The organism is Algoriphagus sp. PAP.12 (assembly GCF_026652115.1).
Taxonomy (GTDB): domain Bacteria; phylum Bacteroidota; class Bacteroidia; order Cytophagales; family Cyclobacteriaceae; genus Algoriphagus.
In genome coordinates, this window is the sequence record NZ_JAPPSQ010000010.1 from 1 (window position 1) to 57,671 (window position 57,671).

At 40.0% G+C, this 57,671-nt stretch carries 39 protein-coding genes and 1 tRNA gene (1 of these 40 running past the window's edge); 23 read left to right on the forward strand and 17 right to left on the reverse strand.

Going from position 1 to position 57,671, the window contains the following annotated elements:
• Positions 1–389: 389 nt before the first annotated feature.
• Positions 390–1,484 (reverse strand): group II intron reverse transcriptase/maturase, encoded by a 1,095-nt coding sequence (ltrA, locus tag O0V13_RS12830; RefSeq protein ID WP_268035369.1) that lies wholly within the window; start codon positions 1,482–1,484, stop codon positions 390–392.
• Between the two features lie 1,161 nt (positions 1,485–2,645).
• On the opposite strand from ltrA, the gene O0V13_RS12835 reads away from it, so the two are divergent.
• Both O0V13_RS12835 and O0V13_RS12840 read left to right on the forward strand, forming a co-directional pair.
• On the forward strand, positions 2,646–5,876 hold the full coding sequence (locus tag O0V13_RS12835; protein WP_268035370.1) for a SusC/RagA family TonB-linked outer membrane protein: 3,231 nt from the start codon (positions 2,646–2,648) through the stop codon (positions 5,874–5,876).
• 11 nt (positions 5,877–5,887) lie between these two features.
• Positions 5,888–7,363: a SusD/RagB family nutrient-binding outer membrane lipoprotein gene (locus O0V13_RS12840; protein ID WP_268035371.1), complete on the forward strand. Its 1,476-nt coding sequence runs from the start codon at positions 5,888–5,890 to the stop codon at positions 7,361–7,363.
• Positions 7,364–7,419: 56 nt separating this feature from the next.
• Here the strand turns inward: O0V13_RS12840 and O0V13_RS12845 are convergent, their stop codons facing one another.
• Positions 7,420–8,136 carry a 3-ketoacyl-ACP reductase gene (locus O0V13_RS12845; protein ID WP_268035372.1) on the reverse strand — a complete coding sequence of 239 codons (717 nt, stop codon included), beginning with the start codon at positions 8,134–8,136 and terminating at the stop codon, positions 7,420–7,422.
• Between the two features lie 247 nt (positions 8,137–8,383).
• Between O0V13_RS12845 and O0V13_RS12850 the strand changes: the two genes are divergently transcribed.
• From O0V13_RS12850 to O0V13_RS12860, 3 genes are read left to right on the forward strand one after another with little or no spacing between them, the layout of a single operon-like run.
• The gene (locus O0V13_RS12850) at positions 8,384–8,944 is read left to right on the forward strand and encodes a YdeI/OmpD-associated family protein (RefSeq protein ID WP_268035373.1); all 561 of its coding nucleotides are present in this window, start codon (positions 8,384–8,386) and stop codon (positions 8,942–8,944) included.
• A 15-nt stretch (positions 8,945–8,959) separates the two neighbouring features.
• Positions 8,960–9,619, forward strand: coding sequence for an NAD-dependent epimerase/dehydratase family protein (locus O0V13_RS12855; RefSeq protein ID WP_268035374.1), 660 nt, complete (start codon positions 8,960–8,962; stop codon positions 9,617–9,619).
• A gap of 2 nt (positions 9,620–9,621) precedes the next feature.
• Positions 9,622–10,935: a sulfatase-like hydrolase/transferase gene (locus O0V13_RS12860; protein ID WP_268035375.1), complete on the forward strand. Its 1,314-nt coding sequence runs from the start codon at positions 9,622–9,624 to the stop codon at positions 10,933–10,935.
• 3 nt (positions 10,936–10,938) lie between these two features.
• Here O0V13_RS12860 and O0V13_RS12865 read toward each other — a convergent pair whose 3' ends face one another.
• On the reverse strand, positions 10,939–12,321 hold the full coding sequence (locus O0V13_RS12865) for a sulfatase family protein (protein ID WP_268035376.1): 1,383 nt from the start codon (positions 12,319–12,321) through the stop codon (positions 10,939–10,941).
• A 121-nt stretch (positions 12,322–12,442) separates the two neighbouring features.
• Between O0V13_RS12865 and O0V13_RS12870 the strand changes: the two genes are divergently transcribed.
• The 4 genes from O0V13_RS12870 (at position 12,443) to O0V13_RS12885 (ending at position 15,050) form a co-directional block, all read left to right on the forward strand.
• The gene (locus O0V13_RS12870) at positions 12,443–13,606 is read left to right on the forward strand and encodes an MFS transporter (protein ID WP_268035377.1); all 1,164 of its coding nucleotides are present in this window, start codon (positions 12,443–12,445) and stop codon (positions 13,604–13,606) included.
• 85 nt (positions 13,607–13,691) lie between these two features.
• Positions 13,692–14,123, forward strand: coding sequence for a DoxX family protein (locus O0V13_RS12875; protein WP_268035378.1), 432 nt, complete (start codon positions 13,692–13,694; stop codon positions 14,121–14,123).
• Positions 14,120–14,596, forward strand: coding sequence for a glutathione peroxidase (locus O0V13_RS12880; RefSeq protein WP_268035379.1), 477 nt, complete (start codon positions 14,120–14,122; stop codon positions 14,594–14,596). Before O0V13_RS12875 ends, O0V13_RS12880 begins: the two co-directional genes overlap by 4 nt.
• Position 14,597: 1 nt before the next feature.
• Positions 14,598–15,050, forward strand: coding sequence for a MarR family winged helix-turn-helix transcriptional regulator (locus O0V13_RS12885; protein ID WP_268035380.1), 453 nt, complete (start codon positions 14,598–14,600; stop codon positions 15,048–15,050).
• A gap of 797 nt (positions 15,051–15,847) precedes the next feature.
• Here O0V13_RS12885 and O0V13_RS12890 read toward each other — a convergent pair.
• On the reverse strand, positions 15,848–16,492 hold the full coding sequence (locus O0V13_RS12890) for an NAD(P)-dependent oxidoreductase (protein WP_268035381.1): 645 nt from the start codon (positions 16,490–16,492) through the stop codon (positions 15,848–15,850).
• Between the two features lie 215 nt (positions 16,493–16,707).
• On the opposite strand from O0V13_RS12890, the gene O0V13_RS12895 reads away from it, so the two are divergent.
• From O0V13_RS12895 to O0V13_RS12915, 5 genes are all read left to right on the forward strand, one after another.
• The gene (locus O0V13_RS12895; protein ID WP_268035382.1) at positions 16,708–17,640 is read left to right on the forward strand and encodes an FAD-dependent oxidoreductase; all 933 of its coding nucleotides are present in this window, start codon (positions 16,708–16,710) and stop codon (positions 17,638–17,640) included.
• A gap of 65 nt (positions 17,641–17,705) precedes the next feature.
• The gene (locus O0V13_RS12900) at positions 17,706–18,830 is read left to right on the forward strand and encodes a tetratricopeptide repeat protein (RefSeq protein ID WP_268035383.1); all 1,125 of its coding nucleotides are present in this window, start codon (positions 17,706–17,708) and stop codon (positions 18,828–18,830) included.
• A gap of 69 nt (positions 18,831–18,899) precedes the next feature.
• On the forward strand, positions 18,900–19,841 hold the full coding sequence (locus tag O0V13_RS12905) for an ornithine cyclodeaminase family protein (protein WP_268035384.1): 942 nt from the start codon (positions 18,900–18,902) through the stop codon (positions 19,839–19,841).
• 60 nt (positions 19,842–19,901) lie between these two features.
• The gene (locus tag O0V13_RS12910) at positions 19,902–21,575 is read left to right on the forward strand and encodes an N-acyl-D-amino-acid deacylase family protein (RefSeq protein ID WP_268035385.1); all 1,674 of its coding nucleotides are present in this window, start codon (positions 19,902–19,904) and stop codon (positions 21,573–21,575) included.
• Positions 21,576–21,651: 76 nt separating this feature from the next.
• Positions 21,652–22,542 (forward strand): arsenite methyltransferase, encoded by an 891-nt coding sequence (locus O0V13_RS12915; protein WP_268035386.1) that lies wholly within the window; start codon positions 21,652–21,654, stop codon positions 22,540–22,542.
• 122 nt (positions 22,543–22,664) lie between these two features.
• Here O0V13_RS12915 and O0V13_RS12920 read toward each other — a convergent pair whose 3' ends face one another.
• From O0V13_RS12920 to O0V13_RS12940, 5 genes are all read right to left on the reverse strand, one after another.
• The gene (locus tag O0V13_RS12920; protein ID WP_268035387.1) at positions 22,665–23,516 is read right to left on the reverse strand and encodes a sugar phosphate isomerase/epimerase family protein; all 852 of its coding nucleotides are present in this window, start codon (positions 23,514–23,516) and stop codon (positions 22,665–22,667) included.
• A gap of 86 nt (positions 23,517–23,602) precedes the next feature.
• Entirely contained in the window at positions 23,603–24,607 is a 1,005-nt protein-coding gene (locus tag O0V13_RS12925) for a ThuA domain-containing protein (RefSeq protein WP_268035388.1), read from the reverse strand.
• 286 nt (positions 24,608–24,893) lie between these two features.
• A complete protein-coding gene (locus O0V13_RS12930; RefSeq protein ID WP_268035389.1) occupies positions 24,894–25,778 on the reverse strand; it encodes a phytanoyl-CoA dioxygenase family protein in 885 nt (294 codons plus the stop codon).
• Between the two features lie 233 nt (positions 25,779–26,011).
• Positions 26,012–27,514 (reverse strand): RagB/SusD family nutrient uptake outer membrane protein, encoded by a 1,503-nt coding sequence (locus O0V13_RS12935; protein WP_268035390.1) that lies wholly within the window; start codon positions 27,512–27,514, stop codon positions 26,012–26,014.
• A gap of 18 nt (positions 27,515–27,532) precedes the next feature.
• The gene (locus tag O0V13_RS12940; RefSeq protein ID WP_268035391.1) at positions 27,533–30,631 is read right to left on the reverse strand and encodes a SusC/RagA family TonB-linked outer membrane protein; all 3,099 of its coding nucleotides are present in this window, start codon (positions 30,629–30,631) and stop codon (positions 27,533–27,535) included.
• A 442-nt stretch (positions 30,632–31,073) separates the two neighbouring features.
• Here O0V13_RS12940 and O0V13_RS12945 point away from each other — a divergent pair, with 442 nt between their 5' ends.
• Positions 31,074–32,498 (forward strand): Gfo/Idh/MocA family protein, encoded by a 1,425-nt coding sequence (locus O0V13_RS12945; RefSeq protein ID WP_268035392.1) that lies wholly within the window; start codon positions 31,074–31,076, stop codon positions 32,496–32,498.
• Between the two features lie 56 nt (positions 32,499–32,554).
• Here O0V13_RS12945 and O0V13_RS12950 read toward each other — a convergent pair whose 3' ends face one another.
• The 3 genes from O0V13_RS12950 to O0V13_RS12960 all read right to left on the reverse strand — a co-directional run bounded on the left by O0V13_RS12950 (position 32,555) and on the right by O0V13_RS12960 (position 37,110).
• Complete coding sequence (locus O0V13_RS12950) at positions 32,555–34,657, reverse strand: FG-GAP repeat domain-containing protein (protein ID WP_268035393.1); 2,103 nt, start codon at positions 34,655–34,657, stop codon at positions 32,555–32,557.
• Positions 34,658–34,822: 165 nt separating this feature from the next.
• Positions 34,823–36,055 carry a M48 family metallopeptidase gene (locus O0V13_RS12955; protein WP_268035394.1) on the reverse strand — a complete coding sequence of 411 codons (1,233 nt, stop codon included), beginning with the start codon at positions 36,053–36,055 and terminating at the stop codon, positions 34,823–34,825.
• Positions 36,056–36,063: 8 nt separating this feature from the next.
• Entirely contained in the window at positions 36,064–37,110 is a 1,047-nt protein-coding gene (locus O0V13_RS12960; protein ID WP_442780925.1) for a PorP/SprF family type IX secretion system membrane protein, read from the reverse strand.
• 83 nt (positions 37,111–37,193) lie between these two features.
• Here O0V13_RS12960 and O0V13_RS12965 point away from each other — a divergent pair, with 83 nt between their 5' ends.
• The 5 genes from O0V13_RS12965 (at position 37,194) to O0V13_RS12985 (ending at position 51,276) form a co-directional block, all read left to right on the forward strand.
• On the forward strand, positions 37,194–42,722 hold the full coding sequence (locus O0V13_RS12965) for a gliding motility-associated C-terminal domain-containing protein (RefSeq protein ID WP_268035396.1): 5,529 nt from the start codon (positions 37,194–37,196) through the stop codon (positions 42,720–42,722).
• Complete coding sequence (yaaA, locus tag O0V13_RS12970; RefSeq protein WP_268035397.1) at positions 42,722–43,474, forward strand: peroxide stress protein YaaA; 753 nt, start codon at positions 42,722–42,724, stop codon at positions 43,472–43,474. Before O0V13_RS12965 ends, yaaA begins: the two co-directional genes overlap by 1 nt.
• Positions 43,475–43,574: 100 nt before the next feature.
• Positions 43,575–47,075 (forward strand): gliding motility-associated C-terminal domain-containing protein, encoded by a 3,501-nt coding sequence (locus tag O0V13_RS12975; protein WP_268035398.1) that lies wholly within the window; start codon positions 43,575–43,577, stop codon positions 47,073–47,075.
• Between the two features lie 104 nt (positions 47,076–47,179).
• Positions 47,180–49,921: a hypothetical protein gene (locus tag O0V13_RS12980; protein WP_268035399.1), complete on the forward strand. Its 2,742-nt coding sequence runs from the start codon at positions 47,180–47,182 to the stop codon at positions 49,919–49,921.
• Between the two features lie 110 nt (positions 49,922–50,031).
• A complete protein-coding gene (locus O0V13_RS12985) occupies positions 50,032–51,276 on the forward strand; it encodes an MFS transporter (protein WP_268035400.1) in 1,245 nt (414 codons plus the stop codon).
• Between the two features lie 48 nt (positions 51,277–51,324).
• Here O0V13_RS12985 and O0V13_RS12990 read toward each other — a convergent pair whose 3' ends face one another.
• Positions 51,325–51,585, reverse strand: coding sequence for a hypothetical protein (locus tag O0V13_RS12990; RefSeq protein ID WP_268035401.1), 261 nt, complete (start codon positions 51,583–51,585; stop codon positions 51,325–51,327).
• 166 nt (positions 51,586–51,751) lie between these two features.
• On the opposite strand from O0V13_RS12990, the gene O0V13_RS12995 reads away from it, so the two are divergent.
• Entirely contained in the window at positions 51,752–52,186 is a 435-nt protein-coding gene (locus O0V13_RS12995) for a DsrE family protein (protein ID WP_268035402.1), read from the forward strand.
• Positions 52,187–52,241: 55 nt separating this feature from the next.
• On the opposite strand, the gene O0V13_RS13000 is transcribed toward O0V13_RS12995, so the two are convergent.
• Positions 52,242–52,315 (reverse strand) — tRNA-Arg (locus O0V13_RS13000).
• Between the two features lie 180 nt (positions 52,316–52,495).
• Here O0V13_RS13000 and O0V13_RS13005 point away from each other — a divergent pair.
• A complete protein-coding gene (locus tag O0V13_RS13005; RefSeq protein WP_268035403.1) occupies positions 52,496–53,242 on the forward strand; it encodes a porin family protein in 747 nt (248 codons plus the stop codon).
• A 51-nt stretch (positions 53,243–53,293) separates the two neighbouring features.
• On the opposite strand, the gene O0V13_RS13010 is transcribed toward O0V13_RS13005, so the two are convergent.
• Complete coding sequence (locus tag O0V13_RS13010; protein ID WP_268035405.1) at positions 53,294–53,914, reverse strand: PA-phosphatase; 621 nt, start codon at positions 53,912–53,914, stop codon at positions 53,294–53,296.
• Positions 53,914–55,368 (reverse strand): RNA polymerase factor sigma-54, encoded by a 1,455-nt coding sequence (gene rpoN / locus O0V13_RS13015; RefSeq protein ID WP_268035406.1) that lies wholly within the window; start codon positions 55,366–55,368, stop codon positions 53,914–53,916. Before rpoN ends, O0V13_RS13010 begins: the two co-directional genes overlap by 1 nt.
• A 176-nt stretch (positions 55,369–55,544) precedes the next feature.
• On the opposite strand from rpoN, the gene asnS reads away from it, so the two are divergent.
• Positions 55,545–56,996 (forward strand): asparagine--tRNA ligase, encoded by a 1,452-nt coding sequence (gene asnS, locus O0V13_RS13020; RefSeq protein WP_268035407.1) that lies wholly within the window; start codon positions 55,545–55,547, stop codon positions 56,994–56,996.
• A 33-nt stretch (positions 56,997–57,029) separates the two neighbouring features.
• On the opposite strand, the gene O0V13_RS13025 is transcribed toward asnS, so the two are convergent.
• Positions 57,030–57,671, reverse strand: the final stretch of a protein-coding gene (locus O0V13_RS13025; RefSeq protein WP_268035408.1) for a sulfatase. Its footprint extends 840 nt past the window's final position; the window shows 642 of its 1,482 coding nt (coding positions 841–1,482); the start codon falls outside the window, past its right edge — the gene reads right to left on this strand; it ends in the stop codon at positions 57,030–57,032.

The window sequence follows — 57,671 nt, forward strand, 5'->3', positions numbered from 1 at the left end:
TGAGTAGGAAGATAGGGATTAATTCCCTATCTGTCCTCTCACACCACCGTACGTACCGTTCGGTATACGGCGGTTCCTTAAGTTTTGAGCCTAACCTTTTGGTAATAGTCCCCAAAGAATACATACCCTGCCCTTCGTAGGTTTTCGGTAGTGATCGTGGTGGCAAGAATGAAACTGTTAGCGATATGCCAATAGCCTTTCCTTGTATTTGCCCACTCCCAGGCCTTGGATTTTGATATTCCAAGCCTGATTAAATTGCGGAGCTTGGTTTTCGTCCGTTTCCATTGTTTCCAGATCACCATCCTAATCCTCCGCCTGTACCACTTGTCAATTTCCCTTAGCAATTTCTGCATATCCGCCATCTTAAAGTAATTCACCCAGCCAGTAATTTACTGTCCCAGGCTTTCCTTTCTGCGTTCATTGCTCCAACCGTTGCTTCGGGATGTCAGCTCTTTGATCTTAGCTTTCATCCTCGACACACTTTTCGGATGGATACGCAGGCGACCTTCTCCTTTTATTTTATAAAACGAGTAGCCTAGGAATTTTACTTGGTGAATTGGGACTACCTGACTTTTGTCCCTGTTCACTGTCAGGAACAGTTTATCCTCTATAAAGCGGATAATTGATCTCATCACTCGAGAAGAACCCCGTTTGCTCTTGCAAAAGATGACTAGATCATCTGCATACCGCACAAACTTGTGTCCTCGACTTTCCAGCTCCTTGTCCAACTCATGGAGCATGATATTGCTCAATAACGGACTCAAAGGGCCTCCTTGCGGAACTCCCTGTTCGCTGGATTCAACAACCCCTCCAACCTGCACCCCTGCGTTCAGGTATTTGTGGATCAGCGATACCACTCGACCGTCTTTGATGGTGCGGGAGACTACTTCGATCAGCTTGCTATGGTTCACTTTGTCGAAAAACTTTTCCAAGTCCAGATCGACAGCGTAACTGTAACCTCCTATGATGTAGTCCCTGCTTTTCTTCAAAGCTTGGTGGGCATTGCGTCTTGGTCTGAACCCGTAGCTGTGATCGCTAAATTGGGATTCATAAATCGGTGTGAGTACTTGGGATATCGCTTGCTGGATCACCCGGTCCACTACCGTGGGGATACCCAGCTGCATCCTTTCCCCGTTGTCCTTGGGTATCTCTACCCGGTGAACGGGGTTGGGGCGATACTTGCCCCTCACTATAGACTCTGTCAGTATATCTTTGTTCGCGACAAGATAATCCTTCAAAGATTCGACTTCCATCTTGTCTACACCTCCAATTCCTTTATTCCGCTTCACCTGTAGGTAAGCTGTATTCAGGTTCGCAGGTGACAGGATAAATTCCAGCAGTCCATAGCCTAATCGGTCATTCTCCGTGAGGTTATTTTCAGTTATCCTCATGAACGTCTGCCCTCCCACATAGCCTTCGGATGCCGTCCTATTCTTCTGTGGCCAGGTCTTTGGTTCAAAGATTTTCTGCAGTTTCCTTTTCACTCGGTAACATTCATTTACTTCTCACTACTTAAAGTTCAATCCTTCCCCATTCCCGTCGTGAATGGGTACTACGATCTCAGCTGACTCCTCCTAACTAGCTTTACTCCGTGTATCATACTCCGTTTCAACACGTCTATGAGGCCTCCCGTGGTAAGGCAACTCACTTTCACTCCATATCCCCGCCTCATTTACACTCCGACGTCCGTGTAATCTTTGGACTTTGACTTGTTTGGCAGTCTCATCCCATCGGCTATGCCTGATCAGGTTCGTGTTCCTCAGGGCAGAGTTTTGCCGCCGGCTTCCTTCAGATTCCATCTCACGATGGACACCATTGCCTTGAGCTAGTGGTTGGCGATTACAAACCCCCACAGTGGACTTTCACCACCTAGTAAGTTACCATGCACGGCACACCAAAAAAGGCCGGTCTATAATGACCGGCCAAGCAGGGGGCTTTAAGCAGCCTTTCTCATGTTAAGTTTAATCCGAGAGTTTTCTCCTCTGGCTTTGCCCTGCTAATTTCTTCTTTAGTTTGATATCAAGGAATTTTTAAATAAGAGCAAAACCACCAATAAATTAGCTTCTTAACAGAAACTATATTCATTAGGCTCATAATCGAAACAGATATTAAGCTAAAAATATAGTAATCCTACAAAATTAATTAAAAAAATTTGAATATTAAAGACTTAATTAGTTGATGAATGGTAAATGCCTACGTGAATCTCACCAGAAACAGGTGTATTATTGATCCAAAATTCTACAAATCAATTCCATTGAAAAGCAAAAAAACATCCATGGAGGCAGTAGATTGACAGGCCCTCAAACCCTCCACCCCCTAATCACTTACAATTCATTATCATTTTTTTTGCATTCCCTAATTTCTTTAAAATAAAAAACTCTCTTTACCAACCTATACAAAACAATATTCCTTATTAGATTCATATAACCAATGTTTTTTTTGCATAAAATCCAAGATTTATTTTAAAAAACTAATCACTTTGAAAATAAACCACTTTTACAACCATTCATGTATTAAATTAAAATATCAATATAATTTAAAACCTATTTTTTAATATATGACAAAAATCATAGATGATTTATGTCATTTTTTAACGTACATTTCAGAGATTTTAATCAAGTTCAAAAAACCAAAACCTTACTTTAATGAGAAGAATTCTATTAATTTTCTCGTTCGTTCTTGTCGCTTCAAATTTGCTGGCACAAGATCGAATTGTAACAGGTAAGATTACCGCTGCAGAAGACGGTAGTCCAATACCTGGAGCGACTGTTTTGCTCAAAGGCACTGCTATCGGAGCAGTTTCTGACATGGATGGAGCCTACCAGATTTCGGTACCTACATCAGGAGGTATTCTCGTATTTTCATTTATCGGTTATGAAACCGTCGAAGAGACCATCGGAGAACAAGCCATTATCAATGTAATCCTAGGACAGGATGTTACCAGTCTATCAGAGGTAATCGTCACGGCCCAAGGGATTGAAAAGACCAAGAATGAACTTTCTTATGCCGCTCAATCTGTCAGTGGTGAAGAATTGAGCCAAGCCAGAGACAACAACCTGATGAATTCATTGTCAGGTAAAGTATCCGGGGTTCAGATTCAGAAAAACAACAGTATGGGTGGATCCACGAACGTAATTATCCGTGGTTTCAAATCCCTAACTGGAAACAACCAGGCTCTTTTTGTAATTGATGGAGTTCCAATCGACAATACTACCCACAATGCCGGTGGAGTAAACAGAGGATATGCTGGGGTTGACTACGGTAACGTAGGTGCTGATATCAATCCGGATGACATTGAGTCAACGACTATTTTGAAAGGTCCCGCGGCAACTGCTCTCTATGGGTCTAGAGCAGCAAACGGTGTCGTAATGATCACCACCAAAAAAGGGAGAAAGAACGGAATCGGTGTTACCATCAATACAGGGATTACTGTTTCGACTATTGACAAAACCACTATGCCAAAATATCAAAATCAATACGGTGGTGGTTACGGAAAATACTATGGTCCAACAGAAGACGGTTATTTTGACATGGCTGATGTGGATGGTGATGGCATTTTGGACCCTATTGTCCCTACTTATGAAGATGCATCCGTTGGAGGTGCCTTTGACCCTAGCCTTTTGGTTTATCAGTGGAATGCCTTTGGTGATCCTACCAGCCCAACTTACCTACAAAGAACTCCTTGGGTAGCGGCAGCTTCTGATCCATCTGAATATTTCAAAACCGGCTATATGTACAATAACAGTATCGTCATTGATGGGGGTACTGAAAAAGGACAATTCAAATTGGGCTATACCCGTACAGACGAAAAAGGGGTTCAGCCAAACTCTACCCTTACCAAGAACTTCTTGAACTTTAGCGCTTCCTACGAGGTCGTTAAAAATTTAACGGCATCTGCGTCTATGAATTTTACCCAACAAGATGCGATTGGTCGTTATGCAACAGGTTATGGTGGAAACAACAACTTATCCAGCTTTAGACAGTGGTGGCAAACCAACGTGGACATCAACGAATTGAAAGCTGCTTATGACAGAACTGGTCAAAACATTACCTGGAACTGGTCTAGTGGTCTTCCAAACAGAACAGGTTTGATCTATTGGGACAACCCTTTCTTTGCAGCCAACCAAAACTTTACCAGCGATGATCGTCTTCGGTATTTGGGTTATGTAAAACTTGATTATAAGATTACAGATTGGTTAAATATTATGGGTAGAGTTTCCTTGGATAGCTACAACCAACTTCAAGAAGAGCGTACCGCAGTGGGTAGTATCAATTACCAACCAGGAGAATACCTTCGCAGAAACATCTCTTTCAGCGAGTACAACTACGATTTGTTAGCTACCATCAACAAAGAGTTGAATGACGATTTCAAATTGACTGGTGCTTTGGGATCTAACGTTCGAAGAACTTCAATTTCTGGAATCAGCGCCGTGACAAATGGTGGTTTAACTGTTCCAGGCATTTACGCTCTTTCCAACTCTTTGAGTATGATTGAAGCACCTGTTGAATCTTACTCAGACAAACAAGTAAACGGATATTTTGCGGATGCAGAATTAGGCTATCAGGATTACCTTTTCTTAACTGGAGCATTTAGAAGAGACGTTTCTTCTACCCTTCCAGACGATGAAAATGCATACAACTACTATCGAGTATCCAGTGGTTTTGTATTCTCCAAATTTATCCCTGACAATCCGACTTTAACCTATGGTAAATTTAGAATCAACTACGGAGAAGTAGGAAATGATGCCCCTTTCAACTCCCTGGCAGATCTTTACAACAAACCAACTGGTTTTGGGTCAGTCCCTTTGTTCTCCATGCCTAGCACCAAGAACAACAGCAACTTGAAGCCAGAAAGAACAAAAAGTTATGAAATCGGTACTGAATTGACATTCTTCGACGGTAGATTAAGCTTGGACGTAAACTATTTCAACTCCTCTACTATCAACCAAATCCTTCCTGTAACTGTATCCACTGCTACAGGTTATTCTTCCAAGTATGTAAATGCCGGATCTGTTGAAAACAAAGGATGGGAAGTAACGGTAGGAGCCAATGTGGTGAAAGCAGGTGATTTTAGATGGGATGTCAACCTTAACTGGACTCGTATCAGAAACAAAGTAACAGAACTTTATGGTGACGTTACCAACCTTCCTTTGGGTAGCTTCAGAGCTGGTGGTGGTTCTCTTAATGCCCCTCTTGGTGGTGTATATGGTACTATCTATGGGTATGACTATGTTTATACCAATGGTCAGAAGACAGTGCTACCAAATGGTAGATACCAAAGATCAACCACTGCATCCAACCCAATTGGTAATATCAACCCTGATTGGACTGGTGGTATTCAAAACTCCTTCTCTTACAAGACGGTTTCATTGAGCTTCTTGTTAGACATGAAGCACGGTGGAGATGTATATTCTGCTGATATGTATTATGGCTTGGCAACGGGTCTGTATGCTGAAACTGTTGGAACCAATGAACTGGGCAATCCAGTGAGAGATCCAATTTCTGAAGGTGGTGGTATCCTAAAAGAAGGTGTACAGGCTGATGGATCTCCAAACACTGTTAGACTACCAATGGATGAGTATCCAATGAACGGTGGTACTGTCAACCCAACTGCTGCCTATGTATATGATGCTAGCTATATCAAATTGAGAGAGCTATTGATTTCATATTCTATTCCAAGAAGAATAGTAGATAACTGGAAAGCTCTTGGCTCTTTGACTTTCTCAGCAGTAGGAAGAAACCTGTGGATCATCCACAAGAACTTACCATATGCGGATCCTGAAGACAACTTGGGTGCTGGAAACAACCAAGGATATCAAGTTGGTAGCTTACCTGCAGTAAGAAATATGGGCTTCAATATCAAAGCAACCTTCTAATGAAAATCAACATGAACAAATATATTTCAAAGTCAATTCTTGCTGCCTCAGTAATATTGGCGACAGCATGTGTGGATGATTTAACCTCATTAAACGTCAATCCTAAAGCTTATCAATCCGGGCTTGTTCCTGAAGGTCCATTTTTCGCAAATGCTTCAAGAGAGGTAGTTGATGCCGTGACCTATGGTATGAGTTTTAAAATCTGGTCTCAGCAATTTGCAGAAACCACCTATTTTACGACAAGTAATTACACGCTAACAGATGTGGGAAGTGGATTCTGGTCTACTTTGTATCAGTCAGTTTTAAATGATTTCAAAGAGTCCAAAAAAATATTGTTAGAAAACCCTTCTTTTTACGAAGGAGTGGATAGGAACAAATTGGCTCAGATCGAGATCATGGAGGTATATACCTATTCCTTATTAGTTACTACCTATGGAGATATTCCTTATTCAGGTGCGCTTAATTCAAGTTTGAAATCTGAAGCGCTGGATCCGGAAAACTTGACTCCTGCCTACGATGATGGGGAAGAAGTTTACTACGATTTGCTAGATAGACTGGAAATTGCGATCAACAATTTAGATCCAGACACAGACAATGGTGGGGATTTGGGTTTTGGAGCTTCAGATCTACTATTTGGAGATGACATTACACTTTGGATCAAGTTTGCAAACTCATTAAAGCTAAGAATGGGAATGTTTATTTCTGATTCTAATCCAAGCTTGGCAAAAAGCCTGGTAGAAAGTATCAGCCCTTCGGATTTGATCGCTTCCAATACTGAGATCGCTCAATTGCAATACCTAAGCACAACTCCTAATACCAATCCAATTTGGGTAGGCTTGATTCAGAGCGGTAGAGAAGATTACGTAGCTTCCAATACCATGATGGATATGATGCAGGAACCAGCTGTAGATGACCCACGTATCCCTGAGTATTATACCGTCGATAATTATGGTGGATACTCTGGAGGAACCTACGGGACAAGTAATGCCTATGTCAATTTCTCCAAAGCTGGCGCAAAAGTTACTTCTGCTACATGGCCAGGTATTTTGATTGACTATGCGGAAGTAGAGTTCCTTTTGGCAGAGGCACTTGCAAAAGGCTTCTCTGTCGGAGGAACGATTGCTGAGCATTATGAAAACGGAATCCGTGCATCCATGGATTATTGGGGAGTATCTGAGTCTGCCGCGGATCTTTATATTGCTGATCCAGCTGTAGCCTATGCTACTGCTATCGGAGGAAGCGATCTCCATAAAATCGCCAGACAAAAATACATTGCCATGTTTAACAGAGGCTTTGAAGCTTGGGGAGATTACAGAAGATTTGATTATCCTGTATTCAATGTCCCTGCAAATCCAGGCGGACCTTTCCCAATCCGATATACTTACCCTGTAGCTGAGCAAACTTCAAATGGTGAAAGCTATACCGAAGCTGCCGCAGCGATTGGAGGAGATGATCTTGATGTGAAACTCTTCTGGGATGTTCACTAATTCCTAATTAAAAACTTAAAAAGGCCGCTCTGTTTCCAGAGCGGCCTTTTCTAAAATCATGGATTGGTCGAGAAAATAGAGCCATTGGCTATCAAGGCTCGGCGGTTCATTTTTAGAATATCTCTCACCCACTCAGCAAAGTCTTCCGGCTGAAGAACTTTATCCGGATTGCCATCAGTCAATCCCGCCTGAATACTCATGTCAGAAGCAATGGTACTTGGTGTCAAAGTGATCACACGGATATTTTGTTTCCTCCACTCTGCCATCATGGATTGAGAAAGAGAAATCACAGCGGCCTTTGATGCTGCATAAGCAGACATATGAGCTCCACCTTTCAAGCCAGCAGTAGAAGCTACATTGACTATATCACCTTCTCCTTTTTCTTTCAGATGAGGATAAACTGCCATCGCAGCATAATAAACCCCAAACAAATTCGTCTGGATCACCTCTTGCCAATCAGCAGAAGACATGGTTTCCAAAGTCCCCATTTTGCCAATACCCGCATTATTGACCAAAATATCTACCCCTCCTAACTCAGCAACCAAAGTATCAATCCCAGCTTTAACATCAGCTTCATTGGAAACATCGAAAGCTGCAAAAGCAGACTTGACTCCTAATCCACTGATCTTTTCAGACACAGACCGGAGTTGATCGACATTCCTTCCTGTAATCCCAATATTTACACCTTCTTGAGCCAATTGCATAGCTATTGCCTTACCTAAACCACGGCTTCCCCCGGTGATAATGGCTGTTTTTCCTTTTAATGAAATCATATCTCTAAAGTTTATTCTTAATAAAAATCAAATGCGATTCATATAAACCAATAGAATGAAAAGTCAGTTTCCAAATCCTTCTGTTTTTCAATTTAGAAATCAAAAATAAATTGGATAACCCTTCGGGAAATTTGATAACATACCCATTAATCAAAGCTTTACGGATAAAAATTCAAGAATTGATTTTAGCATGAAATCAACGGAGCGATTGCATTTTTTTATATCTTAAAATCAAACTAAAAACCTCATGAAACAGGAAGAAAAATGGAATGAAGCCCTTCACCGCATTCATGAAATCATTTCGAAAACAGAGTTGGTCGAAACCGAAAAATGGGGAATGCCCGTATTCACCATCAATGGTAAAAACGTGGTTGGCTATGCTGGGATGAAAAACCATTTTGGGCTTTGGTTCTATAATGGTGTTTTTCTTTCGGACCCCTACGGAGTATTGATCAATGCTCAAGAGGGAAAGACCAAAGCCATGCGTCAATGGAGATTTGAATCAATAGAAGAAATAGACGAAGCCAAAATATTGGAATACCTCCACGAGGCCATTCAAAATGAAAAAGAGGGCAAATCCTGGAAAGCTGAAAAAGGAGCTGAAATGGAGATTCCGGAACAATTGGAGGAAATACTTCAAGCAGACAGCAAACTAAAAGAGGCATTTGAGTCATTCACTCCTTTCAAGCAAAAAGAGTTTATAGAGTATATTTCTGAAGCAAAACGAGAAGCTACCAAGATTTCAAGGCTTGAAAAAATCATCCCCATGATCCAGAAAGGGATCGGACTAAATGACAAATACCGATAATCAAAAAAAGTAAAGATGAAAGTAATTTTAACAGGTGCCACTGGAATGGTTGGAGAAGGTGTATTGATGGAATGTTTAGATAATCCTTTGGTCACCGAAATTTTGGTTGTCGGGAGGAGATCCATTCAAAAAACTAATCCAAAACTTTCCGAATTAATTGTTCCGGACTTTCTAAAAATCAAAGATTTTTCGGAAAAACTGGTAGGCTACGATGCATGTTTCTTCTGTGCCGGAATCAGTTCTGTTGGGATGAAAGAGGAAGATTATGTGCGTGTCACTTATGATACCACTTTGGCATTTGCCAAGACTCTCCTTCAAAAGAACCCCGATTTGGTATTCAACTTTGTTTCCGGTCAATCAACCGACTCCAGCGAAAATGGAAGAGTGATGTGGGCAAGAGTGAAAGGCAAAACAGAAAATCACTTGATAAGACTAGGCTTCAAAGGAGAATACAATTTCCGTCCGGGAGTAATGCTTCCGGTTGAAGGACAAAATAACTCCAAAAGCCTTTATGTGGGAATCGCAAAAATCATGAAATTCATCACCCCAAAACTGGTTCTTTCCATTGGAGATATTGGAAAAGCGATGATCAATATCGTTCTTAATGGATATCCCAAGCAAGTTCTAGAAATCAAAGATATCCGAACCTTGGCTCAAAGTTCATTGGAAAAATAATCATGAAACAAACCAGAACTCTTTTTCAGGCAGTATTTTTTACGCTTACTATTCTTTGTACATCTACTTCTCTCAAAGCTCAAGAAAGAAAACCTAACATTATCCTAATTATGGCCGATGATTTGGGAGTGGAGACCATTAATTCTTACGGAGGAACTTCCTACTCTACACCATTTATCGATGCGATGGCGGCAAATGGAGCTCAATTCGAAAATGCCTATGCACAACCACTTTGTACTCCTTCAAGAGTGCAACTCATGACCGGTCAATACAATGTGAGGAATTATACGGTTTTTGGGCAATTGGATAGAAATCAGACCACTTTTGCCAACCTTTTGAAAGATGCTGGATACAAAACAGCCATCGCAGGAAAATGGCAATTAGGCAAAGAAAAAGACTCTCCCCAGCATTTTGGATTTGATGAATCCTGCCTATGGCAACATATGCTCGGAGCTACAGATCAAGACGGAAATGATACCCGCTATTCCAACCCTGTTTTGGAAATCAACGGCGTAGCAAAGCATTTTGATGGCGGTCAATTTTCAACAGATATCACTAGTGACTTCTTGATTGATTTTATTGAGAAAAATCAGGATCAGCCCTTTTTCGCCTATTACCCAATGATTATAACTCATTGTCCTTTTGTGCCGACACCTGACTCAAAAGACTGGGACCCTACTAGTCCAGGTTCTCCAACCTACAAAGGAGATGCGCAATACTTTGGAGACATGGTTGCCTACATGGACAAAATCGTCGGAAAGATCATCGCCAAAGTTGATGAGTTGGGACTGAGTGAAGATACGATTATCATTTTTACCGGAGACAACGGAACCGACGAACCCATAGTGTCTATGTATAGAGGAGAAGAATATCCATGGGGCAAAAAATACACCACTGAAAATGGAATGCATGTTCCTCTAGTCGTCAAATGGGATGGACACATTACTCCGGGAACTCAAAGCGATAATCTGGTTGATTTCAGCGATTTCCTTCCAACACTATTAGATGTAGCAGGCGTAAAAAGCCCGAAAAATCTACAAATTGATGGTGTGAGTTTCTTTCCTCAACTGATGGGCAAGAAAGGTAAACCGAGAGACTGGATCTATAGCTGGTTTACCAGAAATGGGGATCTAGAAAGCCTGAAGGAATTTGCTCAAAACAACGAATACAAGTTGTACACTACAGGAGAGTTCTATGATATAGAGGAAGACTGGATGGAGAAATCTCCACTCGTCTACAATGAACTGGATAAGAAAGGAAAAAAAGCCTTCAAAACACTTCACAAAGCTTTGGGAAAGTTTGAAGGAATTCGATAAAACCTATTCCTTTTTAGCCTTTAAATATTTCCCGGACTTCTTCTCCATTTTCTTTCTCATTTTCTTAAGAACGGATTGATAATCTGAGTTTGTTGCGAGATTGTTTACTTCCAAAGGATCCACACTCAAATCATATAGCTCTTCGTGATCCGGGTCATTGATATATCGGAAATACTTCCATTGCTGAGTTCTCAATGCTTCGCTGGGAGCGATAATTGCCACCTGCCAAAGATGTTCGAATAGGAAGTATTTTCTTTTGGTCAATTTACTGGAAGACAAACTCTCCCCTTGCCAGGATTTTGGAGCCTTGACTCCTGCAAAATCCAGGATTGTAGCTGGAACATCGATGTTTAGCGCATATTCGGATTTCCGAACACCTCCCTGCTCCCTAGGATCATAAACGATCAATGGAACCCTCAAAGAATTATCGTACATCAGCCATTTTCCGGCTAATTGTCTTTCTCCCAAAAAATAACCATTGTCTCCCATCAGGATAATCACCGTATTATCAGAAATTCCTTTTTCATTTAATGCTTCTCTGATTTTCCCGATTTCAGAATCCACTTGAGAAATCATCCTATAATAGCCTTTCACCGAATGTTGATACTTTTCTGGTGTCTCATACCTCCAATGCCAACGGGTTCTATTTTCTCCAGTTCTGACGTATTCAGGTTGTTCTAGAAAATACTTTTCATCTCCCAAATTGGGATCAGGGATAGTGATATTCTGATACATAGTGTCGTATCCTTCATCCCAGAAATACTGCAAAGGGGCAGGATCATGTGCATGGGGTGCAGAAAAACTCAAAGACAACATAAAGGGCATTTCGGCTGGAGAGTTTTCAATAAAATCAATGGCCTGCTGTCCTGTATAGCGAGTCAGATGAACAGTATCCTCGCCAATTGTTTTGTAAAAATATCCTCTTCGATCTTTGAATTTTCCATTGCGATCATAGCTATCTCCTTCATTAAACAGCTCCTGAAAAGCCGGATAGTTTACCCCAAACTTCCCAAAAAAGCCCGTATAATAACCATTTTCCCGAAGGACTTCAGGATAAGATTCATCCATGTAAACCTGCTTAATATCTCCTTGGCCAAAGGTGTACCCATGAGTTCTTTCATAAAGCCCTGTCAGTAAACTTGCTCGACTTGCCGCACATATTGGGGTTGTCACAAAAGCATTTTCAAAATAAGTCCCTTCTCGTGCCAATTGATCCATTTCGGGAGTTTGGATGATGTTATTTCCGGAGAATCCCAAGGCATCCCATCGCTGGTCATCAGTCAGGATAAAAATTATATTAGGCCTATCGGATTGAGAAAATCCTTTCGGAACAAAGACTAAAACAAAGAGGAAAACCAAAAGATTTCTGAATTGAAATTTGTTCATTTTGAAATGAAACTATTTTCCCAAACAAATCCATCCTGTACTTTAATTTTTTACATCCTTGAACGAAAGTGTAAAATAAAATTTAGTTTATATATTTAGTTTTACCCTTTCCTCTACCCCTTTGAAAAAGAGAATTCTCCTCCTCATTATTTATTTAGCCTTTATCAGTTTAGGCTTACCGGACTCCCTTTTAGGTTCTGCTTGGCCAGCCATGTTTGATGATTTGGGAGTTCCGATAGATTATGCCGGTATTATTTCTATGATTGTAGCTGCTGGTACGGTAGTTTCCAGTCTTTTTAGCGGGAAAGTCATCGATAAATTTGGAGTTCCGGCTGTGACCACATTCAGTGTATTTCTGACTGCTGCTGCTTTGATGGGCTTTTCTTTTTCTCATCAATTTATCTACCTCTGCCTTCTTGCCATTCCATTGGGTCTAGGTGCAGGAAGTGTAGACGCAGCTTTGAATAATTATGTGGCACTGAATTACAAAGCCAAACATATGAATTGGCTGCATTCCTTCTGGGGAGTTGGCGCTGCAATAGGCCCGATGATCATGGCGGGATACTTGGCTCAGGGAGAGTCTTGGTCAAGGGGATATAATACCATCGCATGGATTCAAATTAGCTTAGTTTTGATTCTACTGGCTTCCTTTCCTCTATGGGTCAAAAAGAAAAACCCATATGACGATATTGAAGAAAAGCCCCATAACCATTTGTCCCTATTGAAAAATACTCCCGGTCTTAAGCCAGCACTAATACTTTTCTTTTGTTATTGTACTATCGAGGCAAGTTTTGGTCTTTGGGGTGCAAGTTATTTGGTCTTTGTAAGGGGATTTGAAGCAGAACAGGCAGCACGATTTGTCTCTCTCTATTATTTAGGAATTACAATTGGAAGATTTCTTTCAGGTTTCCTGACTCACTTTTTTAGCAACCGACAATTGGTCTATTTGGGACAGGCAGTCATTGCCCTAGGATTGGTCATCTTATTTTTACCTTACGATTTCCTAGTCCTGCCTGGCTTTCTATTGATTGGACTGGGCTGTGCCCCTATTTTCCCCAGTTTACTTCATGAAACTCCCGTGAATTTTGGACAGAAAAAAAGTCAGGCAATTATGGGAATGCAAATGGCCAGTGCCTATGTAGGAATCACTTTGATGCCCTTTATTTTTGGGAAAATTGCCACAATATCTGGCTATTCTTTTCTATTGGGATTCTTGGGAATATTTCTGGTTTTGATGGCAGGACTGACTAAAGCCGTCAATCAGATTACAGCCAAGAAATCTTGACAAAGCATCCATATTGAAAGCACTTCTTTTTCTAAATGAAAAATATTTCTACATTTGTATCGCGAACGATTTAATCTTTAGCGATATGAATAATAAAACAAACTGGATACAATCAGGTTTTAGAATTCTCTTGGGGGCATTGATGACCCTAGCAGGAATCGGACATTTAACTTTTCAAAGAGACGAATTTCAGGCTCAAGTACCAAGATGGCTTCCTTCTGATCCTGCTTTTATGGATTTTGTAGTCCTTTCTTCAGGTGTTGTTGAGATTGCTTTTGGGCTTTCTATGATCTTTTTGGTCAAACATAAAATCAAAGTCGGAATTGCCTTAGCGATCTTTTACATTTTGATTTTCCCAGGAAACATTTCTCAATACACCAATGGAATTGATGCTTTTGGATTGGATACAGATCAAAAAAGACTAATTCGCCTCTTCTTCCAACCAGTCCTAATTCTTTGGGCACTTTGGTCAACAGGGGCAATGAAATACTTAACCACAAAAAATAACACACAATGAGTTTCTACGATTTCGAAGCAAAAAAACTAAATGGCCAAAACACCTCTATGGAGGACTTCAAAGGTAAAACGGTGGTAGTGGTCAACACCGCCAGCAAATGCGGTTTGACCCCACAGTACGAAGGCTTGGAAAACCTTTACAATAAATATAAGGATCAGGGCTTGGTGATTTTAGGATTCCCTTGCAACCAATTCGCGAATCAGGAATCTGGTTCATCCAAGGAAATCGAGGAGTTTTGCCAACTAAATTATGGTGTGAGCTTTCCGATGTTTGATAAAATCGATGTGAACGGTAAAAATGCTCATCCCATTTTCAAATATTTGAAATCTGAATTGAAAGGAGGACTTTTGGGAAGCAGAATCAAATGGAATTTCACCAAATTTGTCATCGATAAAAACGGAAAACCGGTGAAGAGATTCGCACCGGTAACCACTCCGGAAAAGATGGAAGATTACATCCAAAAAGTCTTATAAAATGAGTGACAATCTAGCCAGTTTATATTTGGAAAATCAGCTTTGTTTTCCGCTATATGCGGCATCCAGACTGACTACCAAAATATATACTCCCTTCCTCAATGAGTTGGACATCACCTATCCTCAATATTTGGTTTTGATGATTTTGTGGCAGCATCCAGAGCAAACAGTCAACGAGATTGGAAAAAAACTGCTATTGGAGTCCAATACCTTAACCCCACTGCTCAAGCGGATGGAGCAAAAAGACCTGATCCAACGCACCCGTTCAAAAAATGACGAAAGGTCAGTGGTGGTTACTTTGACTGAAAAAGGGTTTTCTATGAGAAGTCAAGCGCTTTCAATTCCCCAGAAGATTGCAAAATCATTTCAGGACGAATCTATTTCCAAAGAGGAGGTTAGTGTTTTCAAAGGAACTCTAGATAAGTTATTGGGGATTTTAGCCAGTAAGGTATAAATCTAAAATTCATTAGAATTAGAATTTGTCCCATTGAGCGTCCAAACAAATGGACAGGATCGAAATGGATAGGCTTCGATATAACGACTTTTGTTGATTCAATGCTGCCAAAGGCAACAGAATATTTTGTTATATAAATGGTTGATTCGGTTTGAAACTTCCTAATCAACCATTTTTTTATGAAATCTTCCCTTACCTGGTATTTATTTTTTCTATCCTTTTTCCTGTAGGTGAAAAAGGACCAAAAAACCCACCGCTGTCCATTTTTGGGTTAAAATCAATTTCCTCCCCATACGTCGGCAAACTCCTCAATTTTGCATAAAACCTCTGCTACCATTGATGTTTGTAGAAGCAAAATTTTCGTCAAACAAGCCTCCTAATTGCAACCCTCACAAATGATTCTTCACACCCAAAACTGCAAGGCGGGTCTAGACAAAAATTTGAGTTCTCGCTTCAAATCCAAGTCACCTGTCTACCAATTACCCTGAAATTTTCCCATTATTTCAACTGGGCCATTTGCTTTGAAGTGGCTGGTGAAGGATAGAGGTCAACAAGCGTTAAGAAAATCGGCTAATTCCGAATTTGTTCGGAAATCCGGCGATTTTTAGCGTTTGACCCTATCCTGCAGAAAATGTCCGAAGACATTTTCAAGCCAATTCAGGCAAAAGACTTTTGGGCACTTTTGGTCTTTCAAAAGTGCCAAACATAAATGGCCTATCCTATTCCTTTGGTTTGTTCAAAGAATATTCTAGGTTCAGCCTGACAAAACCTAGAATAGACTTTTTCCTTCTATGATTTTAAACATTAAATAAGAAAGGAGCTTTTTGAATGAATTCTCCCGATTCCAATTGATCAATCAGGAAAACAGCCAAGGAAGCGGCATTAATTTTATCCCCTTTGCAATCTCTCAAGTCAGTTCTAATCGGAACTTTCCCCTCTTTCAGTTCGATCAAAGGAAGTCTAACCAAGGTCCAGTTTAGACCTGATTCCTGCAATAATTCATATTCCTTCTGCTTGCTTCTGGTAGATTTGGGAAATGTTTGCTCCATCCAAGCTGTAGCTTGAAGATTTTTCTCACTTTTCTGATCAAATGGCGTATTGACATTCAACCCTGATATCAGGATATACCGGTCCAAACCCAAGGATTTCATCGTTTTCACCACTATCTCGGTGGCTTTTTCAAACAAATCCGGAGCACTCGCAGGAATTCCCAAACCCAAGGTGCTGATGACCGCATCACAGTTTTTGATTAGTGCCTCGACTTTTTCCCCGGATGTCACATCTCCCAATACAACCTTGAGGTTTGGGTGATTTTCGGGTATTTTTTCAGGGTTCCTGATCAAAAGATTGACTTTATATCCTTTAGCCAAAAGCTCTTGAACCAGATAAGTTCCAGATTTTCCTGTACCGCCAATGACGGCTATTTTTTGAAATGATTTCATGGTGTTCTCTATAAAATTTGTGGAAATAAAAAAAGAGGGCCACTCCATACTTTGTAGAATGGCTCCCATTTGGCCCTAAAGGCCTCTCAAACATTATTTATAGAGAGATTTGAATAGGTTGAAGATAAAGCTTTTATGAGGAAATCACTGATTAATCGATGCACTTTTCACCAATTGAATCAAAAAGTTTGAAGGAATCTTCCTTAAATTCCTCCATGAAATCAGCAACAGTTGTGGGTTCTGGAATTATCGGTTTGACTACTGCCATTGCCTTGCAGGAAATCGGAATTCAGGTTAGAATCATTTCAAGAGAACATTTTAAAAACAGCCTTTCTCACAAAGTTGGGGCGATTTGGTTCCCTTTTGAAATCGCTCCCAAGGAGAAGACTAATCTTTGGGCGAGCCAATCTTACACCAGATACCTTGAAGATTTGAGGAAGCCATCCGGAGTTTCCTTGATTCCATTTATCAACGCCTTTGTTGCAGGATCCAATATTGACTGGCAATATCAGTTACCTAAGGGAACGGTCAGAGAGGCCCAAAAAAACGAGCTCCCCGCTGGTATGGAGACTGCTTTGATTGCTGAAGTACCCTTGGTAGAACCCATGATTTATCTTCCCTTTCTATTCGGTCAATTTTTGGAAAATGGAGGTGATTATCAAACCCAAACTATTTCTTCCCTTCATGAATTAGGCGGATTGGATGAATTGGTGGTCAATTGTACCGGTCTGGGTGCCAAAGAAATTTGCGAAGACGAACAGCTGTATCCTATTCGTGGGCAAATCTTAAGGTGTGAACGATTCGACACTATTTCTTTTGCTGACCCCACCCAAAAGGGAGCGTTGAGATATATCATCAACCGAACAAATGATGCGGTAGTGGGAGGAACAGACTACGTAAATGATTGGAACGAATCCATTGACCCTAACGATACCGAGTTGATTTTGAAAAGAATAGAAAATTCTGGAGTCAAGCAAAAGCCTGAGATTCTAGAAGAATTGGTCGGATTGAGACCCAAAAGAAAAGCAGTTCGATTTGAATTTGATCCGGAATTTTCAAATGTTTTTCACAATTATGGTCATGGAGGCGCCGGGTTTACGGTAGCTTGGGGTTGTGCCTTGGAATTGGCAGAATTAGTGAAAGAATGAATCAAAAATAAAATCCTGAGCAAACCTGATTTTAAAAAACTTTGAACTCAACCAATATTTAATTCATGAAAATCAAATTTATTATTCCAATTTTCTTTTTTTCAATTTTATCAAGTATCGGTCAATCTTTTAAAGATCATTATGAAAAAGGAGTAAGGTTAAATAATGAGCAAAAGCTAGAAGAAGCCGAATCTGCATTTTCAAAAGCTATTTACCTTGAAAAGTACAACCCTCTCCCCTATTATGAGCGCGGAGTTATACGAATGAGACTATACAATCTAATTGATGCGATAGAGGATTTTAGTAAAGCTATTGAATACAAGCACCCAATGATTACCCTCCCTTTGTCAAATAGAGGAGCTGCTTATGGATTTATAGGTGAATATGAACTTGCATTTTCGGACTTGGAAGAAACATTAAAAATAGAACCAAATAATTTTTTGGCTTATTCAAATAGAGGTCATCTCAAATATGAGTTAAATAATTTAGAAGGAGCTTTATTGGATTTTGAAAAAGCAATTTCCATTAACCCCAATTACGAAGAAGCAATTTTAGGAAGAGGGCTAATAAAACACGATAAAAATGACATTAAAGGAGCTTTAAGCGACTATGAAAAGGTTATTTCTTTAGACCCTACCAATCCAAGGCCTTACAACAACAAAGGCAATATATTTAAAGAAAAAAAACTATATCAAGATGCATTAAAGGAATATCAAAAAGCCATTAATCTCGACCCCTATTTTGCTGACCCACATTATAACAAAGGAATAATCATGGACATTTTGGGAAAATTCGAACTCGCAATCCTTGACTACACAAATTGTATAAAATTAAATCCTTTTGATGCAAATGCATATTCTAATCGAGGAGTTAGCAAGGCGAGAAGTAAATCTCCCGACTATTTAGGGGCTATACTTGATTTTTCCAGATCAATTGAAATCGCTCCAGAAATTCCAGAATCTTACAATAACCTCGGCTTAACAAGAGCAAATCTTGGGGATTTTGAGAAATCAATTCCTGACTTTACAAAAGCGATAATACTAAATCCAAACTATGCTATGGCTTACCGAAATAGGGCTAAATCTTATATTAAAATAGAAGAGTTAGAAAAAGCCTGCCATGACTATTCGAAGGCCATATTATTAGGTGATGAAATTTCAGAAGAATTATTTGAAGAAGTCTGCAAATAATCATCGACTTAGTTCATACAGTCATTTTTTAGTATTCCTTCGATTTACCTTTAAAACATTAAAAAACTTATGCTGATTATCCCTGACAATAAAATCATAGAGCTCCTTCCCTACCCAAAATTAATTGAGGCATTGAGAGATATTTTTCTTTCTGATTTCACCATGCCAGTCAGACATCACCATTTTTATAATACGCCAGCTGGAGATGAAAACACACTGATTCTAATGCCAGTTTGGAACAATAAGTACATGGGAATGAAGCAAGTGACTGTGGCTCCTGCCAATGCAACAGCAAACATGCCTTCCATTTTTGCACAATACATTTTAAGCGATTCCAAAACGGGTCAGCCTTTGGCTATGATGAATGCAACTGAGCTTACCGCTCGACGGACGGCCTGCACTTCAGCTTTGGCAGCTTCATATTTGTGTAGAGAAGATGTTGCAAATCTATTGATCGTAGGAGGAGGGAAAGTAGCTCAGCACCTTGCTCATGCTCATTTGGCTGTCAGAAACTATCAAAAAGTAAGCATTTGGATGCGCAATCCAGCCAAATTGAAGCAGTTTGTTTCGGATTTGAAAAAACAAGGAATTCCCGCTGAGGCTGTTTCCAATTTAGAAGAATCCGCCCAAGAAGCAGATGTAATCTCTTGCGCAACTCTTTCCAAAACTCCCGTAATCCATGGTGAATGGATCAAGCCAGGAACTCACCTAGACATGATTGGTTCTCATAAACCAACCACCCGAGAAACAGATAATGAAGCCATCAGAAAGAGCTCCATTTTTGTGGATTCTCGTGAAGGCGCTCTACATGAAACCGGCGAATTGGCTATTCCAATTGCCGAAGGAATTATAAGCGAGAAAGATGTAAAAGCGGATATCGTAGAACTCGTAAAAGGAAATCATCCGGGAAGAACTTCTAATGAAGAAATCACTTTATTCAAATCCGCAGGTTTAGCAGTGGAAGATCTCGCTGCCGCTCTTTTGGTTTACAAGGGCTTCAAAAAGGCATAAGAAATTGAATATGTTTTCATAATTTAAAAGGATACTAGCCACCACCTCAACCTTTTAAACATGAAATCTTTTTATTCCCTTTTTGCTGGAATCCTGCTATTCGCGGCCTGCAGCTCTCCCACAAAATATGATGTCCTGATCAAAAATGGGCAAATCATGGATGGGTCAGGCCAGACTTCCTATATAGGTGATGTTGGGATCAATGCAGATACAATTGCGGCGATTGGAAAATTGGATGGAGCTCAAGGAGAATTGGAAATAGATGCTACTGGGCTGGTAGTAGCACCCGGTTTTATCAATATGCTAAGTTGGGCGGTAGAATCCCTGATCGAGGACGGCAGATCTCAAAGTGATATTCGCCAAGGAGTGACTTTGGAAGTATTTGGAGAGGGAGCTTCTATGGGACCTTTGAATGAAACCATGAAGGAAGAAGAACTCAAGGCCCAAGGAGACATCAAATACCCCATTGAATGGACTTCTTTGGCTGAATACCTGGATTTTTTGGTTGAAAAAGGCGTATCTACCAATGTCGCTTCCTTTATCGGTGCTACAACTGTCCGGATCAATGCTTTGGGATATGAAGACCGAGAACCCACACCGGAAGAATTGGAATCCATGAAAGACATGGTTAGAAAGGCCATGGAAGAAGGCGCTTTAGGAGTAGGTTCTTCCCTGATCTATGCCCCGGCTTTTTATGCCAGCACAGAAGAGTTGATTGAGCTATGCAAAGTGGCCTCCGAATATGACGGGATGTATATTTCACATATGAGAAGTGAAGGAGGACGGTTGCTGGAAAGTTTGGATGAATTGATCCGAATTGCTGCAGAAGCCAATATCAGGGCAGAAGTCTATCACCTAAAGATGAGTGGACAGGACAATTGGGGCAAGTTTGATCAAGTGGTCGCCAAAATAGATTCGGCTAGGGCTGCAGGATTGGTGATAACGACAGATATGTACAATTACATCGCTGGAGCAACAGGTCTAGATGCTTCCATGCCTCCTTGGGTTCAGGAAGGAGGATATGAAAAATGGGCTGAAAGACTTCAGGATCCAGCCATACGTAAGAAAGTCTATCAGGAAATGATCACTCCAACCAATGAATGGGAAAGTCTAATGCAAGCCGTAGAAGGACCGGATAAAATCATTTTGGTTGGTTTCAAAAACGACAGCCTAAAATATCTCACAGGAAAAACACTGGCTGAGGTAGCCGAAATGAGAAATACTACACCTGCTGAAGCGGCCATGGACCTAGTGGTTCAAGATGGTAGCCGAGTGGGCACAATCTATTTCTTGATGTCTGAGGAGAATGTCAAAAAGCAAATCGCATTACCTTATATGAGTTTTGGATCGGATGCTGGTTCTTACTCAATTGAGGGAGTATTTTTAAAATCCAGCTATCACCCCAGAGCCTTTGGAAACTTCTCCAGGTTATTGGGGAAATATGTACGGGACGAACAAGTCCTTCCTTTGGAAGAGGCGATTTACAAGTTAACTACCCTACCTGCAACCAATCTAAAAATCAAGAAACGCGGAGCTTTGAAAGAAGGCTATTATGGGGATTTGGCGATTTTTGATCCTGAAAAAATCCGGGACAACGCGACTTTCGAGGATCCCATGCAATATGCCACCGGGATGGTTCATGTCTTTGTCAATGGCACACAAGCACTGAAAGATGGAGAACATACCGGGGCCCTTCCTGGAATGGTGGTAAAGGGGCCTGGTATGAAAGAGTGATCTATTTTTTTTGTGACTTTTGATCCATTCTAAGTTAAAAGTCGTTGGTAAATTAGCAGTACAAATCTGAGTAATCATGAAAGAAGAACAAGAGTTAAAAAATATAGTCCGAGAGCGATATGCCAAAATCGCAGAACAGGGAAAAGCAGAAAATGCCGCTTCTTGCTGCGGAGCCACTACGCCATCCAATAAAGTTTACAATATCATGATGGATGATTATTCCGGAACGGATGGTTATCTGGAAGATGCTGACTTGGGATTAGGTTGTGGATTACCAACTCAGTTTGCAAAAATCCAAAAAGGCGATACCGTTATCGATTTGGGTTCTGGAGCTGGAAATGACTGTTTTGTCGCCAGACACGAAGCAGGAATTGAAGGAAAAGTCATCGGTATCGACTTCACTCCGATTATGATCGAAAAGGCCCGTGCCAATGCTGAGAAATTGGGCTACAACAATGTCGAATTCCGTGAAGGAGACATAGACAACATGCCTGTTAATGAAAATGTGGCCGATGTAATTGTCAGCAATTGCGTATTGAATCTGGTTCCAAATAAGAAAAAAGTAATCGGTGAAATCTACCGAGTTTTGAAACCTGGAGGTCACTTTAGTATTTCTGATATTGTCTTGGTTGGAGAACTTCCCAATGAACTTCAAGAGGATGCTGAAATGTATGCCGGTTGTGTGGCTGGAGCCATTCAAAAATCTGAATACCTGCAATACATCCAGGATCAAGGATTTGAGAATATCACCATTCAAAAAGAGAAACCTATCCAAATTCCAGAAGATATTCTGTCCAAATATTTAAGTGCTAAAGGAATCCAAGACTTTAACAATGGTGGAACAGGGATCTACAGTATCACCGTTTATGCAGAAAAAGGAGGCGCAAAAGCTCAAAAGCCGAAATTAAAGCTTTCCGAATTGCAAACTGGGTCGTCCTGCTGTGAGCCGAGTTCAGGTTGTTGTTGAAAAGTATAGCCTCTTTTCGTATTTTCTATTAGGTATAAATATTTGCGTGAAGACAGGGGAAATGGCAAAAAAGAAGCCTTGAAAATTGATTTCAAGGCTTCCAGTTTTTTATCTTAAACGAATTACAAACCGTACTTCTCTCCCATTTCTCGGATCAGTTTGTAGCCGTTCTCAGCCATATCCCAAGGCTCTGAGAAATTTCTCCATACTCCTATCGAATTTGCAAAGGCCGGATCATTTCGAGTAAAGCCTTCGATGGTCAACCAGCCTTGGTACTTTACCTCGGCCAATGCCTGGAAGGTTTCGTCAAAATTGACATGCCCCGATCCGGGAGTACCACGATCATTTTCAGATATATGGAAGTGCCCAAGCTGAGGGGCGATATATTTGATTGCCTCTCCCAATTTCTTTTCTTCAATATTCGCATGATGTGTATCAAACATCGCCTGGACATTCGGATGATTCACTTTTTTGAGTAAATAGGAAAGTTGCTGCATGGTATTGCAGAGGTAACACTCAAAACGATTCAATGCTTCAGGCGTCAACAGTACTCCTGCCTCTTGTGCATAATCTGCAACTCCATGCAAGTATTCCGCAGACCAATTGTACTCCTCTTCCAATGGCTCTCTCGAAGCAAAAACTGAAAAGGCAGAATGAAATGGTCCGCACAGCACCTGAGCCTGAAGATCATGCGCTCGGTCAATCACCCATTTGAGCTGTTCGGTAGCTGCAGTACGGATTTTAACATCAGGTGATATGGCATTTTGTTCCGGCCCCATGACAGTAACAGCTGTAACTTCCAGACCAATATCCGCACAGTGTTTTCCTACCATTTTGAAAGACTCCTCTGGAGATCCTCCTATAAAAAATTCAGCCCCATCATAACCAATCGCTTTCAATCGGTCCAAGATGGGTAATAAAGCCTCTGACATCTCTGCTGACCAAGCCAGCACATTAAATCCTATTTTGTTCATGAGTTTATTGTTTGTCAACAGACAAAAGTCCATGGTCAATAGCCCTTCTTCTGTGGACTAAAGACCGTGGACGATTGACTAAAATTTCATTTAAAATCCTCCACTCTCATGCCCTTTCGGAAAGTATCAAAGCCGAACATGGTTGGCTTGTATTCTCCAACTATTTCAACTGACATATCTGGAGTAATTTCCTCTGACATTCCCATCAGCCAAAAAGCGGCATTGATCACCATTCGTCTTAGATCGGCATTTTCAAAGTCCATAGAAGCTCCCATAGTAGAAGCGAAAGCCATTCCCGGCGAACCACCTTCGATTTGATAAGGCTTGGTCCAGGCAACTGGCATGACAGATTTTTCCCACATCATAGGAGAATCGGGAGTCATTCCAGCTGTACTTTGACCATACATTAAAACATTAGCCTCAGCAGGTAGATGCTTGATTCCATATACATCTGAATATCCCCAGATGTCTTTCACGCCTCGAAGCACGGGATGATCATTCAATTGATCAGTGCCATCCAAAAGTCCCCTCGTACCTTCATGTGCATGATGACCGTGGTGATTTACCCAAGTTTCCCCTAGAATTCTTTGACCGAAACCTCTCTCCCATCCTTCAGCCTTACTCATCCAGTGCCATTTTGCAAATGGGGAATCAGGATTCTTTTGATAGGCAAAAGCGTGGGTTGAAGTTCTCAATCCAATGATAGGCTTTCCAGCCTTTAAAAAGTTTTCGATGTACTGTGACTGCTCATCTGGAAGCTCACGGAATCTGATCAGCATGATCATCAAATCGGCAGTTTCCAAATGCTCCAGGCCAGGAATATTATTTTGATAACTGGGAACAATATCTCCTGATTCTGGGTCTATTGGAAATAGAACTGTAGTTTTGAAGCCATAGGTTTGGGATAGAATCTTGGCAAACATTGGCATGGATTCCTCAGAGCGGTATTCATCATCTCCGGCTACCAGTACTACATGTTTCCCTTTTCCAGGGCCTTGACTCCCCTCAAATTGAAGAAAAGTCACACCATTTTGGGAATAGGCGCAGGAAATAAGAAGAAAGAAAATAAATAAAGAGGCAATCTTTTTCATCAGGTTATTTTTAATCATTAGTACAGAAGCCCTAAAATAAGTGATTCTACTTTGGGGGCAATTATTTTATTTCATTTTGAAAGAGAATCAGAATTAAGTGGCACAAAGGACCTATGATTCATATTCAAATATTTTTTTATTTAAGAAGTTCGATTCTGGAAAGAAATCGGCAACATTGTGTTTGAGAACTTCAATCTCTGATCACAGATTTCATTTCTCTATTACCCCAATATCGAATCTCAAATGATGAATGTCGAATATTGAAGTTTGACAACTTTTGCACTTTTCAACCTTCCAACTTATTTGGATCAAATATCAAAGGAAAGAATTTACCTCCCATTTTTTCTCCTTTAGAAATCACTGGAACACCTTCCAAAAGCGGTTCATCCGAATTGGAAATAGTACCATCGGCAAACACGTTCAACACAAAGGCTTTTCGAGATTTATCAGAAAAATTTGCAAAACTCCCATGTACCAACAAAGGGTGATGAAAGGCTCCATGTCCCGCTTTCAAAGGAACTGAAACAGGCTTAAATTCAGCTTTCTGTTGCTCGCTAAGCATGGCCATCAACCCATCCATTTCACCTGCCAATGCGGGCTTTTCCAGTAATCCCCACCGATGTGATCTCGGAACATATTGCAAACAGCCATTTTCTTCGGTAGCATCATCCAACCCACACCAGCAGGTCAAATGCTGCATTTCTATCGTCCTAGTCCAATAGGAATAATCCTGATGCCAAGCCACTACCCCACCGTGATGGGCTGGCTTACAAAATAGCTGATCATGCCAAAAACGAACTGCCCGATCTCCTAACAATTGGGATGCTACCATCCTAAAAGCAGGATTCCAAATAGCATCATGAAAGGCCTCCGCTATCCTCCAATGCCCCAAAGAGTGAAATAATACTGTATTGGGATCCGCCGATTCATTGCTGTGAAACTCATGAAAAAGCCCATGCAATGGATGATCAGGGTCCATGACTTCATCCAATGCCTTTTTCAAAGCTTCAATTTGATTTTCATCTAGCAATTTAATTCCTGCCACATAGCCGTTCTCATGAAAAAAGTCGATTTGATCCTGACTAAGTTTAAATCTATTCCAATCATTTGCTGACCTGGGTTGTAAAAACAAGTCTGTAATTGGATGATGAAAATCGGCTAAATCTTTCATTTTATTTGGGTTGATTGCAGTGCAAAAAGATAAGAAAAAAGCTTCTCTCTACTTACTTACAAACTGATTGATTTTCTTTCATGAATTTAAGAATGCCATTTTCACTCCAATCACTCTTTCAATTGGGATTATTTTTGAGTTTAAAAGAAGGCTTTACCTTTTCAAGTAAAGCCTTCTGCGAAGGACATTGAATCTCGACAGACAAGTCCTCACTTTGTGGCACCCAGCCAGTATTAATATCCTGCGTTTTGGACCAAGTTGGAATTATTTCTAATCTCTGCAGTTGGGATTGGGAATAGCAACTCGCGCTCTTTCAGAGTCGGCCCATATACAAATTGGTGTCCCACATAATCTTCAAATTCACGAGTGGCCACATTAAAGCCCTTTCTTATCCTGACCATGTCAAACCATGTTTTGTTTTCGAAGGAAAGTTCAAAGAATTTTTCTCTCCATACAGCTTCTCTCAATTGAGATTGGGACAAACCTGAAAGCGGGTTCAACTCCGCTCTTTCACGAACCAAATTTACTGCATCATATGCATCTTCATTTGGACCATTGGCTTCATTGGATGCTTCAGCAAAAATCAACAAGACTTCGGCAAACCTGAAAATCGGCCAATTCAGATCACTACTCGTTGTACTAATTTGTGCCACTACATCGAAATGCTTGTATATATAATAATCTCCCAATTCCAAAGTTTGACTTCTGTCATCCCTTAGTGAATAACTGGTATAGTAAAACTCTTTTTCATCCGCTCTCTTATCACCTTCCTCATAAGATTTTACAAATTCTTCCTGAGCAAAGATTCCACCGGTCTCGGCGCTATAATTTGAAATTCCCCTATTGTATGGAATAATCGAAACCTGCCAATTAGAAGGTTGGATATAGGCTGCGAATTGTGACATGAAAATATTCTCTCCCAAATTTTTCATGGAAGGATCATGTAAATCCCCATAAGAGCCAAATAGAGAAAACTCATTGGAATCAATCACCTCTTTGGCTTTGGAGGCAGCAAGTGCATAATATTCTGTTCCTTTTTGAAGTGGATAACCAGCCATGGTCAAATAGACAGAGGATAACAGGGATTTAATAGCTCCCATAGAAACTCTCCCAGATACATCTCGCATAGCCAATCCCGAGTTTTCGGCCTCCTTCAAGTCTGCAACAATCTGATCATAGATGGCAGCAGGAGCTACAGGATTCGGATATAGCTGCTCTGATGTCAAATCAACCGGTTCGGTAATCAAGGGGATATTCCCAAACATCTGAACCAGATTAAAGTAATAATAAGCCCTCAGAAATCTAGCTTCCCCCAAAAGACCCTGTTTTTGAGTCTCATCCATATTCATGTCTGGAATCTTTGCTATTGCAAGATTTGCATTTGCAATTCCCCGATAATAATTGGTCCAGAAAGTCTGACCGTACCCATTATCCGAGGTGTTCACCAAGTCTTTGACGAACAAACTGTTTTGAGCTTGTCCCAATTCTGTATCTGCCAGACCTGTCGCAAACTCCAACATCATCCAAGTACCTCCACCAAAGCCACTATTCATAATGGGCTGCATACTTTGATAAATTGAGTTTACTACACTGACGGCATGCTCAGGCTTGGTGAAATAATTATCCAAAGTGAAATTGGATTGGTCAGTTTCATCAAGAAAATCCGCACAGGAAGCAGTGAGAACAACCGCAGACAGACAAATGATTCTTCTTATATATGATTTGATATAGTTCATGATTTTCAGAATTAATAATTAAAGACCAACACTAACACCTAGCATAAAAACCCGAGGCTTCGGATAAGCATAGAGATCAACTCCCTGATCAAAGGCTGCACCCGAGGTAGAAACTTCTGGGTCATATCCAGCATAATCTGTAACTAGGAAAAAGTTTTGGACCGAGAAGAAAGTCCGTAGGTTTCTCACTTTGATTCTCTCCAATAATTGAGAGTCAAAATTGTAAGAAAGCATCAAGTTTCTACCTCTTAAAAAAGAGCCATTTTGAACTCGATCGGAGTCATTATTGGTATTATATCCTGCCGTAAGTGGTCTTATCTGAGCAATATTGGTGTTTTGATTTTCTGGAGTCCAGGCATTCAAAACTGTTTTGAAACTATTTGCAATACCTGTTCTATCTTCAGCAGAGTGCTTACTTCTAAACAAGACATCATTTCCATAGCTAAATTGGATATCCACCAATAATTCGAAATTCTTCAATCGGAATGTATTGGCAAATGTCCCATAACCATCAGGGATCCCTTTCCCGATAATCACACGATCCTGATCATTAATGACTCCATCTTCATTGACATCTTTGTATTTGATATCTCCTGGCCTCTTATTATAAGTTGCTGCAATTGACTCCTCCTCGGTGTTCCAGGTTCCCTCATGAATGAATCCGAAAAACGACCCTACAGATTCTCCTTCTCTTACAATGGTTGAGCCCAAGAAAATATCGGCACCTCCAGTCAATTCTTTAACAGTATTCTTATTATATGAGAAATTAAAAGTGGTACTCCAAGTGAAATTGGTCTTTTCAATATTCACAGTATTCAAACCAATTTCAATCCCTTTGTTTTCCATGCTTCCCACATTTCTACTTACCGTTGAATAGCCACTACTGGAAGGAACTGGAGCACTCAACAACATGTCATTGGTTATTTTCCTATAAAGGTCAACCTCAAACATCACTCTATTTTGAATGAAACCAAGTTCAAATCCGAAATCGACCTGACTGGTTTTCTCCCATCTCAAATCAGGGTTTGCCAATCGGCTGATTCCAATACCGATTTCCCTTTGATCATTGAAAATGACAGAATAATTGCCCATCCCAGCTAAAGATTGATAAGCTGTAATTTCAGAGTTACCAGTCTGACCATAACTCGCCCTAAATTTCAAATCTGAAATGGTATTGCTACCCTGTAAAAATCCTTCATCAGAGGCTCTCCAAGCAAACGCTGCAGACGGGAAAAATGCGTACTGATTTGAAGAACCAAACTTTGAAGATCCATCCACTCTACCTGTGAAGGTGAATAGATACTTATTGTTTAGGGTATAATTTATTCTACTGAAATAAGAATTCAACCCATAAGCAACTCTACCAGATTGTGGTTGAATCGCATTGGCACCAGCACCGAGATTATTAAACATAAAATAATCGTCCTGGAAGTTTTGGGATCTTGCTTGAGCATTAAATCTATCCACATGTTGCCAAGAGAGGCCAGCCATGGCATTTAGTCTATGATTTGGAGTAAATTCCTTGACATAGGTAAGGTAGTTTTCAAATTGCCATGAATTCAATCGATCATTAAAAATATAAGCATCTCCTCTTTGGTTTTTAGCTATATAATTCAGCTCCCTACCTCCATAATAATCGACACGCTGGTTGACAATGTTGGCAGAAATATTGGAACGCAACTCCAATCCTTTCGCTAAATAAATATTCGCATATACATTCCCGATTACAGTTTGGGTATTAACCAAATAGACCCTCTCTTTGGACACTTGAAGCGGGTTATTACCTCCTTCCATACCAGGATAATCGGCGTTTCCGGCCCAAGAACCGTCTGGATATCTAACTGGAATGATTGGCAAAGCTTCCAATACCTGTCTCATGGCTACAATCCCACCATTTCCCAATGGATCTACCTGGCTTTCTTTCTGATCATTATAGCTTAATACCCCACCTACTTTGATCCAATCTTTGATTTTGCTATCAAAAACAAAGCGAGAAGAATACCGCTTCAACCAAGAGTTCTCCATCAAACCATCCTCATCTCGATACCCTAAATAAACCCCGAAACTGTCATCGACATTTCCTGAAGTAAAATTCAACTGATGATTTTGAGTAAATGCCGGTTGGAAAGCTTCTTCTTGCCAATCGGTATCGTAAAGCGGGTTTCCATTGGCATCAAAAAGTCTAGGATCTGTTCTCTTGAGAGCCGGATCTTTATAGATGCCATTTGCCCATCCATTTGGATCATATTTTTGAGCATTTTGATAAGCAAGATCCTCAGTTGCCAAAAACTCTTCAGAATTCAACAGTGGTATTTTTCGAGGCAAAACTCCTATACTGTAATTGCCCTCATAAGTGATCAAGCCACCGGTTTGACTTCCTCTTTTGGTCGTAACAAGAATTACTCCGTTTGCACCTCTCGCTCCATAAATAGCAGTCGCAGAAGCATCTTTCAAGACCTCCACAGATTGAATATCATTCGGATTGATATAATCAATTGGAGTACTACCGTTTGCCAAACCAGCTGCATGCATGATCACCCCATCAATTACATAGAGTGGGTCATTTGCGATACTTACCGAAGTATTTCCACGAATTCGAATATTGGCTCTACCTCCTGGTCGCCCAGAGTTGATAGAAACATTCACTCCTTGAATTTTACCTGAAAGAGCATTGGACAAAGATGCCGCAGGTCTTTCCTTTAATGAATTCTCATCTACGGACCCTACTGAACCAGTCAGATCAGATTTTTTCTGAGTACCATATCCAATGACCACAACTTCATCCAATTCAGCTTCATCAACTTCTAAAGAAACTTGGATTTGTTGATTTGAACTAGTGACCTGTACTTCTTGTGTCCGATAACCAATAAAACTGATTACAAGAGTCTCATTGACTGATGCTTGGATTGCAAAGCTACCGTCATTCTCGGTAACCGTTCCCCGCTGGGTGCCTTTGACTACAACTAATGCACCGGGAACAGGCTCATTTTGATTTCCTGAAGTAACGACCCCTTTAATCTGTGTGGATTGTGAAAAAGCCGGAATTTGACATAAAAAAATCAAAAATAAGGTCAATATCCATAGACCTTTCAGATGAATTTTTAAAATTTTGATCATATATTGCTGGGTTTAATGAATTGATATTAAACCCAAACTATTTGATTTTGGACCAGACGGTATCCTGCATCATCCTGACACAAATCATTGAATAACAACAGGATACCTCAGGACTGAAGTAATCCAAAAAAAAATATATTATAGTATTAGTTATTTGAACTATTTGCACCTTGAATCAATCAATATGTATTTCAAACAACATATTCAACAATTCAAATTAACACTTCTCAAAAAATAAAGGGCTTTTGCCCTAGCATTAACAAACTAAAAGGATAGATAAATTGAATTTATTCGTGATTTAGCTCTTAGAAAAGTTCTAATAAATTTTTCGGATCCGAAATCCTTTCCGTTGGTTTTGATCCCACTCTAATAAGATTCCTCTATTCTTAGCTAGGATTTTCTTACATTTTAAAACCTTTTCAATTAGCTATAAACTCTCCAAATGAAGACGAATAGAAGAAATTTTCTAAAGACCAGCGCCACCACCGCCTTAGGGCTTTCAGGTCTTACAGTGATCTCACCATCAGTTCTCGGTAAACCCATGGGCTATGTAGCTCCTTCGGATAAAGTCAACTTGGCCTGTGTCGGAATCGGTAACAGAGGAAACCAAATTATCAAGGCTCTGGCAGAAACCGGACTTTGTAATATTGTGGCCCTATGTGATGTGGACATGGGAGCTCCTCAGACTTTGGAAGTCATCAACATGTTTCCAAAGGCAAAGCATTTTCAAGACTTCCGAGTTATGTTTGACAAAATGGGAAATGAATTCGAGGCTATCAGCGTAGCAACGCCAGACTTCTCTCATTTTCCTGTTACCATGATGGGATTGAAATCAGGCAAGCATGTCTACGTGGAAAAGCCCATGGCAAGAACTTTCCGCGAGGTTGAATTGATGATTCAGGCAGCCAAAAAGTACCCAAAATTGGCAACCCAAATGGGAAATCAAGGCCATTCAGAGGCCAATTATTTCCAATTCAAAGCTTGGAAAGAAGCCGGAATCATCAAAGACATTTATGCTGTAACTGCACACATGAACAATCCAAGAAGATGGCACGGTTGGGACCCAAATATTACCTCTTACCCACCTGCAGAATCAATCCCTTCTACCTTGGATTGGGACGTTTGGACAGCCCAGGCAGAACCTCACGCATTTAATAAAGATTACCATAATGGCCAGTGGAGATGCTGGTATGATTTCGGGATGGGCGCTTTAGGTGACTGGGGAGCTCACACAATGGACACCGTACATGAGTTTTTGGATTTAGGCCTTCCTTATGAAGTCAATCCAACATTACTCAAAGGTCACAATCCTTTCTTTTACCCTATGTCCACCACTCTGGAATTCAAATTCCCTGAAAGAGGAGATATGCCTGCTTTGACATTGTCATGGTATGATGGTGTGGACAATATTCCTCCTGTGCCGGCAGGATATGGGGTTTCGGAAGTAGACCCGAATATTCCTGCAACCAATCAGGGTCAAGTTCAACCTGCAAAATTGAACCCTGGTAAAATCATTTATGGTAAAGATCTAACCTTCAAGGGAGGATCTCATGGAAGTACATTAAGTATCATCCCTGAAGAAAAAGCTAAAGAAATGGAATCTATGCTTCCTGAGGTACCGGAAAGCCCTTCCAATCACTTTGCAAACTACTTGAAAGCTTGTAAAGGTGAAGAAAAAACCAGGTCCCCATTCGAAATAGCCGGACCACTTTCTCAAGTATTCTGTTTAGGAGTTATGGCCCAATGGACTGGATTGAAGATTGAGTTTGATCGAGAAACCAAGCAAATCACCAACAACCCTTTGGCAAATCAGGTTTTGGCAGGAATGCCTCCGAGAAAGGGTTGGGAAGAGTATTATACAGTTTAAAAAATTCTCACCTATTTTTCCAAAAAGAGCCTTCAGATAACTGAAGGCTCTTTTTTTTATCTTTTGAAATAAGGATAGGAAGCAGGTTTTTGCTTTCCTTCAGAGGTCATGGTACTAGTTTGATCCCAACTTCTCCTTTGCCAATAATAGAACTGACCAGTTTCTGTCCCAACCAATAAATCTGGAACCCCATCTTTGTTGAAATCAGAAACAACCGGACCGTCTGTATGCCCCATCAGCGTTACAGACAACACCCTGCCCATATATTCGAAAACAGTCTTACCATCCTTTTTCCCCAAATTTCTCATCCAATCCACCGCAGGTTTCGACGCTACGATCAGGTCTTCTAGACCATCTCCGTCCCAATCATGAAAAGTAAACTTCAAGCGGCCACTGCTTTTCCCAGTCAATTGATTTAACAATATGGGTTGGCCATCAGGAAATATAAAATTGCGTTCTGGGTGCTTAAGCACCAGTTTTCCATCTTTCCTCTCTCGGAGGTAAACTGATAAATACCCCTCATAATCCATCAAAACTAGATCACTCAATCCATCTCCGTTGTAATCCATGATCCAAGGAGAAGTTCTCCAAGGTGCTAATAATTCATTTCCACTTGATTCACCCGGTACCCAGGCAGGCTTTTGGGGATCTCCTTCCCACTCTACCAATAATGGCTCTGGTCTTGCTAATTTAGGGTCTGTTCGCGTTCCTATATTCTTTATGAATACAATGTTTCCATTATGTTCATTGGCCAAAATATCCGGAAGCTCATCATCATCCCAAAATCCCACAGCGATGGTTGAATAACCCCATAAAGGTTCCTCAGTATTTGGCAAGGCTTCATGTGCTCTTAACAAAATTGGTTCTCCATCAATTTCCAGAAGCTGAGGGGCATTCCATTTCGGAGATTTTCCTCCTAGATTTTTGATAAAGCCAATATGCCCAACGCCATTTCCACTGAGAATATCATCTAGACCATCTCCGTCCCAATCAAAAATTCTAGGTGTGGTTAATGCCCCAAAATCAACATATTTCGCCTCTGCCTGGATGAATTGAGGTGGCAAAAACTGAGGTACACCATTTTCTAGCTCTCCTGTATTTTTCAAAAAAGAAATCTTACCATCCTCATCTCCTCCCAGCATATCAATATGGCCATCCTTATCCCAGTCTATCGCCGTTAGATGGATAGTTGCCCGGGATTCCATTTGAATAGGAAGACTTTGATGCAAAAGCACTTTCCCCTCTTTAAACTTAGCTTCAGTTTTTGATCCTTTATTTTCGAAATAGAGGTAAAAATCATTATTCCAGGGGATATCAAACTCTTCCTGCCCTTTTCCCATACTGATAAAGTCAAGATCTCCGTCTCCGTCAAAATCAGCCATCATTGGCATGAGGGAAAGCCCCTGAGCGAGGGAAGTTCCGTCTTCTTTGAGAATACGTTGGGGCTTTCCAAAAACAGGATTTTCATCTGTTCCCGAATTCTTCAAAAACAAAACATGGCTTTCTCCATCAATCTGTCGATTCAGATTCTCTATTGCCTTTGCTACTTTTCCCCGATACTTTTTTCCACCATCTCGAGTGGCTACTGCAATCAAGTCATGAACCCCATCTCCATCAAAGTCGACAAGCTTCCACTCTGTTTTTTTATTTTGTAAATAATCATAGCCGTCATCAGGCAGATCAATTTCATTTTGATCCCAAAAGACATTTTGGGGAACATTTTTATAAATCAACAAGGATTCTCTTACTCGATCTGGTGTCAATACATGGACAGAACCGTTGACATTGGAAACCTGAAACCTAGAACCATCATCTCCCAATCTTCGACGTTCATAAGAAACTCTCATTCCTCTTCTAAAAACGGGCATGGGAACATTCCCTGAAATATTCTCGAAGTAAAAAATTCCTGATTCGGCATAACTTCCCGATTCTGAAATCAAAAGATCTATGTCACCGTCTCCATCAAAGTCCATGGGCATGGGGACAGCTTTGAAGCCAACATCCAAATCCACCAGCATTCCAGGGTTATTATATTCAAGCTTTTGAAGTTGGTTACTTCCATACTGGTCAAAAGAGTCTTTTTCAGTAGAAGATTGGCAAGAAAACAGGAGAAAGATAAAAGCTCCTGTAATGGAACTTCTCAAAAAAATCATATCCATAGATCAAAGGGTTTAGTGTCAAGTCAAAATAAAAACTTAAAACCAATTGACTATCCTGAGGACAAGCAAAGCAACTGGCTTTCAAAGCTTCACACAATTATTAGCCTTGCGCTTCCAAAATGGACTAACCCTAATAACTTCTTAAATCTTTGGAAAGGATGGACCTTACTTTTCCAACTTCACCAATCTCTCCAGCAATGGAGGATGCGAGTAATTGACAAATACGTAAGCAGGATCGGGATTGATATTGCTCAGTGTTTTTACCGAAAGAGTCTTTAGCGCTTCTGCTAATGGCTTACCAGCAAAGGTATCCTTTGCAAATGCATCCGCCTCAAATTCATTTTTTCGACTCAACACATTCATACCAATTCCTATAATCATCGAAATCGGAGAGAAGAGCATCGTAAAGGCAATCAGGTTCAATTGTACGGACCATTCAGTTCCTCCTAAAGCCAAACTGAGGTTTTCACTAAAAATGAATTGAGCCAAAAGGAATAAAATCAATCCGACTTGTAGAACCGATGTCACCATGCTCAAAATGATATGCTTCTTCTTAAAATGTCCAACTTCATGAGCCAATACAGCCACCAATTCTTCCTGCGTATGCTGCTCAATCAAAGTATCATAAAGCACCACTTTCTTTTTCTTTCCAAAACCTGAGAAAAAAGCATTGGCCTTCGCAGATCTTTTGCTTCCATCCATGACAAAAACATTTTCTAGGGGAAAAGATACAGATTTGGCGTAATCCATGATTTTGCTTTTCAATTCTCCATCTTCTAATGGAGTTAATTTATTGAAAAGAGGTAGAATCCAGGCAGTATAGAAAAAATTGACCAAAACCATAAAGCCAGCAGCAACAATCCAGAAAATCCACCAAAAGTCTTTGCCCATTTGATCGATTAGCCACAAAAACAACAATAGAAGACCCCCACCTATGATGATGGAAAGCAGATATCCTTTGATTTTATCAGCGAAAAAAGTACCAATTGAGGTTTTGTTAAAACCATATTTTTCTTCAATCACAAAAGTGGAATAATAATCAAATGGCAAGCTCAACAAATCAGACCCAACAAAGATTACCCCAAAGAAAACCAAAGATTGTATCATGGAATTATCTACAAAACTTCCGACCCAAGAATCAATTGCTCCAAACCACCCGAACCAAATCAACAGAATACTCAAGACAAATGAAAAAAGTCCTGAAAGAAGCCCAAACCTATAATTCTCAGTTTGATAGGCTTTTGACTTCAAAAGTTCTTCCGGATTCAAATGGTCAGATAATGTATCGGGGATGGTCGGGACAGGCCTTTTAACATTTCGGTAACTCAAAATTTTATCCACCAAAAAGCCAAACACCACCACTCCTAGCAAGAGGTTCTTTAATAGTTCTGGGCTCATCAGATATTTTAGAATTTAGGACAAGGCAATATTGTATCCCTCCTTGAAGGTTTACCTTGATATTTGTTTGGGAGTGTCCAGGATAAACTCAATTCATGAGCTCCTCCTGACTGAATTCCCAATTGAGAAACAGTATAATCGAAGCTATACCCAATATTCAACCCACTCAAGAGATTGACCCCAACCATCATCACAATAGCATCTCTGTTACTTTGATTATTCACCGGTTTATAAGGTAATCCTCTATACCAAAGTCCAAAAACCATAGGTTCCACATTGAAATAGGCACCTACGTCAAGTTGCTCAAAAGGACCTTGTCTTTTGTAATTGAATGTTGGAGTTAATGATCTCTGGCGACGCATATGAGTAAAATCTCCTCTATATCCTCCTTGACCCAAATCAATTTTATAGCCTCCATGCAATGAGAATTTTGCAGGTAATGGGCTAATCCCATCAATAAAGGATTGATTGGGCTCATTGACATGATGAGCTGAAAGCCCTAACCAGAAATTTTCAGTAAAAAAAAGTCCACCAAAAGACAAAGAAAGCATACTAACAGGATCTCCCAATCCAGGTATATCTGTTCCTGGTGAAATAGGCCCAAAAGGATCACTAGGATTGATTTGATTCGCAAAAACCAAATTTTCATAAAAACCAATCTGACGACGGATATACGTAGCCTGGAATCCAGGTCTGAAATATGAATTATCTCCCAATTTCAATTCGTAGGAGAAAATTCCTGAAATTGAAGTAGATCTTAATTTGGCTGCCCCTTCTGTATCCTGCATGACATGAATACCCACTCCAGCATTATAGTCTGGCAAATAAGTATCATAATAAGCAGAGAAGGTAGTAAATTGAGCATCAATGCTTGGCCATTGATTTCTGTAATTGAAACCAACCCTTCCAGTTAACTCACCTCCAGCCATTGCAGGATTTAAGTAAAGTGGGGCTGCATAATATTGGCTATATTGCGGATCTTGGGCATAGGCAGAAATGCTTAGCAAAATTGCCATGCACCCAAAAAAAACAAAGGACAACGAAGACCGTAACAAGTATTTGTTCGTTTATTTGAATATTCAGTTTGCTTCTAGAACGATTCTGTGTTGAGGTTGTTTTAGTAAGCAGTTCGAAAAATATGAAAAGCAAGCCGCATTCCATACATATACATCTTTTTTTAGCGTTTTTGCCCCTGTTTTGCTGTATTGTATCACCAAATACTAGTAAAGCACAGGGATACAACGACAATGAATGGATTTTTGGTTATTGTGGGGGAAGTACCGAAAACAATTATTTATCCTTTGGAAAAGGTACTAACCCAACGGTTCAAACACTTCCCGGTTCTGTCATTGTAGACAAATTCAGCAACTCGCTTGCAATAGACCCAATTACTGGACAACCTTTCTTTTACTCCAACGGGTCAATCGTTTACGATTATAGTGGTGCACCTATCCAAGGTCAAGTTGGAAACTTGAATGGACCAATTGATATCCGTCAGCAAGTAGCAACTGGTTTTTTGGAATACGAACCTGAAGGAAATAAATTATTTTACCTATTCTATGTTTCACCCGGTGGCCAATTGCTATATACTTTAATAGACATGAATGCTCCAGGTCAAGCAACAGGAAACGAAAGGCCTCTTGGAGAAATAACCGAACAGGATCAACAAATCGGAAATGCACAAGGAGCAATTCTGGTTGTCAAATCTCCTTCTTCTCCTTCCTATCTGATCAGCTTTGACGGAGGAAATCTTATTTCTCGAAGGCTTGGTGATACTGCTGGAGATTTCACCCAAACAGACAGTCAAGGCATTCCTTTTACTCCAAAAGCAATCATTTTTGATGTAAGCAAAGGACAATTGATCATAATTCCTGAAAATGCAGGAGATGATATCGTTGTTATTGATTTCAATACTAGTAATGGGAATTTTGGATCTTCCACCTCCATTTCTCAATCCGGAGGAACCGAGCCAATTGAAGGGGCGGCCTTTTCTGAAGACGGCAGCTATATTTATTTCTCAAGGGGAAATCAATTGTTCAGGGTTCCTTCTTCCGACCTTTCTGCAACTCCTGAAGAAATATCTCTAGATCCTCAGCCATCGACAGTTTATGATTTGAAAGTGGGGCCTGATGGAGAGCTATATTTTATCTATGAAGAAGTAGATGGTGGCCCACAATTAATGGGAAAAGTCAGCAACCCGAATGAGCCAGACCTAACCATGGTAGAAGTTGAAATAGATCCTTTTGCTGGAACAGATTTCTGCGGAACCATTTTCCCTACATTTGCCCCAAATGCAGATGTCAATGCAACAGTAGATTTCACTTGGCAACCTGAAATGCCTTGCTCCAATAATCCGGTGCAGCTCACCAGTGAAATCACTCCAGAAAATTATCAACCAGTTTCATTTAACTGGGAGTTTGATCCTGCTTTGACCGATTCTGACGGTAATCCATTGGATGCTGATTACGAACAAGAACACTTCTTGATCCCTGCAGATGCCACTGAAGGTCAAAGCGTAACTGTGACATTGACTGTCACATATGCTGATGGATCAACATCAGTTCCTGTAACTAAAACTATCCCTCTCACTGAAAATAATTTAGAGGCAAATTTCAACCCATCAGATACCACCATTTGTGAAGGGCAATGTGTCGATATTGGTGCATTGCTACAAGCCCAAAATTCTACCGGAGAAACAGGCGGAGAAGCACCTGGAGGTGGAGGTAGTCAAGATCAATACGAATACTTCTGGTCAAACTACAGAGAAGAAGGCTGGGGTAGCCGCCAAGAAAACACTGTATGTCTTCCAGGATTATATTGGGTTTTGGTCAGAGAGCCAGGTTCGGAATGTTATGCTTATGCTGAAATACGAGTCAAAGTCTGGGATCTGGAGGATCAGAGCAACAACATCTGGTACTTTGGTGATGGAGCTGGGTTGGATTTCAACCCTGACCCTAATAATCCAGATGCACCAACACCTAGACCAATTGCAGAAAGGCATCCCCAGAATATACCAGCGGGAACAACCACAATCTCAGATCAGGCAGGTCAGGTATTATTCTTTACCGATGGAGCTTCCGTATGGGATTTGAATGGAGATCTTATGGCCAACGGAGATTCAATTGGTGGGGATAACAACTCGAGTCAAAGTGTCTTAGCTGTAGCTGTTCCTCAAGAACAAACCTTGTTTTACCTTTTCACGACTCAGCAAAGTTCCAATGGAACCAATCAAGTGAAATTTTCAATGGTCGACATCAAATCCGACAATCCTGAGGGAGTTGGAAATGTTGTCACCAAAGACAATTTCTTGTTTAGCCCTTCTACCGAACAATCCGCTGCATTTTCAGATGGAGACACCACATGGGTACTTTTTCATGAATTAGGGAATAATACTTTCCGAGCCTATCCAGTTTCATCTGAAGGTATTGGACAGCCAGTAATGAGTTCGGTTGGAAGCAATCATGGATTCAATTCAGGTGTAGGTGCAATGAAGTTTAGCCCAGATGGTACTCAGGTAGCCGTTACGATATCTGAAGGAGGTTGCAATAAGTTGGAGATATTTGATTTTGATGCAGAAACGGGCGAAATGACAGAATATGCCCGAATTGATTTGGGTTGTGACGGGGATGTATATGGACTGGAATTTTCTAATAGCGGAGAAAAAGTCTTTGTTTCCTATAGAAATGGAGGACCGGGAATTGAAGAATTCGCGGTCAAACCCGTTGAAAACGATGATCCTGATGCCTCGACTTGTCCAGCATGCTTTGATGGCGCTTCGACTCGCGATCAGATAGAATCCTGTATTATTTCTACTCGACATGCAATCAGTCAAACTGGAGGGATGGATCTTGGAGCCTTACAAATAGGTCCTGATGGAAATATTTATGTGGCGGTAGTTGGGTCCAATCAAATTGGACAGATCTCAGTGGGCTCCGGCTGTGATTCAAATAGTACTTTCAATACAGATGCCGTGGAACCTATGCCCGGCACCACCAATTTAGGCCTTCCAAGCTTTGTCCAAAACAGCGGAAGCTCTATTCCCGAGCCCTCTTTATTGGGACCTGAACGACTTTGTTTGGATCCTGATGAAGGTGCCACAGCAACTTTGGAAGGAGGTGGAGAAGCGGATATTGATTCTTATTTCTGGACAATTACCCGAGATGACGGAACTGTGATTTTGGATAATTATGGAGGGCCAGGAGATCAATTCCAGACCTTGGATCAAGTATTCGACGAACCTGGCACCTATACGGTGGAACTTGATGTCACTCGCTGTGCCACAGAAAATTATTTCTATGACAGCATGGAAATCCAAGTGGATGCACCTCCAGTTTTGACCTTGGAAGCAGATGCCACACTTTGTTCTGGAAGTCCTGTTACACTTACTGCTATCGATGGATATGATCCTGCTGAAGGCCTATATGACTTCCTATGGACCAATGCCGCCGGACAAGTTTTTGGAGATGAAAACTCAAACTCCATCACAGTAGATGAGGAAAGCATTTATACGGTCTCTGTTTCTTACAGATTACCAGAAGGTCTTTCGGATGAAGAAGCTTTGCTATATGAAACATGTCCTTCCGAAGCAGAAGTGTTTGTAGGCCCGGCTTTCGAATTTGACATCAATCAAGATGCTCAAGAAGTATGTTATGAGGAAACTTTAGTCACTTTTGCTCCTGACACTCCTATTTCCGGAGAATGGTTCTACGAACTTAATGAAGATGGAAATAGAGTTTCTTTGGGTAATTATTTTGAATTGGAATTGACAGTTACAACACTACCAAGTGCAGGAAATTATCAGATTATTTTTGTTACAGAAGACCCAATTCTTGAAGGATGTGTGGTAGAGAAAAAGGTAGATTTGATCGTAAATGAACTTCCATTATTAACAGCAATTCAAACAACCCCTGCGACTGATTGCACAACTCCTGACGGCTCATTTGAAATCACTATGCAGGCAAATGCCACAAGTGTGATGATTCAAGAAACTGGAGAAGTTTTCTCAAATGTTCAGGCAGGAGACGTTATTCCTGTCACAAATATTTTACCAGGAGTTTACACAATCGAAGCAGTCAATGACTTTGGCTGTACTTATATCGGAACAGTAACAGTAGAAAACAGCAATCCTCCTGTAGGATACGAGTATGAGGTCACCACAATGGATGAAACTTGTAGTCTTACAGGAATCGAAAACGGTCTAATCACGATCAATTTCACTAGTGGCACACCCGTCACAGCAACTTATGAAATAACTAGACAAGGAGATGGTCAATTATTTACGGGACCAATTTCTGGAGTTGCTACTATTGACATTCCTGTTCCTTACGGGGATTACTCTGTAGAGGTAATCGATCCAAGTAATTGCAACATTCCAGCCCCTGACATTTACACAATTGCTCAAAAGTTCCAAGTAGATTTCTCTGCCCCTACCGAATTTACAGCTTGCGAAAGCTTCACTTTTATCCCTACTCCCGACAATGGTCTAGCTTATACTTTAACCGGATCAGGAGGAAATTTAATTTCACCTGATGCGGATGGTAATTACGTCATTTCCCAAACTGATATTTATACACTTTTAGGTGAAGACCCAACCGGAGAAAACTGCCCAAGAGAGATTGAAATTAATGCAACGATTACCCAACCAATTGATTATTCCCTGGTTGGACCTATCGATGATTGTCAAACAGGAATTCGGTATGAAGCACAGTTAAACAATGCCTATCCAGAAGATGTAATTTTCCTATGGAAAGACAATTTAGGAGTAATTGTCGGTAGAAGACAGAGCTTTGTGCCACCTAGAGATGGTGAATACAGCTTGGAGGTACAGCCTCAAACAGGTGGTTTATGCCAAACTTCACCTATAGAATTCACAGCAGAAATCAGAGAGCTTTCAGTAGATGTGGAGCTGGATGTGATGCCTTTCTGTGTAGATCAAACCAGCACCACGCTCACAGTATTGGCAGATTTGAGTGACGTGGCAAGTATCGAATGGTATACTGTCTCTGGAGGAACCAGAACCAGAGCTTTCCAATATGATGACATGCCAATCATCGAAACAAATTTGGAAGGAACCTATGAAGTCCTTTTGAGAAGTGCTGCAGGATGTGACTTAGGAAGAGCTTCAGGTCTTGTCGCCAAATCAGTCATTATACCACCTGTTGTCCCAACAGAATTTACTATATGTGCAATCGAAGGCGTCACACAAAGCATAGATCCAGGTGAATACGATAATTACTCCTGGGTATTGAATGGAGAAGAAGTCTCTCAGGATGCTATTTTCACTCCAACCCTTCCTGGCATCTATGAACTGACAGTTTCTGATAATTTGGGCTGCTCTTACACTGAATTTATAGAAGTTTTAGAAGACTGTTCATTAAAAATTATTTTCCCAACAGGTGTAATTTTAGATGATCCTAACAGAAACTTTATCCTCTTTGCCAATGAGTATATTGATTTCGCCGAAGTATTTATTTTCAATCGTTGGGGAGAATTGATTTTCCATTGTGATCATGAAAATCTAGAACCTGCACAGCCATTCTGTCCTTGGGACGGAGTGGTTAATGGAAAAACTGTTCCGAATGGAACATATGCGGTCGTTGTGAAGTTTACGAGTAGAGATCAAAATAAAACCGAACAAGTCACCTCAGCTATTACTATTATTCAATAATGTTAATCCTAATTTCCCCAGCTAAAACCCTAGATTACAGCACTCCTCCTATCCAAGAATTCACTCAACCAGATTTCATTACTGATGTCAAGGCTTTAGTTTCAGTGATGAAGAAAAAGTCAGCGGCTGACATTGCCAAGCTGATGCACATCAGTGATAATCTTGCCAATCTCAATGAGGAGAGATATAAGACATTTCAAAAAGAATTCAATTTTGACAACTCCAAGCAAGCGCTTTTGGCTTTCAAAGGAGATGTTTATACCAAAATTGATGTAGATAATTATTCAGAAGAGGATTTTGAATTTGCCCAGTCTCACTTGAGAATTCTTTCCGGCCTTTATGGGTTATTGAAGCCCTTGGATTTGATTCAGCCTTACCGGCTTGAAATGGGAATTAAACTGGAAACCAAAAAAGGCAAAAACCTTTATGAATACTGGGACAAAAAAATAGCAAAAGCAATCGATGCTGTTGCTGCAAAGAAACCCATCATCAATTTAGCATCACAGGAATATTTCAAGGCGGTTGATCTTAAAACATTGAAGTCACCTGTCATCAATATTCATTTTAAAGAGCATCGAAATGATACTTATCAAGTTGTTGGATTCTTCGCAAAACAAGCGAGAGGAATGATGACAAACTTTGCAATAAAGAATAAAATCACCAATCCCGAGCAATTGAAAACATTCAATGAAGAAGGTTATGAATTTTCTGATTCACTCAGCTCTGAATGTGATTGGTTATTTATCCGATAAAATGAACTAAAAGCTCCTCAAAATCATCATATTGAGGAGCTTTATTTTTTGATACCTAAGTATTTTGGTAGATTTATGAATTAAATAATTACCACGCAGAATGAACAGGGACTCAAAAAAAGTGCGTCTGAAAAAGACTTCATTTGCAGGGACCCTATCTTTTTTACTTTTTTTTCTGGTAATATTCAGTTTAGCTAGGGCAGCAAAAATAGATTTATCATCAACAGATGAACCAATTGATGATCCAGAATTGATTGGCCCTGAAACCCTATGCTATTCGATTGGTGGAGAGAGCGTTATTGGCACCTTTTATGGAGGAGGCAACCCCTTAACAGACACCTATTCGTGGAAAATATTTGACCCTGAAGGAAGCGAGATATTCAGTATTGTTTCCCGAGAGTTAGACGAAATCAGTTATACATTTTCAAAAAGGGGAGTTCATACAGTCCAGCTTATAGTTTCTAGAGGGGTCTTCATATATCCTCCACTTCAGATCTCGGTTAGACTACAAGATAGACCAACGCCGACACTAAATTCGACTTATACCTTTTGCGAAGGAAATCCTCTCGAATTAGAAGCTGTAGATCCAAATTCCAACAATTTCGGATTGTTTGAAATAATTTGGACAAATATTGCAGGAGACACAATATCCAATCAAAACTCCTATACTGTAACTGAAAGTGGTACTTATTTCGTAGAACTTTTTATTCCAAATAAAAACGGAGAGCCTGAATGTATTACTTCTTTACAAACTGAGATTCAAAGCTCTACATCTATTCAAGTCATCGCTTCCAGTTCCATATTATGTGAAGACCAACAAATTTTATTTGAAACATCTCCTTCTTTTTTGGGTGATTGGTATTTAAAAAAATCCGGAGAAACTAATAAGACTTTTCTGTCCACAGGCTATACGTATGCATTGACTCCAATTATCCTAAATAAAGAGTTTGGATCCTATGAAATTATATACGAGCCCATCCTTGAAGATGCATTAAATTGCTCAATTGAAATCTCGAGCCCAGTATCATTTAACCCATTACCTGAATTTACATTTTTGGACCCAGTACCTTCATCTGGTTGTAACACTCCTGATGGTGGAATAGTCATTCAGGCGTTAACTCCCATTGATTATGTATATGTGGAAGATTATCCAATTTTTACTCCAGGACTCCTACCTGGAGATATCTACACCATTCCCAATTTGGAATCAGGAGCCTATAATTTGATTGCTGTAAGAGGGAATTGTGATAATGCATTTGCAACTGCTGTTCCTCTTGAAAGCCCTCCTTTGGACTTGCAATATAAAATTGAAAGCATAAATGGTGAGTCATGCACCCTGGATGGTAAAATTAACGGAGACTTTACCGTTACTTTTGATAATGGTCCCATTGATGGATCTTTTCGAATTTTAGGAGAAAAAGGAAGCATAGTAAGAAACGGAACATTTACTGATCAAACAGAATTATTTATTGGGATCCCTGGTGGAAACTATGTCTTCGAGTTGTATAATTTAGATTCTTGTTCTCTTCCCGAAAAAGAATTTATAAAAATCCCCGCTAAAGAACAGGTCAACTTTAGTATTCCAGGTGATCTTTCCATTTGTCAATCTTATTCATTAATACCACAATCGAATCTGGATCTAGAATTTGAATTGATCCATATACCTACCAATGAAACTGAGATCAAGGAAAAGAATGAACCATTTGAAATCACAAAAGGTGGTGAGTATAAATTAATTGGCCGAATCCCAGATCAGGATCAATTCTGCCCGGTTTCTCAAACTTTCGAGATCACATTAGTAGATCCAGTAGAATTCGAGGTAATGAAAATTTTTGAAGATTGTACAGGAAATAGCACCTATAAGGCTGAAATATATGAAAGGGACTCTACAGAAGTCTTATTCACCTGGTACAACCAAAATGATGATATTGTCGGAACCGGTCAATTCCTAAACCCAACTAGCCATGGACTTTTCAAACTTGATGTACAACCTGCCAATAGTACAAGCTGCCCAATTCCACCATTAGAATTCATAGTTGATGAGCCAATACTTTCCGTTGATGTAACTTTAGAAGCCACCATGCTTTGCGATTTCGGCCCGGAAGCAACGGTTAACTTAAGTACAACTTTTCCAGAAGAAGTCACTAACATCCGGTGGAGAAGGTTTTCAAATGGAGAAATATCTGAGTTACCTGAATTTGATGATTTGTGGGAATTTTCAACTAGGGATAGCGGTACGTATGAAGCATCTGTATATAGTATCATTCCTGAACTCCAAAAAAATTGTCCACTCGGCTTAGCAACAATTCAGTTAAACCTAGTCCCGGAAAAGGTCCTATTTAATGTACCAAGTGAAATTTCAGTTTGCGAAACTTTTACTTTGATTCCAGAGACCAATGATAATTTGGACTTTTTTGTAACCACTCCATCAGGTGAAATAATTGAAGGTGAATCAGGAGATAGTTTCAATCTAGACCAAGAAGGCACCTATATATTCCTTGCATTTGATCAAGACTCCCCAACCCCATTTTGCCCGGAACAAAAAGAAGTGACAGTCACCTTAGTGGAGCCTGTAGTTTTCCAACCTAAACTATCTGAAGCATATTGTGATGGCAGCAGAATATATCAAGCCGAATTAGAAAATTATAGTCCAGAAGATGTGTTTTTCGTATGGAGGGATTCTAATGGAAATATTGTTGGTGAAGAGGAATTTCTAACGCTACCAGGACCAGGAACCTATTCTTTGGAAGTTCAACCTCAAAACTCTCAAGCTTGCCCCTACCCTCCAATAGAGTTTACAGAAAACCCACCAATATTTGAAGTCGAAGTTATTTTGGATCCGGACCCTTTATGTCCAGATGCAGATTCAGCAATTATCACATTAAATACAGATCTTGATCAAGTCACGGGTATTGAATGGTGGTTTACTGACCTAAATGGAAATCAAACTCAACTCACAAATTTTAATGATCAGACTGAGATTTTAGCAATTGAAGAAGGAACTTACGAGGTAAGAGCCTATAATTTCATTCCTTGTTTGGTTGGAACGGATCAGGTGCTCATACTTCGAAGTCAAGATGAGGTTCGCCCAATCGTTGAAGAATCCTATCAAATTTGTCCAAGATATCAAATCGGACCAAACATAGACCCCGGAGATTTTGCAAGTTATGAATGGTATTTTGATGGCGAATTGGTTTCAGAAAGCCCTGTATTCAAACCTCAACAAGTTGGTGAATATCAATTGTTAGTTTACAGTCTGGAAGGCTGCGTTTATGAAACTTCCTTTTCAACTATTGAAGAGTGTGAACTGAAAGTAAAATTCCCAACTGCACTGATGCCAAATGATCCTGATAAACCATTCCTTATTTATACAAATTACCTCGTAGATGAGCTTGAGCTTTGGATATTCAATCAATGGGGAGAATTAATTTTTCACTGTAAGAACACTGACTTGATCAATGAAGAATCAACCTGTGTATGGGATGGTACTTTCAATGGGGAAAAAGTACCCAATGGAGCTTATTCATTACGTGTAAACTATAGGAATATTGAAAAAAACATCAATGAAGAATACCTTGGGTCCATCATGGTAATCGAATAAGGGGAAAAACTTAAACTTGGAATATTTTTTGCAAAAATTCCCAAAACAGTAATTCTTCAATCAAAAGGCAGTATTTTTGTCTTACACCCAAAAACTTAATACTCTTGTCTGAAAAGGCTCAATTTCCAAACTGGAAGATTGGGATATTCGTCATCTTGATTTTACTTTCTGCCTACGTTGGTATTGCACGTGAAAGTGAAATTCCTAAAGAAAGCATGATTTCCCATGTTTCCTCTGAATTTGCCGAACCCAAAATTGTTGGTCCTGACGCTCTCTGTGTCGTTTTTGGACAAGTAGTTGGGACATATAGCGCTGGGGGTGAAATTGGCGATGTCTATGATTGGACAGTCACAAACCCCGCAGGGGACGTAATTCTAACAAGAAGTGGAGGAGAACAATTAGAAACTATTCAAGTTGTATTTTCAGAAATCGGGACTTATAAAATTTCTTTGCAAGTTAGAAGAGGTACTGATTTTAATTATTACAATGAAACTAAATCTGTGGAGGTTCAAAAAGGCCCTGAATTAGCATTGCTTCCTGATTACCTCCTATGTGCAGGATCTCCAACCTTACTTACGGCCTTAGATCCAAACAGTCCAGATCTTTCAGAATTTTCAATTGAATGGAAAGATGTTGAGGGAAATATATTAGGAACTGGAAATGAATATCTTACTTATAGTGCAGGGTATCATCTAGTGGAGCTCTACAGAACAGGTGCAAATGGAATTCAATCTTGCTTAATTACAGGTTCTACATTTGTTGGACCACCTATCGATTTCGAAATTGAATTATCAACCACTACTTTTTGTGAAGGAGGATCTATTCAAATTGGACTTGACACACCTCTTTCAGGAGATTGGTTTATTCAGAAAGGGTTCACTGGGGCTCGTGAATCAGCTGGTCAAGGTTTTGATATAGAGTTTGAATCAGACGAATTAAGTGGTCCTGGACTTTACATCGTTACTTTTCAGACTACATCTGAAGATTATCCAGATTGTATTTCAGAAAGATCAGTGGGATTCGAGCTCTTAGAAGCTCCGAAAATCGCCATCTCCATCAAAGATCAACCTGATGATTGTATCCTTTCCAACGGTTCTTTCGAAATTACCTTAGAGACAGACGTTGATGCATTGTTGATCCCTGAATTAAACTTTACCGGTGGTGCAATGTCGGCAGGACAGACCATCCCTTTTTCTGAATTGGAGCCAATGGTATATTCTGTAGTGATAGAAAAAGGAGGTTGTCAAACGACTACTCTAGTCCAATTGGATTCAAAAAACCCTCCCGCATCCACTAATCCACCTAATCAAACTCCACCTAGCATTTTTATTACCGACGAAGCTTGTACTCCCAGTGGAGTAAGTATGGGCTCTGTGGATGTAGATTTTGGAATTCCAATTTCTAACGGGTCATTTAGAATTCTTCAAAATGGAAAAGGACTTGTAGAATCTGCTCAAATCCCCACCAATGGAGAATTCAATGTAAACCTAAACAATGGAAGCTATCTACTTGAAATAAATATAGATGGTTGTACTTACCCAATTGAAAAGATCGAAATCGGAGATGCTCCTCAGGTTAACTACACAGTCCCTACCGAACTCAATATTTGTGAGACTTTTGAACTCCTACCAGACACTGAAGAAAATATTCGATTTACACTTAGATACCCTGATGGTACGGAAGAAACACTAAACTCAGGAAAGTCATTTACCTTAACAGAAGAAGGAGCATATTCCATTTTTGGAGAAGGTTTGGGGAGCGATGCAAACCTTTGCCCGAAAACTATTGAATTCGCCGCCACTTTGTCTAAAACCATTTCATTCTCGCCATATTTAGCTGTGGAAAAATGCTTTGATCCTATCAAGTACAAAATTGACTTGGAAGGGGTTGCAATTGAGGAAGCTAGTATCCGTTGGCTAAACGACAAAGGTGATATAGTCGGAAGAGCCCAAGATTTTTATCCCGCAGGAGTAGGATTTTATTCGCTATTGGTTCAGCCCTTAGAAAGTGGCTTTTGTCCAGTTGAGCCAGTGGAATTTGAGGTCGTACCACAGATTACCGCTGTCCCTATGGAATTGGAAGCTACCAAAATATGCCCTCTCCCAAGCTTTGGAGTAGTTACTTTGACGACTGACGAAGAAGAAGTCGCAAAAACCGAATGGATCTATTATGATTCGCTGAATAACCGACAGGAATTAAATGATTTTGATGGATTATTTGAAATTGAGGTAACAGAACCTGGAACGTATGAGGCTGTTGCTTTTAATGAATTAGGCTGTGAAATTGGCAGAAATTTAATTGCAGTTGAACAAAGCACTTTATTGACTCCTCCCCAATTAGATGACACATACGCTATCTGCTCCAAAAAAAATAACATGGAGGGAATTAATCCAGGAGAATTTGAAAGTTACGAATGGTACTTTGAAGAAGAATTAGTTTCAACATCCAGAACTTACAAGCCAACCCAAGTGGGAAATTTCAGCTTGATTGTTACCACTATTGATGGATGTGTTTTTGAAGATTCCTTCTCCACCTATGATGCGTGTGACTTCCAGGTTGTTTACCCTAATGCCATGGTTTTGGGAGATCCAAATAAAGATTTTCGTGTTTTGGTTTCTGAGGGAGTAACGGAGGCCAGTCTATTCATTTTAAATAGACAAGGAGCACTTATTTATCAAAAAGACACTCAAGAAATAGCCTTCGAGACTCCGATCCTTCAATGGGATGGAATGATGCTCAATGGGAAAAAAGTCCCTTTAGGCACGTATGTTGTGGTTTTAATTTTGAAAAATCCAACCTATGGCTTTGAAGAAAAGCTAACTGGCTCATTGTTAGTAATTGAATAGGAACATTTTTAAAATTTACATTGGCGGAAAAGCCTGAATCCAATATTTTTCATATTTTCAACGGTTTATTACAACCGAATATTCATTCCTAATCCAAAAAAACCTGTTCTATGACGCAAGCCATTAATCGCAGTGCACTTTTCAACGCCAGTTGTTTTGCGTTGATTACCACCGCCTTCTCGTTTAGTATTAGTGCCGGGACCTTGAGAGCCCTTGGTACAGACTTAGGATACTCAGCCGAACAGCTGGGATTCATCAATTCACTTTGGTTCTTTGGCTTCCCAATCGCTATGATTATTGGGGGCTTGGTTTATCACTCCCTTGGACCAAAGAAAATCATGAACATCGCCTTCTTATCTCACTTTGTAGGTGCTGCTCTTACTCTTTACGCTATCTATTTTGTCTCAGATTCAAGCTATGTGCTTCTACTTGCTTCCAATCTTTTAATGGGAATCGGTTGCGGATGTACTGAGGCGGCTTGTAATCCGATGATTGCGGATATGTATACTGGCGAGAAAATGAATAAAATGCTGAACAGATTCCATATGTGGTTTCCAGGTGGAATTTTCGTTGGAGCATTACTTTCTGAATTGATGTCAACTCTTGGATTCTCTTGGCAGTCACAATTCTGGTTAATCCCTATCCCAGCATTGATTTATGCATTCCTATTCAGAGGGAAAACTTTTCCTCAATCAAGTGAAGAACAAGCAACATCTCTATCTGGCAATATTAAAGGCATGTTGACCCCTTTATTTTTCTTCATTTTCTGCTGTATGGCTTTGACAGCGATCACTGAATTTGGTCCTCAAAAATGGACTGGCTTGATTATGGAGAGCTCTGGTGCCAAGCCAATGTTGATTCTAGCACTAACGACAGGTCTAATGGCAGTTTTGAGATTCTTCGGAGGCCCAGTTACCAATATCTTAGGTCAAACCGGAGTACTATTATCAGGTGCGATTATATCTACTTTAGGTATTTATTTATTCAGCACTCAAACAGGTGCTATGGCATATGTAGCTGCGATTTTCTTCGCAATGGGTGTAGCATTCTTCTGGCCAACTATGATCGGCTTTGTAGCAGCAAAAATCCCTAAGAGTGGTGCATTAGGCATGTCCATCATAGGAGGCGTCGGAATGTTCTCTACAGCAATTTTCCAACCTTTCATTGGAAGCTGGATTGACAGTGACATTGCTGAGCAAAAGGCTTTGGGACTTACCGGTGCAGAATTAGATTTGGCAGCTGGTCAGGCGACGCTTTCAACTATGATGACTTTCCCTATGATTTTGATAGTGGCATTTGTAATTCTCTTCTTCTGGCAAAAAGGTAAAAAACCAGAAGTAGCAGTTGCTCACTAAAATATTAAAGCAGCCTTCGGGCTGCTTTTTTTATGTCTTTTTATTTTTCTAAGGGCAGGAATAACTTTCGTATTCATCTTTTTCCAAAGACCAAATTTTATCATCCTCATCTCGATAGGTCAAAGTTTCGGTCCGAATAGAAACCTCAATGGTGCGCTCAGTCTCTACCACACCTCCTCCGTTTGCTAAAACTATCGTGCAAGGCCCCTCAAATTTCTGAATATCTTTAATTCCAATATCCTGCAGCCAACTTTCACAAGAAGTCAATGAAAGTGTGACAAAAAGGATGAGTCCGTATTTAAGTTTCATTAGCCATGGTATAATCAGACTAATGTAAACTATACATTTCAAAAGAGGAAGCTTCAGCTCTTCAACCTCACCAAATTTCCAATCAAAAGTTCTCCACTCACATTTTTTAATCGAATTTACCTCTCCTATCCAATTCTCCTTAAATTGAATGTAAATTTTGAATACTATGAAAAAATACACATTTCTTCTCCTGGCTTTTTGTTTGGTATCCGTCTCAACTGCATTTAGCCAGACCGTTATAAAAGAGCAAACAATCTCAGATCTAAATAAAAATCCAAATTATGCCTTTGGAGTCAGAGACGCCGATGGATTTAACAGCGCGTTAGGAATGTTTGACGCTCTTTCTGAGAATGGAGTCTCTATTGAAAATTTCGAAATAGTTGCGAAAGGACCTATTGTCAAAGAATTGGTCAAAGGCTCTGATATGGAAAAGCAGTTTCAAAAATATAAATCCAAAGTCAAAGTTAGTATCTGTAGCATTGCTATGAAAAGGCTTAATGTTTCTGAGGAAGATTTATTTGACGGATTAGATATAGCAGAATCCTATTCCATCCGGTTATTACAGTTACAGGCATTGGGCTACAGCTACTTAATCTATTAGCCGATTAAAAATTGAAGCATAAAAAAAGCCCAACTTTTTGCAAAGATGGGCTGAGTGACCTCGTCAGGATTCAAACCTGAAACCTCTTGAGCCGTAATCAAGTGCTCTATTCAGTTGAGCTACGAGGCCGAAATGGTCTGCAAAGGTACCTATAAATCGAATTATTCCAAATAATACTTGCAAGGTTTTTTTATTTATAACCTTCTACCCTGATTTTCAGCCTTAAGAATTATTAAGACTAAAAGCGGGTTTATTCCTGTAGGATTTTCTATTTTTGCCCGCACTAGCACGTATTTAAGCATTCTTTTAATGAAAAAAATATTCACCTTCCTACTCGCATTTTCTTTAGTTCAATTAGCATTTGCTCAGGAAGAAACTAAAAGTCCTAAAACCCCAATCGGGGGTCGTCCTAATATCCCATCCGATTTGAAAATTGAATTTGGTTTCAATGTCCTCAATAACAGACCTGAAGACATGGGCACAAACTTTTTCGGATCAAGATCTTTGAACGTATACTATCAGCATCCAATCAATATTTTCGGATCGACCTCTGGTTTCACTTTGGATCCTGGGGTGGGTTTTGGAACTGATAAATGGTCATTTCAAGAAACAATGAACTTGTTCAATGATGCGGAAAAAGGAACTGATGCAAGTGATTTTATCGATTTGTCTGAAGTTTATGGAGATGGACTTTCTGTGAATTATAATAAGTTTTCACTTAACTATATCGAAGTTCCAATTGATCTGGTGTACCACGTCAATAAGACTAACTACACCAAAGGTTTTAGAGTAAGTATTGGAGGAAAAGTCGGTCTCCTTTATGATGCTCATACCAAAATCAAATTCACTGATAGTGATGGTTTGGAAAGAAAAATCAAAGAATCTCAGAACTATGGATTGGAGAAAGTTCGATATGGCTTGACCTTGAAAGCAGGGACTCCCGGGTTTTATGTTTGGAGTTATTTTGGGCTAAACAATGTATTCCAAGCGAATATGGGTCCTGTAGAAAACCAAGCGAAGCAGATTAGCTTTGGAGTAGCTGTGAACCTATTCTAAAAAGAAATAAAGATAGATGTTTGAAATCCAGGCTGGAAGGTCTGGATTTTTTTATCCCCAAATCCAAAGAAATCCTATCAAACAGGAGATAAATCCATAGGCAAAGCCGACATACACTTCAACAGGCTTATGGGCATCTAGAAGCAACCTGGAAGACCCTACAATCCCACAAAGCATCAGCGCCCCCAAAAGCGGGTACAAAGCAGAAAAATTAGGAAAGTACATCCCCAACACCACTACCAATGCCAACAATCCACCTACACCAGTCATATGTGCCGACATTTTCCAAAAGAAAGTAACAATAGTAAGCACCACCACGACAGCTGTCATAATGGCCAAGGATTGCCAAAGAATGGGGTCAAGCTCAGTCATTTGATACATGAAATAGACTGTCATCAGGTAATAGATTGATATGACTGAAAAAGGAATCAATCTATCCTTTATATCTATCATGTGTAAGCTTTTAACGGTTCCACTTACCCGAAGACCAATTACTGTAATCATTGGAATAGCTAAAGTAGAAAGTGAAACCAAATAAAAAATCCTTGATTTGAACTCTTGAGGTATACTACTTGCCTCAGGTACTCCAAATAATATTAAGGCGAAACCTAAGGCAGGAATTACTAATGGTTGAAAAATTACTGATATAATCTGAGCTAAAAATCTTGCCACTATAGTTCTTTTCTTAATCTAGCAACAGGGATTTGTAACTGCTCTCTGTACTTAGCCACTGTTCTTCTGGCGATATTGTAGCCCTTTTTGTTCAGCATTTTCACCAACTTATCGTCAGAAAGTGGTTTCTTTTTATCCTCTTCATCTACCATTCCTTGAAGCACAGATTTCACTTCTCTGTTGCTCACATCCTCTCCACTGTCAGTAGAGATTCCTTCAGAGAAAAAGTATTTCAATGGATAAACACCAAACTCAGTTTGAATTGCCTTACTATTTGCCACTCTGGAAACAGTAGAAATATCCATATCGATTTTTTCGGCAATATCCTTCAAGATCATTGGACGAAGGTTTGTCTCATCTCCATCCAAAAAGAACTCTTTTTGATATTGAAGAATAGCTTCCATGGTACGCAACAAAGTGTTTTGTCTTTGCTTGATCGCATCAATAAACCATTTTGCAGCATCTAGCTTTTGCTTAACAAAAGTGACTGTGTCTTTCAGCTTTTTATCCTTTTTGTCTGACTTATCATAAGCATCAAACATATCCGCATAAGATCTGGAAATCCTTAATTCAGGTGCATTTTTGGAATTAAGACTGATTTCTAATTTTCCTGAATTATTTGTCAGAATAAAATCAGGTATGATATATTGTGTCCGAACCAAACCGTCGGAAATCCCTCCCGGTTTCGGGTTCAATCTTGTAATTAGATTGACTGCTTCTTTGGTTTCTTCTTCAGTCAATTCACATTTTCTCTGGATTTTGGAATAATGCTTCTTCGTAAATTCTTCAAAGCAATCATGCAAAATTCGAAGTGCATGCATGATCACAGGATCATCTGGATGCTCTTTTCTTTCCAATTGCAAGATCAGGCATTCCTGAAGGTTACGAGAGGCGATACCGGCTGGATCAAATGACTGGATCTTTCTTAAGATTTCTTCTAACTCATCGATATCTGTCTCTATATTTTGGGAAAAGGCCAAATCATTGATGATAGCCTCCAAATCTCTACGGATATAGCCATCATTCTCTATACTTCCGATCAATTGTTGCCCAATAACCTTTTGTCTTTCATCCAGCTTCAAATAATTCAATTGCTGAATCAGCTGCTCATGAAGAGAGGCTTGAGAAGAAATTGGGATCTCTCGATCTTCCTCGTCAGAATTGTAATTCCCATCACCCTGCATCTTATACCCTCCGTACTCATCATCGAGATATTCATCCAGATTAATATCTCTATCATCTGTAGGAATATCATCATCATAGCTATCCTCAAACTCTTCCTGAGTAGACTCTTCTTTCTCTTCTCTACCTTCTTCCAACGCTGGATTCACCTCTAATTCTTCCTCAATTCTAGCATCCAATTCGGCTGTAGGAACCTGCAACAGCTTGATAAATTGGATCTGTTGGGGGGAAAGCTTCTGTGAAAGTGTCTGACTAAGATGTAGCTTTTGCATGTATGATTGAGTAAAACCTGCAATTTGGGTTCAAAAAAGGCCTTTTCTCATGAAAAAGCCCTGAACTCAAAGTTAGGAAAAACGAGCAAATTTTTGATAAAAAGGTGATTTAATCGTTTTTTTGCAAACTATAAAAAAATAGTCGCTCTGCGCTGTTTTAAACTTTATTCGAAATCATGGCATTCAACAAAAGGGTCAAAATCAAGACCATCCTGGATCAAAATCCAATTGGCAGTGAACTTACCATCATGGGATGGGTAAGAACCAAACGTTCCAACAAAAACGTCACCTTCATTGCGATGAATGACGGCTCAGTTATTACTAATTATCAAGTAGTAGCTGATCCCAATTTGATTTCTGAAGACGTATTGAAAAAATGCAGCACGGGTGCTTGTCTAAAAATCACAGGAACTGTGGTAGAATCTCAAGGATCGGGACAAGCTTCTGAATTGAATGCAATTTCCATCGAAGTATTAGGTGAAGCAGATCCTGAAAAATATCCACTTCAGCCTAAAAAGCACTCATTGGAATTCTTGAGAGAAATCGCCCACCTAAGAATGCGTACCAATACGTTTGGTGCCGTTTTCAGAGTGCGCCATGCTTTGGCTTTTGCTGTGCACCAGTATTTCAACAACAAAGGCTTTTTCTACATCCATACTCCAATCATCACTGCTTCCGATGCAGAAGGTGCCGGTGAAACATTCAAGGTAACCACTTTGGACTTAGCTAACCCTCCAAGAACAGAGGAGGGAGCTATTGATTTCAAACAGGATTTCTTCGAAAGAGAAGCAAACTTGACAGTTTCTGGACAATTAGAAGGTGAATTGGCAGCGATGGCTCTTTCTGAGATCTATACTTTCGGACCTACCTTCCGTGCCGAAAACTCCAACACTACCCGTCACCTAGCGGAATTCTGGATGATCGAACCGGAAATGGCATTTTATGACGCAGAAGACAATGCAGATTTGGCTGAGGAATTCTTGAAATACTTGATCCAATATGCTTTAGAGAACTGCATAGATGATTTAAAATTCTTAGAATCAAGATTGCTTGACGAGGAAAAATCAAAACCAGCAGATCAGCGTTCTGAATTAGGGTTGATTGATAAGTTGAAATTTGTTTTGGAAAACGAATTCGTAAGAATCACTTACACCGAAGCGATTGAAATCTTGAAAAGATCGAAACCAAATCAGAAGAAAAAATTCCAATATTTAATCGAAGAGTGGGGAGCTGATTTACAATCAGAGCACGAAAGATATTTGGTTGAGAAGCATTTCAAAAAGCCAGTTATATTAACTGACTATCCGAAAGAAATCAAGTCTTTCTACATGCGTCAGAATGAAGATGGGAAGACCGTAGCAGCGATGGACATCCTTTTCCCAGGGATCGGAGAAATCGTAGGTGGTTCTCAGCGTGAAGAGAGAATGGACGTTCTTCTAAAAAGAATGGAAGAAATGAACATCCCAACTGAGGAGATGTGGTGGTTCTTGGATACCAGAAGATTTGGATCCACTCCACACGCAGGCTTTGGATTAGGCTTTGAAAGAATGGTCCAGTTCGTTACTGGTATGGGCAATATTCGAGACGTAATTGCTTTTCCTCGAACTCCAGGAAACGCAGAATTTTAATTCTTTTATCCCCGGCAAAAATGTCGGGGATTTTTATTTTTCAAAAATCCCATTATTCCCTTTTTCCAATACCTCCTTTAGGCCTTCCAAAGATTCCAATTTCTCAGGAGCAATATTTTTGGTTTCGTTAGGATCCTGTATTTGATCATACAACTCATACTCAGGACCATTTGAGCGATAATACCGGGTTAATCTATACTCAGAAGTCCGTACCGAATTCCCCTGATTGAAATAGCTGTAGGCGGTATTTCTCCAACTTTTAAGTTCAGGATTCTTCATTAATTCTACCAAACTCTCTCCATCCAGCTTTTCTGAAGGTTTTACACCAGTCAGTTCCAACAAAGTGGGAGCAATATCCACTGTGCTGACTATCTGATTGATGTAATTTCCTTTTCCGTCAGGAGTTTTTATCATTAAAACAGATTGTAATGCCCAATCAAAAAGCGTATGCTTTCCCCAAACTAAATCATCCCCCAAATGCCAGCCATGATCTCCCCAGATTACGACAATAGTATTTTCAGCTAGACCTTGCTTTTCTAATTCATCTAATACTTTTCCAATCTGAGCATCTACATAGCTTACAGAAGCTAAATAGGCATGTCTAATTTTTCTAGCATATTCATCGGAAACGGCATGATCCAAACCTGCTTTTTCCTCCCCTAAGGCATATTGATT

What these genes read in the sequence shown, in the direction of transcription:
- O0V13_RS12835 (WP_268035370.1), top strand. Translation starts at nt 2,646, where the DNA reads ATGAGAAGAATTCTATTAATTTTCTCGTTCGTTCTTGTCGCTTCAAAT.
- O0V13_RS12840 (WP_268035371.1), top strand. Translation starts at nt 5,888, where the DNA reads ATGAACAAATATATTTCAAAGTCAATTCTTGCTGCCTCAGTAATATTG.
- O0V13_RS12845 (WP_268035372.1), bottom strand. Translation starts at nt 8,136, where the DNA reads ATGATTTCATTAAAAGGAAAAACAGCCATTATCACCGGGGGAAGCCGT.
- O0V13_RS12850 (WP_268035373.1), top strand. Translation starts at nt 8,384, where the DNA reads ATGAAACAGGAAGAAAAATGGAATGAAGCCCTTCACCGCATTCATGAA.
- O0V13_RS12855 (WP_268035374.1), top strand. Translation starts at nt 8,960, where the DNA reads ATGAAAGTAATTTTAACAGGTGCCACTGGAATGGTTGGAGAAGGTGTA.
- O0V13_RS12860 (WP_268035375.1), top strand. Translation starts at nt 9,622, where the DNA reads ATGAAACAAACCAGAACTCTTTTTCAGGCAGTATTTTTTACGCTTACT.
- O0V13_RS12865 (WP_268035376.1), bottom strand. Translation starts at nt 12,321, where the DNA reads ATGAACAAATTTCAATTCAGAAATCTTTTGGTTTTCCTCTTTGTTTTA.
- O0V13_RS12875 (WP_268035378.1), top strand. Translation starts at nt 13,692, where the DNA reads ATGAATAATAAAACAAACTGGATACAATCAGGTTTTAGAATTCTCTTG.
- O0V13_RS12880 (WP_268035379.1), top strand. Translation starts at nt 14,120, where the DNA reads ATGAGTTTCTACGATTTCGAAGCAAAAAAACTAAATGGCCAAAACACC.
- O0V13_RS12885 (WP_268035380.1), top strand. Translation starts at nt 14,598, where the DNA reads ATGAGTGACAATCTAGCCAGTTTATATTTGGAAAATCAGCTTTGTTTT.
- O0V13_RS12890 (WP_268035381.1), bottom strand. Translation starts at nt 16,492, where the DNA reads ATGAAATCATTTCAAAAAATAGCCGTCATTGGCGGTACAGGAAAATCT.
- O0V13_RS12895 (WP_268035382.1), top strand. Translation starts at nt 16,708, where the DNA reads ATGAAATCAGCAACAGTTGTGGGTTCTGGAATTATCGGTTTGACTACT.
- O0V13_RS12900 (WP_268035383.1), top strand. Translation starts at nt 17,706, where the DNA reads ATGAAAATCAAATTTATTATTCCAATTTTCTTTTTTTCAATTTTATCA.
- O0V13_RS12905 (WP_268035384.1), top strand. Translation starts at nt 18,900, where the DNA reads ATGCTGATTATCCCTGACAATAAAATCATAGAGCTCCTTCCCTACCCA.
- O0V13_RS12910 (WP_268035385.1), top strand. Translation starts at nt 19,902, where the DNA reads ATGAAATCTTTTTATTCCCTTTTTGCTGGAATCCTGCTATTCGCGGCC.
- O0V13_RS12915 (WP_268035386.1), top strand. Translation starts at nt 21,652, where the DNA reads ATGAAAGAAGAACAAGAGTTAAAAAATATAGTCCGAGAGCGATATGCC.
- O0V13_RS12920 (WP_268035387.1), bottom strand. Translation starts at nt 23,516, where the DNA reads ATGAACAAAATAGGATTTAATGTGCTGGCTTGGTCAGCAGAGATGTCA.
- O0V13_RS12925 (WP_268035388.1), bottom strand. Translation starts at nt 24,607, where the DNA reads ATGAAAAAGATTGCCTCTTTATTTATTTTCTTTCTTCTTATTTCCTGC.
- O0V13_RS12930 (WP_268035389.1), bottom strand. Translation starts at nt 25,778, where the DNA reads ATGAAAGATTTAGCCGATTTTCATCATCCAATTACAGACTTGTTTTTA.
- O0V13_RS12935 (WP_268035390.1), bottom strand. Translation starts at nt 27,514, where the DNA reads ATGAACTATATCAAATCATATATAAGAAGAATCATTTGTCTGTCTGCG.
- O0V13_RS12940 (WP_268035391.1), bottom strand. Translation starts at nt 30,631, where the DNA reads ATGATCAAAATTTTAAAAATTCATCTGAAAGGTCTATGGATATTGACC.
- O0V13_RS12945 (WP_268035392.1), top strand. Translation starts at nt 31,074, where the DNA reads ATGAAGACGAATAGAAGAAATTTTCTAAAGACCAGCGCCACCACCGCC.
- O0V13_RS12950 (WP_268035393.1), bottom strand. Translation starts at nt 34,657, where the DNA reads ATGGATATGATTTTTTTGAGAAGTTCCATTACAGGAGCTTTTATCTTT.
- O0V13_RS12955 (WP_268035394.1), bottom strand. Translation starts at nt 36,055, where the DNA reads ATGAGCCCAGAACTATTAAAGAACCTCTTGCTAGGAGTGGTGGTGTTT.
- O0V13_RS12965 (WP_268035396.1), top strand. Translation starts at nt 37,194, where the DNA reads ATGAAAAGCAAGCCGCATTCCATACATATACATCTTTTTTTAGCGTTT.
- yaaA (WP_268035397.1), top strand. Translation starts at nt 42,722, where the DNA reads ATGTTAATCCTAATTTCCCCAGCTAAAACCCTAGATTACAGCACTCCT.
- O0V13_RS12975 (WP_268035398.1), top strand. Translation starts at nt 43,575, where the DNA reads ATGAACAGGGACTCAAAAAAAGTGCGTCTGAAAAAGACTTCATTTGCA.
- O0V13_RS12985 (WP_268035400.1), top strand. Translation starts at nt 50,032, where the DNA reads ATGACGCAAGCCATTAATCGCAGTGCACTTTTCAACGCCAGTTGTTTT.
- O0V13_RS12990 (WP_268035401.1), bottom strand. Translation starts at nt 51,585, where the DNA reads ATGAAACTTAAATACGGACTCATCCTTTTTGTCACACTTTCATTGACT.
- O0V13_RS12995 (WP_268035402.1), top strand. Translation starts at nt 51,752, where the DNA reads ATGAAAAAATACACATTTCTTCTCCTGGCTTTTTGTTTGGTATCCGTC.
- O0V13_RS13005 (WP_268035403.1), top strand. Translation starts at nt 52,496, where the DNA reads ATGAAAAAAATATTCACCTTCCTACTCGCATTTTCTTTAGTTCAATTA.
- rpoN (WP_268035406.1), bottom strand. Translation starts at nt 55,368, where the DNA reads ATGCAAAAGCTACATCTTAGTCAGACACTTTCACAGAAGCTTTCCCCC.
- asnS (WP_268035407.1), top strand. Translation starts at nt 55,545, where the DNA reads ATGGCATTCAACAAAAGGGTCAAAATCAAGACCATCCTGGATCAAAAT.